The organism is Rhodococcus sp. P4_E4 (assembly GCF_056401575.1).
In genome coordinates this window covers 1-57,671 of record NZ_JBFUJB010000010.1, presented here as the reverse complement: position 1 = coordinate 57,671, position 57,671 = coordinate 1, and the positions used below count along the sequence as shown (strand labels likewise).

The following is a 57,671-nucleotide window of genomic DNA, read 5'->3' as shown; positions in this document are numbered from 1 at the left end:
GCCGCGACGGAGTTCTCGGCGCAAAGCTTGCCGTCGTCGCGGTATTCGCCGTCGGCTACGCACTGGCGGTCGAAGTAGTCAGCATCGGCGCGATGTTGCTCTTCGGCCGGGACTTCAGCTTCACCACCGATCTCTTCGCCATCTGCGCCGCAGGCATTCTGGCGTGTGCGCTGTGGGCACTACTCGGCGCCGGGGTGGCCCTGCTCACCGGTTCGTCGATGGCCGGTGCCCTCTCGGTCATCCTGTGGTTCGTCTTCGGTGAATGGATCGTCCGCGCCGTGCTGCTCGCGATGGATCTCGGTGGGATCGGGGCCGCGCTTCCGGTATCGGCCACGATCGGCACGATCGTCAATGCGGCCCCGTCGATCGACGTCGACGCGTTTGCGTCCTGGCCGAGCGGCCCGATGATTCTGGCCGCTTGGGTAGTTCTGTTCTGTGGGCTCGGTTGGCTACGGACCAGGACCCGCGACATCACCTGAAAAAGCTGTCTGGGGCCGGGTCTACCGTGGATCTCGATGAACACGATCAACACGGACAGTCCGGTAGCTGGAGAGGTGGATCGAGCTCCGGGCTGGATCCGCCGCTTGGCCCACGCATGCTGGTTGCACCGAAGAGTTGCGATCGGCGCGCTACTCGTTACGGTCATCGCCTCTGCGATCGACATCTCGTTTCCTCTCCTGACCCGCTATGCGCTCGACGCCGCAAGCCAGGAGAACCCGGGCAAGGTGATCGGGTTCGTCGCGTTGGCGATCGCGTTGCTCGCGATCGTCCGCTTCGCGTGCCAGTACGGCCGACGGATGCTTGCCGGCCGACTCTCGCTCGACGTTCAACACGACTTGCGGCTCGCCCTGCTCGGTTCGCTGCAACGCCTCGACGGACGCGGGCAGGATCAGATCCGCACAGGCCAGGTCGTCTCCCGGTCCATCACCGATCTGCAGCTCGTCCAGGGTTTGCTCGCGATGGTGCCGATGTCCGCAGGAGCGCTCCTGCAATTCGTGCTGGCGATCGGCATCATGGCGTGGCTCTCGCCGCTGTTGACTCTCGTCGCTGTCGCCGTCATCCCAGCAGTAGGGCTGGTGGTGTTCCTGATGCGACCGATGCTCTTCGCCGCAACATGGTCCGCGCAGCAGCGGGCCGCCGACCTCGCCCAACACGTCGAGGAAACTGTCACCGGCGTTCGCGTCGTCAAGGGATTCGGGCAGGAACAACGAGCCGTCGACCAGCTGGAGAAACATAGCCGCACGCTGTACTCCGAGCGCCTTCGCGCCGCGTGGTTGAACGCGAAATTCGCGCCAACCATGGCCGCCTTGCCCCAGCTCGGGCAGGTGGGAGTGATCGCTCTCGGCGGGTATCTCGCACTGCACGACAAGATCACCGTGGGAACGTTTCTCGCGTTCGCCACCTACATCGTGACGATGACCGGAGTCACCCGAACTCTGTCGTCGGTCATCGTCATGGCGCAGCTGGCGCGCGCCGCTGTAGAGCGTGTCTACGACGTCATCAACGCTCAGCCGGACATCGCCGATCCAGACCATCCGGTGGACCTGCCCGACGGTCCTCTCGGAGTCACCTTCGACGACGTGGCATTCGGATTCGACACCGAACGCGACGTCCTGACCGGGCTGAACCTCCGCATAGAACCGGGCGAGACCGTCGCCGTCGTGGGTCCGGCCGCGTCGGGCAAGACCGCGTTGTCCTTGCTTCTCCCGCGGTTCTACGCACCGACTTCGGGTGCGGTGACAGTCGATACCGCCGGCGAGACGTTCCCCATCGGCGAACTGCGCAGTGAGCAACTTCGTGCCGCCGTCAGCCTCGTCTTCGACGAGCCCTTCCTGTTCTCGGACACCATTGCCGCCAACATCGCACTTGGCCGCGAGGACGCCTCCGACGAGGACATCCGCGACGCAGCAGCACTGGCACAGGCAGATTCGTTCATCGAGGCACTCCCGGACGGATACGACACCGTTGTCGGTGAACGAGGTCTGACGCTGTCGGGCGGCCAGCGTCAGCGCATCGCACTTGCCAGGGCACTGCTCGTCGACCCACGGATCCTGGTCCTCGACGACGCGACCTCCGCAGTCGATGCGGCTACCGAAGCCGCGATCTTCGACGCGTTCCGGGCCAGACGGCGCCAGACCACGCTCATCCTCGCTCACCGGCGGTCCACCCTGACGCTCGCAGACCGGGTCGCGGTTCTCGACGGCGGACGGATCATCGACTCCGGAACCGTGGACGAACTGGAAGCGCGATGTCCGCTCTTTCGTGCCCTGTTCTCCTCGCCGCCGGAACTACCGGCCGAACTCGACGACGTCGACTCCGATGCTTTCGGACGTGACCGCAGCGAGCCGACAACCGAGCAGTTGTGGCCGCAGGCACCGGAATCCGAAGCCGACAGCACAGCCGCTACGACGCAGGGTGCGGGCGGACCGATGGCCGGAGCGCTCAGCGGAATCGCGGTGACGCCGTCCCTGCGGGCAGCAGTCGACGCTCTCCCACCCGCACGCGAAGACCCCGGAATCGCTCCTGAGAGCCTGCGCGAATCGAATCCACAGTTCTCACTCCGACAGATCTTGACGCCGGTCCGCTGGGTTCTACTGGCGGTTGTCGTGTGCCTTGCCCTGGACTCCGCAGCGGCGATCGCATTTCCCTCCCTCGTCAGATACGCGATCGACCACGGAGTCGTGACCGCGGACAGCAGCACGCTCTGGATAGCGACGGCATTCGGCGCCCTCCTGGTCGCAGCGGACTGGGTCGTCGTCGCGGTCATGACGGTGCTCACCGCCCGGGCCGGCGAACGCGTGTTGTTCGGGCTCCGCGTACGCAGCTATGCACACCTACAGCGTCTGGGCCTGGACTACTACGAACGTGAATTGTCCGGGCGCATCATGACGCGCATGACCACCGACGTCGACGCGCTGTCGTCGTTCATCCAAACCGGCATGTCGACGGCGATCGTGAGCGTCCTGACCGTCGGCGGCATTTCGATCGCACTCCTGGCGACCGACGTGACGCTCGGACTGGTGGCGCTGGCCGTCATCCCACCGCTCGTGGTTGCGACCGTGATCTTCCGCAAGATCTCCTCGGTTGCCTACAGCCAGTCCCGCGAACGGATCTCGCTCGTCAATGCCGACTTCCAGGAGAACATCGCCGGTCTGCGAGCGGCTCAGGCCTACCGCCGCGAAGAAGGTGCGGCGCGTCGGTTCGCAGAACGCTCCGAAAGCTACCGCCGATCGCGGATGCGGTCGCAGCGAGCCATCTCGATCTACTTCCCGTTCATCTCGTTCCTGTCCGACCTCGCGTTGGCCGCAGTGGTGTTCGTCGGCGCGCACCAGATCGCCAACGGGTCGACGTCGCCCGGCGTACTGATCGCTTTCGTGCTCTACCTCGGCCTGCTGTTCGGACCGATTCAGCAACTCTCACAAGTGTTCGATGGTTACCAACAGGCAAACGTCGGATTGCAACGAATCGGTGACCTTCTGCGTACTCGGAGTTCGATCGAAACAGCCGACAGCGAGGATCTGATCGCGATCTCCGGACGGCTCGACGGCGCCGTCCATCTCGACGGGGTCGGGTTCCGGTACTCGGGTGCGGACGTCGACGCCCTCTCCGATTTCGATCTGCAGATTCCGCCGGGCACGACGGTTGCCCTCGTCGGCAGAACCGGTGCCGGGAAGTCGACGGTGGTGAAGTTGCTCGCCCGCTTCTACGACCCGCCGTCCGGATCCGTCGACGTGGACGGAACCGACATCCGGAACTTCCACCTCTCGCAGTACCGACGTCGCCTCGGCGTGGTCCCGCAAGAGGCGCATCTGTTCACCGGCACGGTCGCCGACAACATCGCGTACGGGAGGCCGTCGGCGTCGCGCGCGGAGATCGAGGAAGCGGCGCGTTCCGTCGGCGCACTGAATTCGATAGCCGACATGCGTGGAGGCATGAATCATCCCGTCGGCGAGCGCGGCCAGGGGCTCTCGGCGGGCCAACGCCAACTGATCGCATTGGCCCGTGCCGAACTGGTCGACCCGGACCTTCTGCTCCTCGACGAGGCGACCGCGACGCTCGATCCCGCGACCGAACGAATGGTGCTCGAAGCAAGTCGGTCGGTCACCCGGAAACGGACTTCCGTCGTCGTAGCTCACCGCCTCGCGACAGCTGCCCGAGCGGACCTCGTTGTCGTAGTTGACCGGGGACGTATCGTTGAATACGGCCCGCACGATGTTCTGCGGTATGCCGGTGGTCACTACTCGGGACTCTGGGATGCATCGCAGGCGCGTGAGGGGAATAATCTGACGTCGAGAACTGTCATCGAAGGCAACCCCGTCGCGTGACAGTCGGCACGGATTTGTACCGCCGAGAGGTAGTGCGCGATCGCAAGATCACGGACTTCCGTGAGACAGCTCACAAATTGTGTGCCGCACAATTGCTCGTCACACGCTCGGGCTAATCTCATATATATAGGCGCTCTGATCGGGTACCGAAATAGAAACGAGGCGAACACCTGCCGTGAGCAGCAGTTCTACATCCCAATTCGGACAGAACCAGTGGCTGGTTGACGAGATGTACCAACGCTTCCAGGACGATCCGTCGTCCGTGGATCCCAGTTGGCACGAATTCTTGACCGATTACTCGCCGGACTCGGCGAACACGGGAGGTGGAAACGGGACTGCCTCGAACGGCAACGCGGCTGCACCCGCCGCTGTTGTAGCTCCGCCTGCTGCTCCCAAGGCCACGCCTCCCGCCCCCAAGACCGCACCTCCTGCGCCGCCTGCCAAGGCGGCCGCACCGGCCCCCGCGAAGACGGCAGCGCCCGCCGCGAAGGCCGCCCCAGCCAAGCCTGCAGCAGCCAAGCCTGCGGCCGCTCCCGCGAAGCCCGCTCCCGCCGGCGGAGCCGAGGAAACCAAGGTTCTCCGCGGCGCCGCAGCAGCGGTCGTCAAGAACATGTCGCTCTCGCTCGAGATTCCGACAGCAACCAGCGTGCGTGCCATCCCCGCGAAGCTGATGTTCGACAACCGCATCGTCATCAACAACCACCTCGCCCGTACCCGCGGCGGCAAGATCTCGTTCACCCACCTCCTGGGTTACGCGATCGTCCAGGCAGTCAACGCGTTCCCCAACATGAACCGGCACTTCGCCGAAATCGACGGCAAGCCGAACGCGGTCACCCCCGAGCACACCAATCTCGGACTCGCGATCGACCTTCCCGGCAAGGACGGCAACCGCTCACTGGTTGTTGCCGCCATCCGGAACACCGAGTCGATGAACTTCGTCCAGTTCCACGCGGCGTACGAGGACATCGTCCGACGCGCCCGTGAAGGCAAGCTCACCGGCGAAGACTTCACCGGCGTCACCATTTCGCTGACCAACCCGGGCGGCATCGGCACGGTTCACTCCGTTCCTCGCCTGATGAAGGGCCAGGGCGCCATCATCGGTGCCGGCGCGATGGAATACCCCGCCGAGTTCCAGGGCGCCAGCGACGAGAAGCTGGCCGAGATGGGCGTCGGCAAGTTGATGACTCTCACCTCGACCTACGATCACCGCATCATCCAGGGTGCCGAGTCGGGCGATTTCCTGCGCACGATCCACAACCTGCTGATCAGCGACGAGTTCTACGACGAGATCTTCCACGCGCTCGGCAACCCGTACGAGCCGGTGCGTTGGCGCAAGGACGTGCCGGAAGGCGCTGTCGACAAGAACACCCGTGTTCTCGAACTGATCGCTGCATACCGTGACCGCGGCCACCTCATGGCCGACACGGACCCGTTGCAGTTCGTCAAGGACAAGTTCCACAGCCACCCCGACCTCGATGTCATCAGCCACGGCCTGACGCTGTGGGATCTGGACCGCGAGTTCAAGGTCGGCGGCTTCCACGGCCAAGAGAAGATGAAGCTGCGCGACGTGTTGAGCGTGCTGCGCGACGCGTACTGCCGCCACGTCGGCGTCGAGTACACACACATCCTCGAGACGGATCAGCGTCAGTGGATCCAGGACCGCGTCGAGGGCCATCACGCCAAGCCTTCGGTCGCTCAGCAGAAGTACATCCTGAGCAAGCTCAACGCCGCCGAGGCCTTCGAGACGTTCCTGCAGACCAAGTACGTCGGCCAGAAGCGCTTCTCGCTCGAAGGCGCCGAAGCCGTCATCCCGATGATGGACGCCGTGATCGACCAGGCCGCCGAGCACCAGCTCGACGAGGTCGTCATCGGAATGCCGCACCGTGGCCGTCTCAACGTGCTTGCCAACATCGTCGGCAAGCCGTACTCCAAGATCTTCACGGAGTTCGAGGGCAACATGAACCCGGCAGCCGCTCACGGCTCCGGCGACGTGAAGTACCACCTGGGCGCCAGCGGAACGTACATACAGATGTTCGGTGACAACGACATCGCTGTCTCCTTGACCGCCAACCCGTCTCACCTCGAGGCCGTCGACCCGGTTCTCGAAGGCCTGGTCCGCGCAAAGCAGGACATCCTCGACAAGGGCGAAGAAGGCTTCACCGTCCTGCCGCTCATGCTGCACGGTGACGCTGCATTCGCCGGTCAGGGCGTTGTCGCCGAGACGCTGAACCTCTCGCTGCTTCGCGGCTACCGCACCGGCGGCACCGTACACATCGTCGTGAACAACCAGGTCGGCTTCACCACCGCTCCGGAACATTCACGCTCGTCCGAGTACTGCACGGACGTCGCGAAGATGATCGCCGCACCGGTCTTCCACGTCAACGGCGACGACCCCGAGGCGTGCGTCTGGGTTGCTCAGCTGGCCGTCGACTTCCGTGAGAAGTTCGGCAAGGACGTCGTCATCGACCTCATCTGCTACCGCCGCCGCGGTCACAACGAGGGCGACGATCCGTCGATGACCCAGCCGGCGATGTACGACGTCATCGACACCAAGCGCAGCGTTCGTAAGAGCTACACCGAGTCCCTCATCGGCCGCGGTGACATCTCGCTCAAGGAAGCCGAAGACGCACTTCGCGACTACCAGGGCCAGCTCGAACGGGTCTTCAACGAGGTCCGTGAACTCGAGAAGTTCCAGCCCGAACCGTCCGAGTCCGTCGAACTCGACCAGACTCCGCCGGCTCGCCTGACCACGGCTGTCGCTCCCGAGGTCCTCGAGCGCATCGGTGATGCGTTCGTCAACGTCCCCGACGGCTTCACCGTTCACCCGCGCGTCAAGCCGGTTGCCGAGAAGCGCCGCGAGATGGCCCGTGAGGGACATGTCGACTGGGCGTTCGCAGAATTGCTCGCGTTCGGCTCGTTGGCCGAGCAGGGTGCCTTGATCCGCCTCGCGGGTCAGGACTCCAAGCGTGGAACGTTCACGCAGCGTCACTCGGTCCTCATCGACCGCAAGACCGGCAACGAGTACAGCCCGATCGCCAAGATCGCTGCCGACGCCGAAAACGGCGGCAAGTTCATGGTCTACGACTCCGCACTCACCGAGTACGCAGGTCTGGGCTTCGAGTACGGCTACTCGGTGGGTAACCCCGACGCTCTGGTCCTGTGGGAAGCGCAGTTCGGTGACTTCGTCAACGGCGCGCAGACCATCATCGACGAGTTCATCTCTTCGGGTGAGGCCAAGTGGGGTCAGCTCTCCGACGTCGTGCTGCTCCTGCCGCACGGTCACGAGGGTCAGGGTCCGGACCACACCTCCGGTCGCATCGAGCGTTTCCTTCAGCTGTGTGCAGAAGGCTCGATGACCGTTGCGGTTCCGTCGACTCCGGCCAGCTACTTCCACCTGCTGCGTCGCCATCACCTCGACGGCATCCGCCGTCCGCTGGTGGTCTTCACGCCCAAGTCGATGCTGCGTAACAAGGCTGCAGTCAGCAACGTCGAGGACTTCACGACGGGCAAGTTCCGTTCCGTCTTCGAGGAGCCTGCATTCGAGAGCGGCGAAAGCGCCCGCGAATCGGTCAAGCGGGTTCTGCTGGTCAGCGGCAAGCTGTACTGGGAGCTTCTGGCGAAGAAGCACAAGGACGAGCGTGACGACATCGCAATCGTGCGCATGGAGCAGCTCTACCCCGTGCCGAAGCGTCGTCTCAAGGAGACCCTGGACCGTTACCCGAATGCGGATCAGTTCCGTTGGGTTCAGGAAGAGCCCGCAAACCAGGGTGCGTGGCCGTTCCTCGGACTGGCTCTGCCGGATCTTCTGCCGGAGACCTTGACCGGCATCAAGCGCATCTCGCGTCGTCCGATGTCCGCTCCCTCTTCGGGATCGAGCAAGGTGCACGCGGTGGAGCAGCAGGAGATCTTGGACGAGGCGTTCCTGCCGACCAACTGAGCAGTGGCGTTCCTGCCGACCAACTGATGTGACACAGAGTTACTCGAGGCCGGGCCCACATTCCGCAAGGAGTGTGGGCCCGGCTTTTCTGCGTTCGCGTCAATTCGATTGCAGCAGACCCAGATCCGGCCCGGCATCGAAGCCGACGGCGGCCAGCGCCAACGCGGGCAACGACTGAACCGTCAGGTCGATCAGTTCCTCGCGGGTGATGGCGGGCGCGCGGAGCCAACTGATGGTGGCTTCCTCGACAAACGCGATCCAACCTCGAACGGCCAACTCCACCTGAGGCGTTCGAGTCAGGCCGATCTTGGGGAGCTGATCGAGGGTTCTCTTGGCCATGATGTCGCGAGTCTGCTCGAACACCTCACGCATCTGCGGATCCCCGCTGGCGGTCCCCCGGAGCAGCGAGACGTAGGTATTGCGGTTCTCGGTCACGTAGTCGACGTACGACGCCAGCACCGATCGGAGGGTGAGCATCGGATCGTCCGACTCGCTCGGCTCCGTGCGCTGGAGCATCTGTTCACTGCTGTGTCGGACGATGGCGAGATGGAACTCGCTTTTCGACGCGAAGTAGTGGAACAGAAGCCCACGCGACACCCCCGCTTGATCGGCGATGTCCTCGACGGAAATCTGCTCGAGCGGCCGTTCGGCCAGCATGCGCGCCCCGAGATCGATGAGTTGCGCTCGGCGTTGCGCAGGGTCGAGCCGCGTTCGCTTTACTGCGTCCATGCCCAATAGACTACTGAATATCCGTCAATAAGCTATTGACCGTGACTCAATAAAGGCATATCGTTCCCTACATGAGTCTTCCAGTTACAGATACCTCAGCACCTGCCGCGGATACTCGCCACGTCGGCACACTGATCATCGGCAGCGGTTTCGCCGGTCTCGGTGCGGCGATCAAACTGGCACAGGCCGGCATCACCGACTATGTCGTTCTCGAGCGCGGCAACGACGTCGGTGGAACCTGGCGTGACAACAGCTACCCGGGCGCCGCGTGTGACGTGCCGTCGCATTTGTACTCGTACTCTTTTGCACTCAATCCGGAGTGGACGCGCTCCTTCTCCACCCAGCCCGAGATCTACAAGTACATCCAGTCGGTGGCCAACCGCCACAAGGTGCTCGACAAGCACATCTTCGACTGCGACGTTCTCTCAGCCCGATGGGACGAGTCGTCGGCTCAGTGGCACGTCAGCACCAACAAGGGTGAATTCGTCGCAAAGATCGTCGTCTCGGCCGTCGGTGCACTGTGTGAGCCTTCACTTCCGGACATCAAGGGCATCGACGGATTCAAGGGCGAGATTTTCCACTCCTCGCGCTGGAACCACGATGCCGATCTGACGGGCAAGCGCGTGGCCGTCATCGGAACCGGCGCCTCCGCCATCCAGATCGTGCCCGCTATCGGCAAGAAGGTCTCACACCTCGACGTGTACCAGCGCACTGCGCCGTGGATCCTGCCCCGCGCAGACCGCGAGTACACCAAGATCGAGCATCTCGCGTTCAAGTACCTCCCCGGCTTCCAGAAGTTGTGCCGCACCGGTATCTACTGGATGCGAGAGACGCAGGTCGTCGGCCTGGCCAAGGCGCCGGTCTTCATGAAGCCGCTGCAGTTCGCCGCCGAGCGTCACCTGAAGGCTCAGATCAAGGACAAGGATCTTCGTAAGAAGGTCATGCCCAACTTCCAGATCGGCTGCAAGCGCATGCTGATCTCGAACAACTACTTCCCCACCCTCGCCCAGGACAATGTCGACCTGGTGACCGAAGGCATCGAGGAGGTGACCGCCAACGGGATCGTCTCGAAGACCGGCACCACCCGTGAGATCGATGCCATCGTCGTTGCGACCGGATTCCACGTCACCGACTCCCCCACCTTCGCGGGAATCTTCGGCAAGGACGGACGCTCGCTCGCCGAGGTCTTCGAAGAGACCGGCATGCAGGGATACAAGGGCGCCGCAGTTGCCAACTTCCCCAACATGTTCTTCCTGGTCGGCCCCAACACCGGCCTCGGACATTCGTCGATGGTCTTCATGATCGAGTCGCAGATCAACTACCTGGTCGACGCGATCGCCACCATCGACAAGTACGACATCGGCACCATCGAGGTGCGCAAGGACAAGCAGGACAAGTACAACAAGGACCTGCAGGCAGCTATGTCCAAGAGCGTGTGGAACAACGGCGGTTGCGCCAGCTGGTACATGGACAAGCACGGAAACAACACCACCCTGTGGCCTGGCTTCACCTTCCAGTTCCGCAATGCCACCAAGCATTTCGACCTCGCGGCATACCGCAGCGTCGCCACCTCGGATCTCGGCGCCGTCGGCACCGCGACCACTTCACAGATCGACCTCGACGACGAGAAGGCAGTAGCACAATGAGTGATTTTGCAGGCAAGGTCGTAGTCATCACCGGAGCGGGATCGGGCATCGGTCGCGCACTCGCACTGAACCTGGCCGGCCAGGGCGCCAAGTTGGCGATCTCCGACGTGGACACCGTCGGGCTCGCCGAGACAGCACGTCTGGTGGAGGCCATCGGCGCCGAGGTGAAGTCGGACCATCTCGACGTCACCCAGCGCGAGGCGGTTCTCGAGTACGCCGACGCGGTTGTCGCCCATTTCGGCAAGGTCAACCAGATCTACAACAACGCCGGAATCGCGTACCACGGCACCTTCGAGAAGTCCGAGTTCAAGGACTTCGAACGTGTCATGGACGTCGACTTCTGGGGAGTTGTCAACGGCACCAAGGCATTCCTTCCCCACGTCATCGCCTCCGGTGACGGGCACATCGTGAACGTGTCGAGCCTCTTCGGTCTGCTGTCGATGCCGGGTCAGAGCGCCTACAACTCGGCCAAGTTCGCCGTTCGCGGTTTCACCGAGTCGCTTCGCCAGGAAATGCTGATCGCCAAGCACCCGGTGAAGGTGACCTGTGTGCACCCGGGCGGAATCAAGACTGCCATCGCACGCAACGCCACCGCAGGTCCGGGCGAAGATCTTGCGGTCTTCTCCGAGTTCTTCGACCGCAAGCTCGCGCGCACCACTCCGGAGGACGCCGCCAAGACGATCGTCAACGGTGTTCGCAAGAGCAAGCCGCGAGTTCTCATCGGGATGGACGCAATCGCACTCGACGCCTGGGTTCGCCTCGTAGGATCGGGCTACCAGCGCATCGTCGCGATCGTCGCCGGCCGAATGATGCCCAAGTCCAGCTGAGTTCGTTTCACAGCGTCGTTCGTTTCACAGCGTCGTTCGTTTCACAGCGCAGTTCGCATAAAGAGTCAGGAGCCCTGCCGGTGAGCACGTTCACCCTTCCGCTGCCCGTGGTCGCATTCTTGTTGAAGCCGTACTTCCGTCTGGCTTTCAACTCGCGGCTGCCGTATCGGATTCAACGTCTGTTGCTCGAGGCCGGGGCACCGCTACAGCAGGTTCCAGCGGGCGCCGTCGTGCGCCCGCTGGAGCTGGCTTGCCGACCGGCTGAGAAGATCACCGTCGGCGCAACCGAGCGCCCCACCGCAGTTCTCTACCTGCATGGCGGGGCGTACACGCTGGGTTCGCTGGCCACACACCGTTCTCTCGCAGCTCATCTCGCGCGTGAGTCGTCCAGTGCGGTCTTCACCTTGGACTACCGTCTCGCGCCGGAGAATCCGTATCCCGCCGCTCTCGACGACGCGGTCTCAGCCTTCATGCAGTTGGTCACCGAGTTCGACTATTCGGAAGACCGCGTTGCCATTGCCGGCGATTCGGCCGGTGGCGGTTTGGCCGCGGCGACCGCTCTGCGTCTGATCGAGCGTCACGGCGTGACCCCCGGCGCGCTCGCACTGATCTCACCGTGGGTCGATCCCGGCGATCGGGATGCCACCAAAAAGGCCGACCTTGTTGTCAACACAGCCTGGTCCTTCGATGCCGCCGACGCTTACCTTGCCGGCGGCGACCGTACTGATCCTGGCTACGCGCCGATGCACGGCAAGCTCGACGGGTTGCCGCCCACCAGGATTCACGTCGGTTCCGAGGAGGTCCTCTACCCGCAGATCATGACGTTCACCGACAAGCTCTCCGCTGCCGGCGTCGACGTGTCCCTGGTGGAGTACGCACGACTGTGGCATGTGGCTCACGCACAGGCGTCACTGGTGAAGGAAGCAGCAGACGCCGTTGCCGACCTCGGCCAGTTCATCGCATCGAAACTGATTCGTGCCAAGGATGATTCGAGTTCAGCAGTGGGATCGAACAGTCACTGACGGGTGGCCCACTCCGTCCATGTCACTGACGGGTGGCCCACTCCGTCCATGTCACTGACGGGTGTCCCACCAGGTTCGTGCCACTTCCGAGGCTGACGCCTTGCCGGTCCGCACCTGATCGATCATCGCGGCGAGATCGGTGGTGGACAGTTCACCCGCAACGACGCTGAGCGCCTTGACAGCCGAATCTCCCAGTGCGCCCGCTCGAAAGAGCGGAACGACATTCTGCGCAGCCAGAACGTGATTCGAATCAGCGAGCACTGTGACGGCATCGGATTGTGCCAGCGCTGACAGCGTCGTGCTTCCGAATACCTGTGCACCGGGTACGTCTGCCGGCGTTGCCTGATCGACACCGGCGAAGACACACTCGGCGCCCTCGGCCAACTGTTCCACTGCCCCGTCCTCTACGAATCTCGCGGAGACGAGCGGCGTCGCCGCGGCACACGAAGGAGCAAAGGCTTCTATCGTCTTCGCTCCCAACGACTGTGCGTATCCGGTGTCGAGTGCGAGGACCGCACGATCTTCGGCCATCGCATAGTCGGAGACCGAAAGACCCTCCGGCAGAGAGCGACTCAAGGCTTCGAAGACGTCGTCGGCCTTGCGGGCCGGGGATGACGGGTCGTAGTGATCGAGCAGCGCACCGGTGAACTCGGGCACCAAGGTGACTCGCGCTGCGTCCAGAGCCTCGAGTGATTGGGTTCTGCCTCCACCCACCGATTCGACGCGAGCCGACAGACCGGAGGATGAGAGCACCGTCGAATACACCTCGGCCAACACCGAACTCTCCACTGATGCGTCAGCAGCCACCACGATCTGGTCACGAGACTCCGCTCCGGCGCTCTCTACCACCGAATCACCGTTTGCGCATCCGCTGAGAATTGGCAGGACCATCAGTGCTGCAACAACAGTCGAATACTTCGTGCGTGTGCTCTTCACCGAAATCCTCACATCCAATCCCATGGATCGAAAACCGTGCCATGTCGGTACCTATCGTTACACTTGTCGGGCGATGCGCGGTAACCAGTCCTGACGCAGCCACTCGGTGGCGGCGCCGTCGAAGCCACTCGGGTGGCTTCGCCACAAGGGGATGGTTTCCGACGCCCGAAACACGGGACGCCCGAAAAACCGGAAGGACGCTCATGCGCACCTCACGATTTCGTTCCAACCGTTGGCTCGTAGCCGCGGCAACCGTTGTCTCTCTGACTGCACTGACAGCGTGCGGTAGCAGTGACGGTGACTCCAACAGCGATCCCAACGCGGTTGTCGTCGGCTCCGCCAACTTCACCGAATCCGAGACGATCGCCAACATCTACGCCGAAGCACTGCGTGTCAACGGGTTCGATGTGTCCACGTCGTTCAACGTCGGCAGCCGTGAGGCGTACATTCCGGCACTCAAGGACGGGTCGATCAGCGTCATTCCGGATTACACGGGAAATCTCCTGCAGTACTTGGATCCCGACAGCACGGCCACCAGCTCCGCTGATGTCCTCGCCGCTCTTCCCGCAGCTCTCGGGTCGGAATTGGCAATTGCGACGCCTGCATCCGCCGAGGACAAGGACGCCGTCGTCGTCACCAAGGAAACCGCTGACAAGTGGAACCTGAAGACGATCGCCGATCTGGCTCCGCATTCCGCCGAGGTCAAGTTCGGCGCTCCGGCCGAGTTCCAGGAACGTCCAGCCGGATTGCCCGGTTTGAAGTCCAATTACGGTCTCGACATCTCGGCAGCCAACTTCGTCCCGATCGCCGACGGCGGTGGACCGGCAACAGTGAAGGCTCTCTCGTCCGGCGACATCACGGCGGCAAACATCTTCACGACGTCTGCCTCCATCCCGGCAAACAACTTCGTGGTTCTCGAAGACCCGAAGAACAATTTCCCGGCTCAGAACGTGGTGCCGGTGCTGCGCGCGTCGAAGTCTTCCGACAAGTTGAAGACAGTCCTCGATGCGGTGTCCGCCAAGCTCACCACCGAAGAGTTGTTGGCACTCAACGTCCAGGTGTCCGGCGACACCAAGACGGAGCCGGCAGCGGCGGCCAAGGCGTGGGTGACGGCGCAGGGCCTCGACAAGCCGGTCTCGTAGTCACGTGATCACATTCGAGGGCGTCACCAAGCAGTATCCGGACGGCACCACCGCCGTCGACCGTCTCGATCTCACCATCGAGGCCGAGTCGTTCACGGTGTTCGTGGGGCCGTCCGGGTGCGGCAAGACGACGTCGATGCGCATGATCAACCGGATGATCACACCGACGTCGGGCAAGATCTTCGTCGACGGTCGTGACATCGAACAGACCGACGCGGTGAAGCTGCGTCTCGGCATCGGGTACGTCATCCAGAACGCCGGCCTGCTTCCGCATCGCACCGTGATCGACAACGTCGCAACAGTTCCGGTACTGCGCGGTGAGTCCCGCCGCGCAGCGCGCAAAGCCGCGTTGGGGGTACTCGAACGAGTCGGTCTGGACATCTCCCTTGCCACCCGCTATCCCGGGCAACTCTCGGGTGGGCAGCAACAACGTGTGGGAGTTGCGCGTGCATTGGCTGCCGATCCGCCGATCCTGTTGATGGACGAGCCGTTCAGCGCCGTCGACCCGGTGGTGCGTGAGGATCTGCAGACCGAAATGCTCCGTCTTCAAAGCGAACTGAAGAAGACGATCGTCTTTGTCACCCACGACATCGACGAGGCAGTCAAACTCGGTGATCACATTGCCGTCTTCGGTCCCGGCGGGCGGCTTCAGCAGGTTGCGGCACCTCGCGACGTGTTGGCCGCACCGGCAACGGATTTTGTCGCCGGATTTGTCGGACGCGATCGCGGATATCGGGGATTGTCGTTCCGCGCTGCCGACGAGGTTCCGTTGCACCCCGTACGCACGGCCGTCGAGAACGAATTGAAGGCTCTGCGTCTCGAATTGGGCGAGTGGGTTCTCGTGGTCACGGACAGCGGAAGTCCACAGGGATGGATCGACGTGACCGGCGTCGAAGGCCTGCGCTCGGGACGCACTCTCGCGCAGTCGACGTCGGCCGGTGGTTCGTTGTTCTCCCCCGGCGGTGATCTACGCCAAGCACTCGATGCGGCAATCTCGTCCCCTTCCGGTATCGGCGTTGCCGTCGACGGCGAGGGCGCGGTCATCGGCGGGATCCTTGGCTCCGAAGTCGTGGCGAAATTGGCAGATCAGCGTCGACGCGAGGACGAGGAACGCAACCGAGTCGCCTTCACCGAGGGATTCGGGGCGTAGCGGCATGCGCTGGCTCATCGACAATTTCTCGACGGTCGTGGACTACTCGAAGACCCATCTGTATCTGGCGCTGCTGCCCTTGCTGATCGGTCTCCTGATTGCCGTTCCGGTCGGAACAGCGATCCGCAACGTCAGATGGCTGCGCCGAATCACGTTGACCCTGGCGAGCATTGCGTTCACGATTCCGTCGCTCGCGCTGTTCGTCACCATCCCCCAGCTGTTCGGACTCAAGACCCTTGATCCGCTCAACGTCGTGATCGCACTGAGCGTCTATGCGACAGCACTGCTCATCCGGGCCGTGCCCGAAGCACTCGATTCGGTGCCGGACAACGTCATCGACGCTTCCACCGCCGTCGGGTTCACACCGCTACGACGCGCCCTGACGGTCGAGTTGCCGTTGGCACTGCCGGTGATGATCGCGAACATCAGAGTTATTGCCGTTACCAATATTTCGCTGGTTTCGGTCGGATCGCTGATCGGAATCGGCGGGCTGGGAGTTCTGTTCAAACAGGGCTACGACCGCGACTACCCGGACCAGATCGTTGCCGGCATCATCGCGATTGTCGTGCTGGCCCTGGCGCTCGACCTGATCCTGTATCTGATCGGCCGATTCCTGACCCCGTGGACCAGAACATCGACCTCGTCGAAGGTCCCCGCCGTCGTGGCTGCCGAGGGGGAACCCGTATGAGCATCTTCACCGGAGCCTGGGACTTCATCGTCGATCCCGGAAATTGGAGCGGCGACACCGGAATCGGCACCCGCATCCTCCAGCACCTCTGGTACAGCGTTCTGGCCGTGGCGCTTTCGGCTGTGATCGCGGTGCCCATCGGATTACTCATCGGCCATCTGCGTCGCGGTGAGATCGTGGTCGTCAGTCTGGTCAACGCACTGCGGTCACTGCCCACTCTCGGCCTGCTCACCTTCCTTGTTCTTCTCATGGGCCTGGGAGTGATGCCGCCGATTCTCGCCCTCGTCATCCTTGGTATTCCCCCACTACTCGCCGGCACGTACGCCGGAATTGCCAGCGTCGACCGCGGCGTCGTCGAGGCCGCGCGGGCGATGGGTATGACCGAACTCCAAGTGCTCTTCCGCGTCGAGATACCCAATGCGCTGCCATTGATTCTCGGCGGACTGCGTAACGCGACACTGCAGGTGATTGCCACGGCAACGGTCGCCGCCTACGTCAACCTCGGCGGCCTCGGCCGGTACATCTTCGACGGTCTCGCGCTCTACAAGTACGACCGAGTGGTCGTCGGCGCAATCCTGGTCGCGGTTGTGGCTCTGGTCGTGGACGGCTTACTGGCGCTGGTGGTCTGGGCATCGGTTCCCGGGACCGGCAGGCTGCGCCGAACACCCGACCTCACTCGTCTGTAGATCGGTACACACGAAAAGCCCCGATCGGAACCTTGTGTGCGGGTCCCGATCGGGGCTTTCGTAGTCCCTCTTAGCTGGTCACGCCCTCAGCATGCGCTGCGGCCGCGACGGCTTCCGCTACTGCGGGTGCCACGCGAGGGTCGAGTGGGCTGGGGACGATTTTGTCCGCCGCCAACTCGTCGCCGACCACCGACAGGATTGCCTCGGCGGCAGCGAGCTTCATACCTTCGGTGATGCGACGGGCGCCGGCGTCGAGCGCGCCCTTGAACACACCGGGGAAGGCGAGAACATTGTTGATCTGGTTCGGGAAATCACTGCGACCCGTAGCCACGATCGCCGCGTACTTCGACGCGGTTTCGGGGTGAATCTCCGGGTCCGGGTTGGAGAGCGCGAACACGATCGACTCGGGAGCCATCGAAGCGATGAGCTCCTCGGGGATCTTGCCCGCCGAGACACCGAGGAACACGTCGGCACCTTCGAGAGCCTCGATGGCACCACCGTGCAGGTCGCGGGGATTGGTGCGGGCCGCGAGTTCTGCCTTCACGTCGTTGAGGTCGCTGCGCTCGCCCGAGATGATGCCCTTCGAGTCCAGCACGATGACGTCGCTGATTCCGGCGGCGAGCAGGATGTTCGCGCACGCAACACCCGCAGCACCGGCGCCGGAGATGACGACCTTGAGTGTGGTGATGTCGCGGCTCTGAACCTTCACGGCGCCCTTGAGGGCAGCGAGGACCACGATGGCGGTTCCGTGCTGATCGTCGTGCATGACGGGGCAGTCGAGGGCTTCGATGACGCGCTTCTCGATCTCGAAGCAACGCGGCGCCGAAATGTCCTCGAGGTTGACCGCGCCGAAGCTCGGGCGCAGACGGATGAGCGTCTCGACGATCTCGTCGGGATCCTTGGTGTCGAGAACCAGCGGAATGGAGTTCAGTCCGGCGAAGTTCTTGAACAGTGCCGACTTGCCCTCCATGACGGGCAGCGACGCGCGGGGGCCGATGTCGCCGAGTCCGAGAACCGCGGTGCCGTCGCTGACCACGACGACAAGTCGGTTGGTCCACGTGTATCGATCGGCGAGGGTTTCGTCTGCAGCGATGGCGCGGCTCACCTGAGCAACACCCGGCGTGTAGGCGATCGAGAGGGCCCGCTGCGTATCGAGCGGTGCTGTGGTCTCGACCGAGAGCTTGCCACCGACGTGAGCGGCAAAGATTTCTTCGTCGGTCAACTCGACCTTGGGTACGTTGATGGCTTCAGTCACGAGGGACACGATGACACTCCTGATTAGTCCAGCCTCAAGCGGGGCTGGGTTACTGGGAAGTAATCCTTCGGACCGCTGCGAAACTACGTTCACAACGGTCAGAGATCATTTCTTCCGCGAACGACTACTGAGAAGAAGAGCATTCGGCGTGCGCGAGAAAGTGGGCCGCAATACATCCGAAGCGTCATGGTGTGGGGCGGGTGAGCCCTGGCGTATCCATGCAATCTAGGTTTCGGGAGAAATTCTGACGAAACCTGCACTTCGGGGCCGGGCTGTGGCGCCGCCTCGAAGTAACTCCAGTTTGCCACCAGAGTCGGATCACAATCAAATCCTCCAAGCGGTCGGATTCCTCACCACACTCGAACCCGAGCCGTCATTCCCACCGTGTCATCCCACCCAGTCATCCCCACCGTGTCATCCCCACCACTGCGTCACCAACAACAGCCCCGCCACCACGAGCACGACCACCGATCCGGCAACCGCCGCGATACCCCGCCTGCGGTCGCACCAGATCTGCGCGGCCAAAGCAACCACCGAGGCCGCAATGTGCGCGGTGATCGACGTTGTTCCCGGACCCGGGAATCCGCGGTTGCCGCCCAGATATGCCGAACCGATGATGACGAGTGTCAAGACCACGATTCCGGCCGCCACGGTGCCGCTCAGGGCGCGTAGAGCGCGAACCAGCAGCCATTGTCGTTTGTCGGCGGGATAGTCGTAATCGTCTTCGTACTGATAGTCCTGATAATCCTGGTACCGGTAGTCGTCCTCGTACCTGTCGTCGTATGTCATCTCTTACGCTCCCGCGACGAATCCGCGGACTGATTCCGCAATGAGTTGAACTGCGATGGCGGCGAGCAAAAGACCGGCGATGCGTGCCAGCAGGCTGATGCCACCCTCACCCAGTATCCGGATCAGTGCCGTCGAGAAGCGCAGGACCACGAACAGCACGAGGTGGATGGACAGAATCGCCAACGCGATCGCCAGATACGACGCCGCTTCACCATCGGCCTGGGCGACAAAGACGATGACAGCCGCAATTGCACCGGGACCGGCCATCATCGGCGTTCCCAGCGGAACGAGTGCGACGTTGACGTCGTCGGCTCCCTGCGGACGGTTGGAGGCCTTCCCGGTCAGCAGTTCGAGTGCGATGAGAAGCAGCAGTAATCCGCCTGCGCCCTGCAACGCCGGAATGCCGATGTGAAGGTAGTTGAGTATCGCCTGACCGCCGATGGCAAAGACCGAGATGACCGCAAGGGAGACGGCGGGGGCCTGCCATGCCGCTCGGTTGCGATCTTCACGGCTCTTGCGGCCGACCAGTGACAAGAACACCGGGATGACTCCGGGCGGGTCCATGATCACGAACAGCGTGATGAACACGGTGAGGTAGAGCGTGGTGTCGAGCATCAGCGCCCAAGTACCTCCACGCCGGTGGCAGCCGAGACGAGTTTGTCGAACTCGGCCTCGTCCGTCAGCTCGTCGCCGAGTCCGATCGTCTTGTTCTCGCCGTGGTAGTCCGAGGATCCGGTGACTGCCAAGCCCAGGTCGACGGCCAGGCTGCGCAGGACGTCACGATCGTCGCTGCGATGGTCCGGGTGATCGACTTCGAGACCCCCGAGACCCAGATCGGCCAGATCACGGATGTGGTCGAGCGCAAGCAATCCGCCGCGCGAACGGGCACGTCCATGCGCAAGGACAGTTACTCCCCCGGCCGCTGCCACCAGTTCGACGGCGTACTCGAGCGGAGTGTCGTACTTGGGAACGTCGTATCTCCCTCGACTGGACAACAGGTCGGAGAAAGCCTCACTGATGCTCGACACCACTCCCGCTCGCATCAGGGCCGCTGCGACGTGCGGGCGTCCGACGGACGGACCGGCGTCAGCCAAGATCTGATCGGGATCGACGGGCAGACCGTCGCGCGCCATCATGGTCGTCATCACCCGGATACGTTCGACGCGTTCGGCGCGCAGTCGCTCACGTTCCTTGGCGAATTCGGGGTGCGTCGGATCGAACAGGTACGCCAGCAGATGAACAGCGACCGGCCAACCACGCTCACCTCGACCTTCGCACGACATCTCCATCCCACGAACCAGGCTGACGCCGGCCGGCAAGGCGTGCGCCGCCTCGGCCCAGCCCGAAGTCGTGTCGTGATCGGTGATGGCGACGACGTCGAGTCCGGCGTCGGCTGCGGCGCGCATGAGGGCAGCCGGGGTATCGGTGCCGTCCGATGCGTTGGAGTGGGTGTGAAGGTCTATTCGCACTGTTCCAGTGTGTCAGCAATCGGCAACTTCATCGCGCTCCGGTGGCCGAGCCGGAAGCTGACGTACGATTACGCCGCAGCGGCAGCGCAATTCGATCACGTGTCGCCGCAGTGCCGTTCCCCTGCACTACAGACCGAGAAGGAGCGAGCGTGCCAACCATGCCGTCACTGCCGAATTGGTCGAACGGCAAATCGACGCAAGCCGATGCGCCCAAGATCCCCGTTCCGGCAGCCCGCGCGATCGTCGACTGCGCGGTCTACGTTGACGGCGTGCGGTTGCCGGGCAAGTACACGCACCGCGCCGCGTTGGCCGAGGTCCGTAGTCGAGACAACGCGTTCGTCTGGGTGGGCATGCATGCACCCGACGAAGGCCAGATGCAAGATGTCGCAGCAACTTTCGGACTCCACGAGTTGATGGTCGAGGATGCCGTCCATGCACACGAGCGCCCGAAACTCGAACGCTACGACGACGTCATGTTCCTGGTGCTGCGCACGGTCGTCTACGTACCGCACGAGTCCGTCGCGACGGCGAGCGAGATCGTCGAAACCGGCGAGATCATGGTGTTCGTCGGTCCCGACTTCGTGGTGACCGTCCGTCACGGGGATCACTCCGAACTGGCAAGCGTGCGCAAGTCACTCGAGCAGAATCCCGAGCGCCTCGCCATGGGCCCGTTCGCGGTGTTGCACGCGATCACCGACCACGTCGTCGACAGCTATCTCTCCGTCATTCAACTCGTCGAGCAGGACGTCGACAGCATGGAAGAGTTGGTGTTCAACCCGCGGAACACCGTTGCCGTCGAGCATATCTACCTGCTCAAACGTGAAATCGTCGAACTACGACGCTCGGTCACTCCACTCGGATTGCCACTTCTCCAACTGACCCAGCCCGCGGGCGGCCTCGTCCCGAAGGAGATCCGGCGATACTTCCGTGACGTAAGGGATCACCACACGATCGTGGCCGAACGTATCTCGGAATACGACGAGGTGTTGAGCTCTCTGGTCGATGCCGCACTCGCGAAGATCGCGGTGCAACAGAACACCGACATGCGCAAGATCTCGGCTTGGGTCGCAATCGCCGCCGTGCCGACGGGCGTTGCCGGTATCTACGGAATGAACTTCGAGAACATGCCGGAACTCGGTTACAAGTACGGCTATCAGTCCATCCTGTTCCTCATCGCGTCGGTGTGTGTCGGCTTGTTCTTTCTCTTCCGTCGCAACAACTGGCTGTGAACCTCGCACGCTGACTCCCTGTACTTGCCACCGTCGCAGGCGGACAATGGATATGGGTACGCATTTTCATTCCGTTCCCGAAATTCATTTTGCGACAAGCAAATTCAGATCCAGGAGAGATGGAGGAACAACCATGCCTACAGTCGAGCAGTCTGTAGAGATCGCGTTGCCACCCAAGGACGTCTGGGAGTACATCGCCGTCGCCGAGAACTGGCCCAACTGGGAGAATTCGATGGTCGAGTGCAAACAGATCACCGACGGCCCGATGGGCGTGGGAAGCCGTTGGCACGGTGTCTCGAGAATCCTGGGCAAGCGCCTCGAGTGGACATCCGAATTCACCGAGTACGACCCACCGAGATCGTCGAAATCGACGTCCGTCGAAAGTCCGGTCAGCTTCTCGCAGACCACGACCTGCGAAGAAGTCGGTGACGGCACTCGGGTCACCTACCGACTCGACAGCGAAAGCGGACTCGGCGGCGTATTCGGCAAGATGGCCGACCCGATCGTGACGAAAGCATTTTCACGGACCGTTCGGGTAAGTCTCGAGAACTTGGCGGACATCCTCGTGCACGCCGAATGATCTGACGGACAAAGCGCCGGCGCAGCTAGAGCGAGGCAGCGGAACGGTGCGGATCGCGAATGTCGATCCCCGCCTCGGTCCACGCTTCCCGCAGTGCCTCCGCGCCGCGCAGACGCACCCAGGCGGCTTCGGTACCGGTCAGGGGGACCACACCAAGGAAGCGCACCGGATCGAACGGTTCCGGCAGCGTCAGGTCGGCGATCCCGCTGTCACCGAGAAGCACCGCCGTGAACGCGGTGTCCTTCCACAGCGGCTCGCCGAGGTCCAACAGTGCGTCCTCGAGCAGCACGACCCCTTCGACGGACGGCGCCGCAGCCAGCACCGCGAGCGTCCTGGCCACACCCGACGCGACACCCGTGCCACCGCGCAGGGTGAGCACCAACTCGGCGCGAGGACCGCGTGTGGGGTCTGCGACCAGTTCGTTGGGGTCGCCCATCGGATGACGCGAGCACCCCAGTGTGACGTAGCGGACCAGGCCGTCGGGTGATTCGAAACGCAGCACGTCCAGCGGTTCGACACCGAGGAACGTCACTGAGGCCGCGGTGGGGTCCGGCCCCTCGATGCTGCTGACGAGATGGGCCCGGACGGAAGATACGACGCTGTCTGACACTCGTCCATCTAAACACCGTGCCCGCGAGGTTCGCAGCGCAGATACCTCGCGGTGGCGGTAGCGTCGTCGAAATGGTCTCCGTTCTCGCTGTCAGCGACGAGACCGTCGAATTCCTGTGGAGCAGTCAAGTTCGTTCACTCGGAGTCGACGTGATCCTCGGCGCGGGCGACCTGCCGTTTGCGTATCTGGAGTACCTGTCTGACCAACTGAATGCGCCGTGCGTGTTCGTTCCCGGAAACCACGACGTCGATCTGTCCGGATATTCGAACAAGAGATCCGGTTGGATGCGGGCAGGTATGCCGGCGCAGTGGCCCGGCCCGACCGGCGCAGTCAACGCCGACGGACGCATCGTGACCGTCGCCGGTCTGCGGATCGCGGGCCTCGGTGGTTCCATCCGATACAACACGGGTCCCAATCAGTGGTCCGAGCGCCAGCAGAGCCGACGCGCCCGCTCGCTCACCTGGCGAAACGCCTGGCAATCGCGGCTTCCCGGCGGCCGGGCGGGCGTGGATGTGCTGCTCACCCACAGCCCCGCCCGCGGTGTCGGCGACGCCGAGGATCGGCCACATCGTGGGTTCGAATGCTTCACCCCCTTGATCTACACCCTCGATCCGACGGTCATGATTCACGGACACATCCACCCGCACGGGCGAACACCTCTCGATCTGGAGGTAGGCCGGACTATCGTGCTCAATACCGTCGGCTTCACGCTGATGGAGATTTCCCCAGGTACTCCGCCGACGATCGTGAGGCGCCGACATGGCTCGTGACACCGGATTTCCCACAGCCGACGCGGAAAACGACTTCGCTCGTCAGCGTCGACGCGCCGACGTTGCCCGTCTGGTCAGTTGGCTACGACGCGAACCGGACGACGTCAACGCGATCCTGCCGTTCGACGAGGTTGTCGCAGCGCTCGGCAAGGTTGGTGAGAAGTCTCTGGGTCTACAGGTCGTCACCATCGAATCGATAGTCGGAAGTGTCGACCGCACAGGTGATTTCGACAGGTACTTCCGTCCGACGTCCACTCATTCGCGCGCTCGTTGGGAGCGACTTGCGGTGGCGCAACGACGCGGCGAATCGGTGCCACCCGTTCAGTTGTACCGTGTCGGCTCCATGCATTTCGTGATCGACGGACACCACCGAGTGTCCATTGCGTGTGCGATGCACCAGAAGACAATCGACGCGTACGTCACCGAGATCATCACGCGCATCTCGCCGGAAGGCATCACTCAGCGCGCCGATCTGCTCATCAAGGACCATCGCCGACTCTTCCTCACTCGCGTTCCGCTGCAGGGTTCACAACGCGAAGCTGTCCAGGTCACCGACCCGTGGGAGTACGCCGAACTCAGTGAGTGCGTGGAGGCGTGGGGTTTTCGGCTCATGCAGGAAAAGGGTGAGTTCCTCGGCCGAGACACGGTCGCCCGGCGCTGGTTCGGCGAGGAGTTTCTCCCCGTCGTGCGAATGCTGAGGGGCGCCGACATGTTGCCCGAGCACACCGACGCCGAAGCGTACTTGTGGATCGCCCGGGAGCGGTACCGACTGGTGCGGCGGCACATGTGGAATGACGAGATCGTGGCCGAACTACGCGATCGAGCACCGCGAAAGCACAAGCCCGCTACGTAGCGACAGCGAACCGCACCTCTCGGGTCGGGATCTTCGGGTGCATGAACTTCAGCAACGAACGCGCTTCTTTCTCGATGGACGCGAGCGCGGTCTTCGGTTGCTGCGCAAACAGAGTCGCGCTCAACTCGACTGTCCCCTTGGCCGGCGTCACCGTCGCGAATCCCACCACCTTTCCGCGCACCAGGATGGCGGGCTTGATTATGCCGTTGACGGTGAAGACGCGAGTTCGGTACTGCTCGTCCATGATTCGTGAGCGGTCGGCGTGCGAGAGCAGGATGTTGTCGAACGGAGCAAGGATTCTGACCGGCGGTGTTCCGGAGGTCGGTCGTGGCGCGTCCGGCAGGTCGAACACCTCGGCCCCTTTCGCGTTGAAAAAGGTGATCAAGCCGGGACGTAGCCTCTCGAAGACTTCGGCGAGTCTCGTGAGCCCCGACCACGCTTGCGCATCCTTCACGCTCGCGGGCCCGAAGGCAGCCAGATAGCGCAGCACCATTGCGTCGGGATCTGGAGTTGAACTCACCTCTGCGCCAAGCCAATTCTCCAAGGTCGTCAGTGCCGGCGCTCCGGATCGTCCCCACAGACCTCGCGGTGGGACCTGCACCATCGGCAGTAGCCCTCGAACTCCGTGCGCCAGTCCCTCGGCCGCGTGGCCGGGAAAGCGCTCTGCCAGTATCGGTCTCATCTGCATCTGAGTGAGCGGCCCGTCCGCTACCAGGTCACGGCCCGCCTGCGCAAGCGCGTCGAGATCCAACCCGGTGAGCGCCGCACGCTGAGTGCTGTTGGTGTGGAGGTCGCGTTCCATGATCGTCTGAACCGTGGCACGGAAGGGACCCGCATCGGCGGCCGAGAGGGCAAAGACCGTGCCCCGCATGGCAACCAGCCGCACCACCTGGCGCTTCTCGACAAGGGTGGAGAGGTCTTCTGCCGCAAAGTTCTTCAGCCGCGCCCACAGTGCCAGGTAGGGCGGATTCGGCGCCTGGGCCTGCAGACCTGCCAGATGCTCGATCGCATCCAACGCGCTGACCTCGGCCCGCCGCAGCAGGAACTGCCGCGCCAGAGTCGCCAGGTTGAGCTCGCGATCGGTGATCAGTGCAGACATCGACAACTCCTCAACGATCGTGGTCAGGGGCGGTGACGATCTCGAACGGTATCTCGACTCGCGCGAGCGTTCCGGACCCTTCACCCGGTCCGACCGAGAACGAGCCACCAGCGGCAACCACACGCAGTTCGTGCGAGAGCAGTCCGATGTGCCCGGCGGCCCGTCGTTGGGCAATCCGATCGGCGCTGATCCCCCGACCGTCGTCCGAGACCACGAGCACCGCACGGTGGTCCAGCCGCGCAAGCTCGATCCGGACGTTCTGCGCGCCGGCATGTTTGACGACGTTGCCCAGAAGCTCTCGGGTGGCGCCGAACAAGACCTCGTCCGCGGACGTGCGTAAATCGTCGTTCCAGCCCGAAGTGTCGACGTCGACCACCACTCCGCCGCGTCCCTGCGCCGAGCGCGCGAGGTCCCCGATCGCGCGGGCAAGACCCACGTGGACGAGAACTGTGGGATGCAGTTCCGAGACGGACGATCTCAGCAGCGTTGTCGCTTCACCGAGCGCTTTCCCGGCTCGCGCCAACGCGACGGGTTCCGCACTGCCTGCCAATTCGTCGAGATCCATCCGCGCCGCGAGAACGTACTGGAGCGCCCCGTCGTGCAATTGCTCGGACAGTTCTGTGCGCTCACGCTGCTCGAGCCCCATGAGTTCGGCCAGAAGGCTCGTGCGATGCCCGACGAGGTGCCCGATGGTCAACACTCGCGACCTTTGAATCCGAGTCAATCCGATTGCGCCCGCACCCACCCCGGCCAAGGCCATGGTACTCAGCAGGATCGACGGCCACGGCTCGGAATTCGAAGTCATCGTTGCCCAACTGGAAGCAAAAAACACGCCGATCGTGCAGGCAACGACGCCGACACACACGTCCGTCCGCAGTTGCGTACACGCAAGAACCGGAATGACGAAGAGCCCGTTGCTCAAGATGTCGGCGGTCCAACTCTGCTCGGCTGCGAGACCGGTCAGCAACGTCAGAGTTGCGAGCACGGCGAGGTCGACGAACAAGCCGAGCCAGATCATTGTCACCGGGCCGGTGCCGCCTTTGCGGATCCACAGCGCCACGGCTGCCGACCAGAGGGCATAGGCGCCCAGAATCGCGAAACACCATCCCGCGTCGTTCATCGGCGGGACGAAGATCAGTGTCAGGGCGATGAACAGCACCAGAGCGCCGCGCACCGTCAGTTGGAGGTACGCACCGCGGTAGGCGTGTTCGCGCATGATCCGTTCGAGGTCCGGGCCGCCGGGCAGGTGCTCGGTTCGTACCGAGGATTCGTTCATCTGTCCTCCTGTGCCGCCCATCCCAGTTCCCTGTGAATGAGCTTCGCACACGAGATTTCACAATCAACCCGCAATACCGTGAATGGCACAGCATTCACCGAACCTCGAAACCACGCAGGAGTGCTCATGATCTCGACCCGAGCAAGCAAGCGCCGCATCGCCACTCGATTTGCCGTCGCCGGCGCCCTGGCAGCGGCGCCGATCGCCGTGGTGGCCGGGACAGCGCAAGCCGCCCCGGCCTCCACCCATCACGAACAATTCGGCCGCCTGATCCCCCTACCCGAGCCGGCCGACGCTGCGCCCGGCCCCGAACAGGTACCGCTCCCCTGGGGCGCGACGTATTCGGTCACCTTGCCCGGGTAACGGTCACAGCAGCAGATTGGCTCCCGTACCGCCGTCGAACACTGCGATCTTGGCGGGATCGAACCACAGATCGATAGACCTGCCCTGGGCCACGGTGGACTCGGACGAGAGCCTGGCAACCAGTTGACCGCCACCAGCGACGGCCGTTCCCGAATCGGCGGCGAGTTCCTCGAGTTCACGAGAATTGACGGCGGGGCCACCAGCGAGGAAATACGCGTACTTGTCGGAACCCATCGATTCCAGCACGTCGACGTCGACGGTGAACGTCCCACCGTGTGGCTTCTGCGATGCATCGACCAGCGCCACGTCCTCGAAATGTTCCGGCCTGATACCGACCACGACGTCCTTGCCCGAGCCGCTGCCCGAGATCTTCGACTGCGCCGCCGCGGGCAGGCGAACATCGCCGATCGGCGTGCTGACGCCGTCCGCCGTCAACTGTCCGGGGAAGAAGTTCATGGACGGGGACCCGATGAACCCCGCCACGAACAGATTGTTCGGACGATCGTAGAGTTCCTGCGGCGCACCGATCTGTTGCACGATTCCGCCGCGCAGCACGACTACCCGATCGCCGAGCGTCATCGCCTCGGTCTGGTCGTGGGTCACGTAAATCGTTGTCGTACCGAGTCGCTGCTGCAGACGGGCGATCTCCGTCCTCATCTGCACGCGCAGTTTGGCGTCCAGGTTGGAAAGCGGCTCGTCCATGAGAAACGCCTTCGGGCTGCGCACGATTGCGCGTCCCATCGCGACACGCTGACGCTGACCGCCCGACAGGTTCGCCGGTTTGCGATCGAGATGCTGGGTGAGGTCGAGCACCCGCGCTGCGTCGTCGACCTTGGCGTTGATCTCGTCCTTGGACATCTTCGCCAATGTCAGTGGGAACGCGATGTTCTGGCGCACCGTCATGTGCGGATACAGAGCATACGACTGGAACACCATCGCGATGTCGCGGTCCTTGGGGGCGCGTTCGTTGACGCGTTCACCCGCAATCCTCAGCTCGCCGGTCGAAATGTCTTCCAGCCCGGCAATCATGTTGAGGGTCGTGGATTTTCCACAACCGGACGGGCCCACGAGAATGATGAATTCTCCGTCGGCGATGGTGATGTCGACATCACTGACCGCCTTGGCTCCGTCCGGGTACAGCTTGGTCACCTTGTCCAGCACGATCTCGGCCACAGGCTTATCCCTTCACTGCGCCGGAAGTAAGCCCGGCCACGATACGACGTTGGAAGAACAGAACAAAGATGATGATCGGAATGGTGATGACCATGGCGGCCGCGGCGATCGACCCGGTGGGCTCCTCGAATTGTGAAGCGCCGGTGAAGTTCGCGATGGCCGCAGGGGCGGTGATGGAGCGTTCGGTCGACGTCAACGAGATCGCGAACAACAGATCGTTCCAGCAGAAGATGAAAACCAAGATGCCCGCAGTGACGATACCGGGCGCGGCCAGTGGAGCCACCACCTTCCGGAACGCCTGACCCGGCGTCGCGCCGTCCATCTGAGCCGCCTTCTCGAGTTCCCACGGAATCTCTTTGAAGAACGCCGAGAGCGTATAGATCGCCAACGGCAACGCAAAGGTGATGTACGGCAAAATGAGTCCGGCCCAGGTGTCGAAGAGTCCGAGCCGTCGTTCGATGTCGAACAACGGGCTCACCAATGAAATCTGCGGGAACATCGCGATCAGCAGTGCAACACCCACCAGCAGCTTCTTGCCCGGAAAATCCAGGCGCGCAATGGCGTACGCCGCCATGGTCCCGATCACCACGGCGATGACCGTCGAGATGAGTCCGATACCGATGGAGTTGATCAGAGCACTGGTGAAGGCGCTGGTGTCGAAGATTCCTCGGTAGTTGTCCAGGGTCCACTTCTCCGGAATGAACTTGCCGTCCTTGATCGTTCCGGCCGGTTTGAAGGACAGGCTGGCGATCCACAGGACGGGAACCAGCGCGTACAGCAAGACCAGAAGGTTGACGACGGACCAGCTGATCTTGAGTCTGGGAGTCACGGTCATGTCAGCGTCCTTCCGTATCGGATCCGGGAGCCGAAGCACCGAAAAGTTTGATGAAGATGAACGCGATCACGGCCACACACACGAAGATCAGCACGCTGATCGCGGATCCGATGCCCAGGTTGAACGCTTTGAACAGATTGTCGTAACCCAGAATCGACACCGACCCGGTGTCGTTCGCTCCCTTCGTCAGCACGTAGATGTTGTCGAAGATGCGGAACGCGTCGAGTGTGCGGAACAGCAGAGCGACGAGGATGGCGGGCTTCATCAGCGGAAGGATGATGCGTACCAACCGGGTCCACGCGCCAGCGCCGTCCACCTGAGCCGCCTTGAGAAGGTCATCGGGCACGAGCGCCAAGCCGGCCAGCAGGAGCAGCGCCATGAACGGCGTCGTCTTCCAGACCTCGGCAAGGACGATGATCGCGAGCGACGGGATCTGGTCGGTGAGCGGCGCACTGCCGTCGGGCAGGAGATTGGCGAGGTAGCCGGTCCCCGGCGTCCACGCGTAGTACCAGCTGTATGCCGCCGCGACGGTGACGATGCCGTACGGGATGAGCACAACGGTGCGGACGAGCCCCTTGCCCACGATCGTTCGGTGCATCACCAGTGCGATGGTCAGTCCGAGAACGAACTCGATGACGACCGAGACGACAGTGATCGACGTCGTCACCGCGAACGCTTGCCACCAGTAACCGTCGGTCAGCACCGACACGTAGTTGTCGAACCACACGAACTTTCGTTGATCCGGGAAGCGCAGGTCGTAGCGCTGCAAACTCAGCCAAACGGCGTAGACCACCGGATATGCGGTCACCGCGATCATGAGAATCGCGGCCGGGGCCACCAGCCAGAGACCGAGGCGACGCTCGGCCGCCTTTCCGTCCGACATCTTCGACTTCGCGGAGTGCTTCGGCTCCGGCGAGGGCGTCGCGACTGTTGGTGCAGCTCCCGAATTTTCGCTGTCGATCGTCACGGAATCAGCCCCTCGGAATTGACTGCCTTGCGTACCTGCTCGGCAAGATCGTTCACGGTCGATTCCGGATCGATGTTTCCTACAGGGTTCAGCGTGGCAGTGATGAGCGTCGAAATACTCTGATAGGCAGGAGAAACCGGACGAACCGAAGCGGTGTCCAGGCTGTCGCGAACCTCACGCCACGCCGGGTACGCCTCCTGGAACGCCGGGTCGTCGTACAGGCTCTCGAGAGTCGGCGGAACGCCACCGGCTACCGCGTTGTTGCGCTGATTCTCCTCGTTACGCAGACAGGTGAGCGCCTCGAACGCGAGGTCCGGATGCTGGCTGGTCTTGGCCACCGCTACGTTGAAGCCGCCGATCGTGACCTCGGCCGGCTTACCCTCGATCACCGAGGGATACGGAGCGGCAAGGAAATTCCGTTCTCCGTTCACCGTGAGCACCGTGTTTCCGGTGTTCTCACTGGTGACGTTGCCCTTGTCGTCGATGTACGGCAGATCGCCCTTCTCGGCGTTCTCCATGATGCCGGGCAGCACGAACGGCCAGTTGACCTGGAAGGCAGATTTGCCGCTCTCCATACCCAGTCGCGACGACGCTTCATCCCCCTGCGAGATCGAGGGATCCGCACCCTTCGCGGTGGCGACGCGCTTCATGACGGTCAGCGCCTGCTGGGCAGCATCACCGTCGGCCACCGTCACGGTTGTTCCGTCGGGCCCCACCACCGATCCGCCGGCACTGGCGAGAAGGGTGTTGAACCAGACCATCAATCCTTCGTATTGCTTGCCCTGCACACCGATCCAGCTGGGGCGCCCCTCCGCGGCCAGGCCTTCGGAGATGTCGATCATCTGATCCCAGGTTTGGGGTGGTTGCCCGTCCGGCATCAAATCCTTTCGATACCAGAGCAATTGGGTGTTGGTGTTCAATGGCGCCGCATAGAGCTGGTCCTGCCACTTCGCCGACTCCAGCGGACCCTCGAGAGTCCCGTTGCTGACCTCGGACGCCACGTCGTCAGGAAGCGGCAATGCCCATCCGGCTTCGGCGAATTCGGCAGTCCACACCACGTCGAGCGTCATCAGATCGAGCGACTTGTCATTACCGGTCAGACGCCGGGCCAACTGAAGTCGCTGGTCGTCGGCACCCTTGGGCAGAGTTTTCTGCTCGACCCGGTACGCGCCGTTCGACGCCGCCGAGCAATTGGCGGCGGCCTCCGCATACTGCTCGGCGCCGTCGGCGGCGGTGTAGAAGGACAGCACCACGCCGTCGTCATTGTCTGATCCACACGCACTGAGCAAGGGCGCCAACAACAATGTCGCCGCGCCGAGCAGCCCCACCCTCAATTTCTTCTTCTGCCCCGCCTGCAATCTCTTGTTCTGCACAGCCGTCCTCCTCGGGCGGCGAGACGGCGCAGTCGATTCGGCTGGCCGACGCACCACACATCGGCACTTTTGCCGGAGAAGGGACCTATTTCCTTGTCCGGCAAACGGTCACGGGAAGGAGTACTGCCTCGCCCGCGTGTACATAAAGTAACCGAGATCACACAAGTTGGCAGCCCGAGCGAGAATGTCAGATGGCGAGCTTGGCGAGCAGGTCGCGCGCAGACTCCGCCGTCTTGGGCTCACACAGTACGTCGTAACGTCCGGCGACCAACTGCATCGTCGAGGCGAAGTCCCGCTGCCCACGCGTCGCGGCGTACGGGATGGTCGTGGAGATGACACCGAAGATGATGCCGCCCACGATGCCCGCGATCAGCGGAGCGAGGAACCCGCCGGTGACGATTCCGAGCACCAGGCCGAAGAAGACACCGAGCCAGGCACCGGAGACGATGCCACCACCGATCACCTTGGCCCACGTCAACCGGCCGAGAACGCGCTCGACCTGCATCAGGTTCACGCCGACGATCGTGACGTCCTGAACCGGGAATTCTTGATCGGAGAGATAATCGACTGCGCGCTGCGCCTCGGCGTAGGTGGGATACGACCCGATGGGCCATCCCGAAGGCGGTGTCGGCAACGCTCCACGGCGCGACCCATTCGACGATTGACCGAGCGGATTGGACATGGCTGGCAGCGCTCCTCTTTTCGGGCACGTCATCCACGCGGATGACGCAAGTACATCTACCCCTATTGTGCCCTTTACAGACCTGATTCGTTCGGCTATGCGAGCGTCAGGCGTGTTCGGGCGGCGTGAATTCCGACGTGCGCGTCATCCCCGCGGCGCGGCCCTTGGCCGAAATCACCAGTGCCATCTTGCGACTCGCCTCGTCGATCATCTCGTCGCCGAGCATGACGGCGCCCCGCCCTCCTCCGGCGGCCGAGGTGTGGAACGCGTACGCGTCCAAGATGAGTTCTGCACGGTCGTAATCGGATTGGCGCGGACTGAACACCTCGTTGGCCGCCTCGATCTGCGTGGGATGCAGAACCCACTTGCCGTCGAAGCCGAGCGCTGCCGTCCGCGCCGCCGACCGAGTGAAAGCCTCGACGTCGCGAATCTGGAGGTACGGACCGTCGATCGCCTGGACGCCGTGTGCACGTGCGGCCATCAAGATGGTCATCAAGATGTGGTGATACGCGTCACCGCGGTCGTAGCCGTCCGGTTGCTCACCGACGACCAGAGTTCGCATGTTCAAGCTCGCCATGAAGTCGGCCGGGCCGAACACGAGTGCCTCGACGCGGGGGCTCGCGGTGGCGATCGCGTCGATGTTGGTCAAGCCGATCGCGTTCTCGATCTGCGGCTCGATTCCGATCTTGCCGACCTCGAGACCGTTGGCCTTCTCGACCTGCGTCAACAACAAATCGAGTGCCTGGACGTGACTCGCGTCGGGAACCTTGGGCAGCAGAATGGCGTCCAGATGCGCTCCGGCGCGGCCGACCACCTCCACGACGTCGGCATACGTCCATTCGGTGGTCCAGTCGTTGACTCGGACGACCTTGACCTGTTTGCCCCACCCGTCCTCGGCCAGCGCGTCGCCGATCGACTCTCGTGCCGCCTGCTTCGCCAACGGCGCCACCGCGTCTTCGAGGTCGAGGAAGATCTCGTCGGCGGGCAATCCCTTCGCCTTGTCGATCATCTTCCGACTGCTGCCGGGAACTGCCAATACCGATCGACGGGAACGGTTGCGTGAAGTCATTGCGGACTGCCCTTCTCGATTTTCGGTGGCGCCGTTGCAGATTTTGACGCTGGACGAATTAGCCTTGCAATCATGGCAGCAGCAGGCAAGGTATTTGCAGCCAGGCTTGCCGGCCTGGTTGTACTCGGCCCGGACGGCGAATCGATCGGTCGTGTGCGCGACGTCGTCATCACGGTCCGTATCGGACGCCAGCAACCGCGGGTTCTCGGTCTGGTGATCGAAATGTTCACGCGCAAACGCATTTTCGTTCCGATGCTCCGCGTGACAGCCATCGAGCCGAGTGCGGTCACCCTGACCACGGGCAACGTCAGTTTGCGGCGCTTCAACCAGCGGCCGGGTGAAGTACTCGCGCTGGCGCAGGTACTCGATTCGCATGTGCGCGTGGACGACCCGGAACTCGAGGAGCTTCACGGCGTCGACACGATAGTCGTCGACCTCGGGATCGAATCGACGCGAACGCGAGACTGGGTGGTCTCGAAGGTCGCCGTTCGCGGCCATCGCGGACGCCTCGGTCGACGCGCGGCGATTCACATCGTCGACTGGCAGCACGTCGCCGGCCTCACCCAGAGCGATCTCTCGCTCCCCGGCCAGGGCGTAGCTCACCTCCTTCTGCAGTACGAAGGGATGCGACCCGCCGATGTGGCCAACGCCATGCGGGAACTGCCGGAGAAGCGCCGCCACGAACTGGCCGTGGCACTCGACGACGAACGCCTCGCCGACGTCGTGCAGGAACTGCCGGCGGACGACCAGACCGATCTGCTGATGCACCTGGAAGTCGAACGTGCCGCCGATCTACTCGAAGCGATGGATCCCGACGACGCCGCCGACCTGTTGGGCGAGCTGCCCGAGACCGAAGCCGAATCACTGTTGCAGTTGATGGACCCGCAGGATTCCGAACCTGTTCGACGCCTGCTCGAGCACTCCCCGGACACTGCCGGTGGTCTGATGACGCCCGAACCGGTGGTACTGACGGCCTCGACGACCGTCGCCGAGGCCCTTGCCCGCGCCCGCAACTACGACGTGACCCCGGCGCTGTCGAGCATGGTCTTCGTCGTACGTCCGCCGACGGCGACTCCGACCGGGCGGTATCTCGGCTGCGTCCACTTGCAGAAGCTTCTCCGCGAGCCTCCCGCCAGCCTTGTGGGCGGAATACTCGACACCGACATGCCCCGGTTGGCGCCGGACGACTCGCTGGCGTCGGTCACCCGATACTTCGCGACCTACAACTTGGTGTGCGGGCCGGTCGTGGACGACGAGAACCACCTGATCGGGGCCGTGACAGTCGACGACGTGCTCGATCACCTCCTGCCGGAAGACTGGCGTGAGGATTACTCCGACGACGAGGAACTACTCCGATGAGCGAACGGGCGTCGAGCACGACCGCACGGCAACGACTGGAAACGCCTCGCGGAAGCCGCCGGTTCAATCTCGATTTCGACGTCGAAGCTGTCGGACGCGTCAGTGAACGCATCGCCCGCTTCCTCGGTACCGGGCGTTATCTCGCGATCCAGACGATCATCGTGATCGTCTGGATCCTGATCAACGTGTTCGCGGTGGCGCTGCAGTGGGACCCGTATCCGTTCATCCTGCTCAACCTCGCCTTCTCCACCCAGGCCGCCTACGCGGCGCCGCTGATCCTCCTGGCCCAGAATCGTCAGGAGAATCGCGACCGGGTCTCGCTCGAGGAGGACCGCTCACGCGCCGAGCAAACCAAAGCGGACACTGAATTCCTCGCTCGCGAACTCGCAGCGCTGCGCATCGCCGTCGGCGAGGTCGCCACCCGCGACTACCTGCGGCGGGAGCTCGAGGAGATCAAGTCGATCCTTGCCGCCGACGGCGAACCGACCCCGAAGAAGAAGCACCGTGACTCGAATACTGCGAAACAAAGTCACAACTAGCTGAGCGTTCGCTGAGTTTTGCTGCACGCACCGTGACCGATATGTAACGTAAGTCACAGCAGGATGGATTATCACGGTGGGTACTCCGAGGCGGGAGCACCAGCAAAGGGGAATCGTGCGAGTACGCGGAATGATTGCAGCATCCACACTGGTGGGGGGACTGCTTGTCGTAACAGGTCCAGCAGCCCTCACGGCCGGAAGCGCACCATCCGGCGGGTCGCAGGTCCCCATCGCCCTCGCAGGCTCCGCCTCCGTTGCGCAGCCGGACTCTGTCGACTTCCTCCCGACGCCCCGCACCGTCCGAACGCAACGATCGGCCCCACCCAGCGATACGGTCGCCGGCGCTCCGGCAGCGCCCAACGCTGCGGCCGTCGTCCTCACCTCTCTGGGCATCCCCGAGATCGTTCTGAACGCGTACCGCTCCGCCGAACTGGTGATGATGACCGAGGCGCCGGGCTGCGGCATCCCCTGGCATCTCCTGGCCGGCATCGGACGCATCGAATCCGGTCACGCCAACGGCGGCAAGACGACGTCGGTGGGTACGACGGTCACCCCGATCCTCGGCCCTGTCCTCGACGGACGGCTGGCAGGCAACGAAGTCATTCGGGACACCGACAAGGGCGCGATCGACGGAGACCCGACCCACGACCGCGCTGTCGGGCCGATGCAGTTCATTCCGGCCACCTGGGCCGGTTATGCCAGCGACGGCAACGGGGACGGAATCAAGGACCCCAACAACGTCTTCGATGCGGCGCTCTCGGCAGCGAAGTACCTCTGCAGCGGCGGCCTCAACCTGCGCGATGTCGCCCAGGAGACCAAAGCTGTTCTGCGGTACAACAACTCGGCCGCCTACGCGGCAAACGTGATCATGTGGTCGACGGCATACAAGAACGGTGTCATTCCTTCCGGCCAGCTCCCGTACACCACCGGCATCAACACCGGCAGCTCGGCGATCAACGCCGCCGCCTCGGCAGACTCCGCCGCTTCGGCCGTTCTCGCCGCTGCTGCAGCTACCGACCCGGCGGCAGGCGACAAGGAATCTGCGTCGACGACTCCGACCACCACCCCCCCTCTCTTCCCAGGCCTGCCCGACATGCCCGCGCTCTCACCCGAGATCCAGGCACTGATCCCGCCGGGAGTAACGCCGACCAGCCCCACTCCGGGACCCAACGCCGCCCGGAACGCGGCTCCCGGTCCGATCATCCCGCTCCCCGTCCTCACCTCACGGGGTCTCGTCTGGCCGATTCTGACGACTGAGGGATGGCGCTGGCCCGACGACATGTGCGTGATCCTTCCGGATCCAGCAGCACTCGACGCCTTGCAGGACGGCATCCTTCTGCCGTGCACGGTCCCAGGAATGGCAGTAGCCGCCACCACCGACGCAGCGCCCGCGGAATCTTCGCCGCCGGCTGCCCCGTCGCCTGAGCCCGCTCCGTCACCCGCACCGGCCCCCGCACCGGAACCTGCCCCGGCCCCGGCTCCGGCATTCGCGCCGTTCTTCCCGGGCCTTCCCGGCATGCCCGCTCTGTAACCAAAAAATCACGAAAGAACAGTGCATATGCCCCAAACTGCCCTTCCAGATCACGGTTGAATAACGGAAGCGCAACAAATCAGGTAGCCTCGACTCCGTCAGTTGAACGGAAAACCTCCTCGCGGAGGTTCAGGAGGCATACACAGTGGGTCGGCACAGCAAGAAGACAGATTCGCACATCCGTCGAAATTCGGTCATCGCGCTCACCGGACTCATCCCTATCGGACTCGTCACCGCAGCCAACACGGCCGGCGCCGCTCCCAAGGTTCCGTTCTTCAACACCAGCTCCGCCGAAACGGTGGACACTGCCGCGCAAGCCACGCAGGAACCGCAAGCGCAGATTCTGCCCGCCGTCGAAGCAATCGCCGAGCCCGCTCCCGCCCCCGCGCCGGAACCCGCGCCGTTGGCTCCCGTGCAGGCGACTCCCCCGCTCCCAGCCTCCATGGCCGAGGGCGCACTCGGAATCCCGAGCGTGAGCGTCGCCGCATACCAGAACGCCGAGCGGATCCTCGCCGTCGAGAAGCCCAACTGCAACATGCACTGGACACTCCTCGCCGGTATCGGCCGCGTCGAATCCGGCCACGCCAACGACGGCAAGGACGCCGACGCGAACGGCAACCTCTACAAGCCCGTGATCGGCCTGCCACTCAACGGCAGCCTTCCCGGCCAGGCCGTCATCATGGACACCGACGGCGGCGCCCTCGACGGCGACACCGTCTACGACCGCGCGGTCGGCCCGATGCAGTTCATCCCGTCCACCTGGAACCAGTACGCCGGCGACGGCAACGGTGACGGAATCGCCGACCCCCAGAACCTTTTCGACTCCGCACTGACCACCGGCAAGTACCTGTGCGACGGCGGACTCAACATGCAGGACGTAACCCAGGTTGCCTCCGCGATCCACCGCTACAACAACTCGGCCGCCTACGTTGCCAACGTTCTGGCCTGGTCGCTCGGGTACTCCACCGGCATCGTGCCCGCCGCATCGGACCTGCCGCGCATCCACTGACCTACCTGGACTTACCATGGAGTCATGTCTGTACTGACCGAGTCCGACGTTCGCTCCGCGCTCGCGCGAGTTCTGGACCCAGAGATCCGCAAACCCATCACCGAGCTGGGGATGGTCAAGGGGATCTCCCTCTCCAGTGACAACAGCGTCGACATCGGCATCTATCTCACGACCGCCGGTTGCCCGATGCGCACCGAGATCACCGAACGCGTCACCAAGGCCGTCGCCGACGTCGCCGGGGTCGGTGCGATCCGCGTCGAACTCGACGTCATGGACGACGCCCAGCGGACCGAGCTCCGCAAGTCGCTTCGCGGCGATTCCGCCGAACCCGTCATCCCGTTCGCCCAGCCGGGTTCACTCACCCGCGTCTACGCCGTAGCCTCCGGCAAGGGTGGCGTCGGAAAGTCCAGTGTGACAGTCAATCTCGCGGCAGCAATGGCCGCGCGCGGGCTGTCTGTCGGCGTACTCGACGCGGATATCTACGGTCACTCGATCCCCCGCATGCTCGGCACCGACGCCAAGCCCACTCAGGTCGAGCGCATGATCATGCCGCCGGTTGCACACGACGTGAAGATGATCTCCATCGCGCAGTTCACCCAGGGCAACACTCCTGTCGTCTGGCGCGGACCGATGCTTCACCGCGCGCTCCAGCAGTTCCTCGCCGACGTGTTCTGGGGCGATCTGGACGTGCTGCTTCTCGATCTGCCGCCAGGCACCGGTGACATCGCCATCTCGGTGGCTCAGCTCATCCCGAGCGCCGAGATCCTGGTCGTCACCACACCGCAGCAGGCCGCTGCCGAGGTCGCCGAGCGAGCGGGCGCCATCGCCCTGCAGACCCGCCAGCGCGTCGCCGGCGTCGTCGAGAACATGTCGTGGCTCGAACTTCCCGACGGCACCCGCATGGACGTGTTCGGCGAAGGCGGCGGGCAGACCGTCTCCGATCGCCTCACGAAGGCCGTCGGCGCCAAGGTTCCGCTTCTCGGACAGATTCCGCTGGACCCGTCCGTCCGCGAGGCAGGCGACGCCGGGACGCCGATCGTCCTCAGCGCTCCCGATTCACCCGCGGCCATCGCACCTGTCACCGATCGGTGACAGGCGCCCTTTCGCATATCGAATCTAGGTTGCGTCGAAGTCCACAGGAGGACGTTCGCCCGCGGTGAGTGGCTTGTCCTTCGACAGCGTCTTCGGCTCCTGCACTCCGCTCTGCGGCTTCTTGTCGAAGTTGCCCGTGAAGATGGAATCGTCGCCGTCGAGAAGGTGCTGGGTGATCACAGCGCGCGGCGTCATTCCGCGCAGCTTGTTCAGATCTGCGAGTGGTTTACGCAGATCCTCGAAATCGGTGCCCAGTTCTTCCTTGAGCTGATTGGAAGCGCCCGAAGCATATTCGCGCACCTGCCTCAGGGACTTCGTGACCCAGGAGACCGCACCAGGAAGCCGCTCAGGTCCCAAGATGACCAGAGCCGCTACGAGGAGGATCATGAACTCGCCCCAACCGATGTTGCCAAACACAGGGTCAGCCTACTGTGTGCTCGCTCGGTGCGCGCATGTCCGGATCAACCTCACAGGAAGATCGCAGGGTCCGATCAGTCGGACACAGGCGTGACCGAAATGTCGACCTGCCGTCCGTCGCGGATCAACTGGACGTTGACCGGCTGATCGACGGTCGTCGCGTTGACCGCAACCACCAGTTCGTCGGCACTCGTCACCGGTCGGTCACCGACCTTGACGATGACGTCACCCTCGACGATCCCCGCACGTTGAGCTGGGCTGCCGTCGCGGACGTTGGCCACCGCAGCACCGCTGGTCGCGTCGTTGACCGCGGTGCGGGCATTCACGCCGATGTCGGGGTGATGAACCTTGCCGTCGCGAATGATGGTCTGCGCCACCTCGGTGACCGTATCGATCGGAATCGCGAAGCCGAGCCCGACCGAACCACCGGACTCGCTGAGCATGGCCGTGTTGATACCGATGACGCGGGCTTCGTCGTCGACGAGTGCACCACCCGAGTTGCCGTGGTTGATCGCCGCATCGGTCTGGACGGCGTCGATGACGGCGTTGGTGTCGGTGCCTTCACCCGACAAACGCAGAGGCCGGTTCAGCGCACTGACAATTCCGCGGGTGACAGTCTTGCTCAATCCGAGCGGTGAGCCGACGGCGACGACGTCGTCGCCGACCTGAACATCCTCGGATTTTCCGAGCTGAGCGACCGTCAGATTGTTGGCCGACACCTTGAGCACCGCGAGGTCTGTCTTGACGTCACGTCCGACGATCTGGGCATCGGTCTTGGTTCCGTCGGAGAAGATCACCTGGATCTTCGCGTCCTGAGCGGGCGGTACTGCCGAGGAGATCACGTGGTTGTTGGTGACGATGTACCCCTCACCCGAGATGACCACACCGGAGCCGGTACTTCCCTGGTCACCGACGGCGACCTGAATCGACACCACGGAAGGCAGCACTGCGTCGGCGACCTTCGCCACCTGCGACTCCGGCTGTTCACCGCCGCCGGATTGAACGAGCGTGACACGTGAGCTGGTGAGTGAACTGCGATCGGCGGTGATGACAGTGGCGAGCAAGCCACCGACAAGAGCGATGACAAGTGCCATGCCCGCAAGCGCGGCCAGTGCTGAGGGGGCGACCTTGCGACCGAACAACAGCTCACGCACGTCGAGCTTCTGGGCGGGAGGCAACCGCACCGGCGCCTCGGACTCTGCAGGCTTGCCCAGCGAGACCTCGGATTCAGGATCGCGCCACGGATCACGCGGGGGTTCTTCGTCGGGTGTGTTGTTCGCCGACGCCTCGGGATCGCGACCGATCGACTCGGTGGCGTCAGCGGGTCGACCGAACGCTTCGGCCAGAACTGGGTCCGGATTCCCGATCACGACATCGGAAGACGGGGTCGATCGCGTGGCAATCGGAGTGAACGAGCCCTCGACTCCACTCGGTCGACCGAACACCTGGCGCGAGGCCGGATCGATCTGAGGTCGGTACACCGGCCGAGGATCGAGCACCGGCGCATCTGCCGGTCGATCCGCCGAACCGCTTGCCGAAGAATCCGAGCTCACTCCGGAGTGCCCCCTCTTTCCGTCAGTCACGTTGTCCAGTATCACTGATCCGTGCCGGGAAGCTGGCGCGCGGCGTCATTTGCGCCAGCGCGCGCGGCGTCATTTGCGCCAGCGACGGGACAACCGCTTGCTGATGGTGGAAAAGCCTGCGGGCTGATTGCCGACGGAACCGTCGGCGTTTTCCGAATTGGGTCCGGTGGTCGGACTGTTGCACGAGGGAATCTGACTGAGAAGTCCAACCAGGGACAACGGCATCGTCATCTCGCCGCTTCGACGCAGCGCACCACGTGCCTGCTGCTGAGCATCGACGGCCGCCGCGCACTCGGCGCAGATCGAGATGTGATGCGAGGCCCGCAAGTAGGCCTGCATTCGGAGTTCTCCGTCGACGTAGGCAGCGATTGCCTCGCTGGCCAGATGTTCGGTCGAACCGAACTGGCGATGTGCCCGCGCCTCCGTCATTCGTCCCTCCAGGTGATTGACCACGTCCCGCTCTGTAGCTCGAACCCGACCGTCAGAAACCGACGAGTTCGGATTCGGCTGCGCGCTGCGCTGCCAGATGATCACGAATCGCCTGTCGCCCACGATGGATACGGCTACGAACCGTTCCGAGCTTCACTCCCAGTGTGGCACCGATTTCCTCGTACGACAGACCTTCGATGTCACAGAGCACAACAGCGGCGCGAAATTCAGGTGCGAGTGAGTCAAGTGCGGCCTGCAGACCTGCGTCGAGGCGCGCGTCGTGGTAGATCTGCTCGGGGTCCGGACCGGGCGAGGGAACGCGGTCGTAGTCCTCGGGCAGCGCTTCCATACGGATACGGTTGCGTCGGCGAACCATGTCGAGGAACAGGTTTGTGGTGATGCGGTGCAGCCAGCCCTCGAAAGTTCCGGGCTGATAATCGGAGAGCGAGCGGAACACCCGAATGAATGTGTCCTGCGTCAAGTCCTCGGCGTCCTGGGCATCGCCTGACAACCGGTAGGCCAGGCGGTACACCCGGTCACCGTGCTGACGCACGAGTTCGTCCCAAGACGGCATGGAGGACTTCTCACCAGTTGCATCGAACACAGCAGTGCCGATCAATTCGGAATCCACAGCCGATTCCGTCGTCAAAACTTCCGACTCTCGAGGGCGAGGCTCGTCGTTGACCTGGTAAATAAGTTGATCCTCCTGCTCGGGATCGCGTAGTTCGATCACCGCGTTGTCCGAATCACGTAGTGCGCGATATTCGGGAGAACCAGCCGTTGCTGTGATTTGTTCCCGATCACCGAGCTGCGAAGGACCAACTTGGTAAAAATCGATACCGCCGTGCGATCTTCGATCCGGCGATGTATACACCTTTTCTCATCGCGGTGTGCACGCCATATGAGGAGCCTGAGGGATTCCTGAGAATCCTGGTGACTGCGCGCCTTGCAGCGACAATCCGAACCGCCCGATAACCTCATGAGCGTGACCCACGCCGAACAGATACTCCGCCACGTCGAGGACGTAGTTTCCGAGGACGAGATTTTGACCGCGGCGCGAGATCGAGCGCTGGATCTCGGAGCCCATCCGGTGACGCCCGCCGTCGGTGCGACGCTCGCGATGTTCGCGAGGATGCTCGACGCGAAGACGGCCGTCGAGGTGGGTACCGGAGCCGGCGTGAGCAGCCTGTGGCTTCTGCACGGAATGCGCGACGACGGCGTCCTGACCACGATCGACAGTGAACCCGAACACCAGCGGGCTGCCAAGCTGACCTTCCGCGAAAGCGGAATCGCTCCGGCACGCACTCGCCTGATCAACGGACGGGCTCTCGACGTACTTCCCCGGCTCGCGGACGGCGGCTACGACCTGGTGTTCGTCGACTGCGCCGCGATCGACCACCCCCACTACGTCCGCGAAGGTGTCCGCCTGCTGCGCTCCGGCGGTGTCATCGTTCTGCACAACGCCCTGGCCGACGGCCGCGTTGCCGACAGCTCCGCTCGCGACGCGACAACGGTTGCGGTCCGAGAAGCAGCAAAGGCCGTAACCGAGGACGAGCGACTCATTCGAGTCCTCCTCCCCCTCGGCGACGGCCTCCTCTGCGCGAGCAAGCTCTAGATCCAGACGCCCTTACCGATGGCGACGACGCCACCCTGACTGACGGCAAATCGTTCGCGGTCACGTTCGAGATCGACGCCGATGATTTCGCCGTCACCGACCACGACGTTCTTGTCGAGGATCGCGCGCCGCACGACGGCGCCCTTGCCGATGCGCACACCCGGCATCAGCACGCTGCCCTCGACGGTCGCACCGTCCTCGATCATCACATTGGAACTGAGTACCGAATTGCGCACGGTCGCCGCGGACAGGATCGACCCCGCACCGACCACCGATTCCTGCGCGAGTCCGCCCTTCACGAACTTGGCGGGCGCAAGATTCTCGGTGGCGCCGCGGATGGGCCAGCGACGGTTGTAGAGATTGAAGATCGGGTGCACCGACACGAGGTCCATGTGAGCGTCGTAGAAGGCGTCGAGGGTACCGACGTCACGCCAGTAACCGCGGTCTCGATCGGTAGCGCCGGGAACGACGTTGTCCTTGAAGTCGTAGACCGACGCCTCACCCGCCGCGACCAAGGCGGGAATGATGTCTCCGCCCATGTCGTGGTCGGAATCGGAGTTCTCGGAATCAGCGCGGATGGCGTCCACGAGCACCTTGGTGGTGAACACATAGTTACCCATGGACGCGAACGTGGAATTTGGGTCGTCCGGTGTGCCGGGAGGATGGGCGGGCTTTTCCAGGAACTGCGTGATGCGTCCGGACTCGTCACTGTCGATGCAGCCGAAAGCGAAAGCCTCACTTCGCGGTACACGAATACCCGCGACCGTCACGCCTGCCCCGGATTCGATGTGGTGCTGCACCATCTGTTCCGGATCCATCCGGTACACGTGGTCGGCACCGAAAACCACGATGTACTCGGGGTCCTCGTCGTAAACGAGATTGAGCGACTGCAGGATTGCGTCGGCACTGCCGGTGTACCAGCGCGGCCCGAGCCGCTGCTGGGCCGGGACCGGAGTGATGTACTCACCCGCGAACCCGGACAATCGCCACGTCTGCGAAATGTGACGGTCGAGTGAATGTGACTTGTATTGCGTCAACACACAAATACGCAGATATCCCGCGTTGACAAGGTTGCTCAACACGAAGTCGATAAGTCGATATGCACCTCCGAAGGGCACTGCGGGCTTCGCTCTGTCCGCGGTCAGCGGATACAAGCGTTTGCCCTCGCCCCCGGCGAGCACGATTCCAAGCACATGCGGCTGGCTTCTCACACCGCTAACCTATCCGCACTGGTGAACTCCCGCTAGCGAAGCAGTCCGAGAGGTCCGATCGTGTCCCCCTCCGAACGGTCGGGGATAACGCGATCGGTAGCCGGATCGACCACGGGCGGTTAGGTTTAGCGCGTGCGAGTCGCAATGATGACCAAGGAATACCCGCCGGAGATCTACGGCGGTGCAGGAGTACACGTAACCGAGCTCGTCGCTCAGATGAAGCGGTTGTGCGAGGTCGACGTGCACTGCATGGGCGCCCCGCGCGAAGGCGCGATCGTCCACTCTCCCGACCCCGCTCTCGCCGGATCCAACCCCGCCTTGACGACGCTCTCCACCGAGCTGCGGATGGCGGACGCCGCGGCCGGTGTCGACATCGTCCACTCCCACACCTGGTACACCGGACTGGCCGGGCATCTCGCGTCGGCTCTCTACGACGTGCCGCACATCCTCACCGCGCACTCACTCGAGCCCAGACGCCCGTGGAAGGCCGAACAGCTAGGCGGCGGCTATCGGATCTCGTCGTGGTCCGAACGAAACGCCGTCGAGCACGCAGACGCGATCATCGCCGTCAGTTCCGGTATGCGACTCGACGTCCTCGACGCGTACCCCGCCGTCGATCCGAGTCGCGTTCACGTAGTGCGCAACGGAATCGACACCGAGGTATGGCATCCCGGGGGATCTGCGCCGGGAGCGCCGTCCGCACTCGCGTCGATCGGCGTCGACCCCGCAAAACCCATCGTGGCCTTTGTCGGACGGATCACGAGGCAGAAGGGCGTCGGGCACCTCGTCGCGGCAGCACACCACTTCGACCCGGAGATTCAGCTCGTGCTGTGCGCCGGCGCTCCCGATACGCCGGAGATCGCCGGCGAAACGGAGAAGGCAGTGGCCGAACTCGCCAGACATCGGGGCAATGTCTACTGGGTGCGCGAGATGCTCCCAACCGAGCAGATCAGGGAAATACTCTCGGCAGCAACGGTATTCGTCTGCCCTTCGGTGTACGAGCCCCTCGGAATCGTCAATCTCGAAGCCATGGCGTGTGAGACCGCCGTGGTCGCTTCCGATGTCGGCGGTATCCCCGAGGTGGTCGCCGACGGCGTCACCGGACGACTCGTGCACTACAACGCCTACGAGCCGAACGCATTCGAGGAATCACTCGCTGCCACCGTCAATGCCGTTGTCGCCGACCGAGAAGGCGCCGACGCGATGGGTCGTGCGGGCAGAATCCGCGCGATCGACGAGTTCTCCTGGGCCGAAATCGCCAAGCAGACGCTCGAGGTCTACGCGGACGCCGTCACGAGACGCTGATCCGCGTCAGATCTTGCGATAGGTCGAGACCGTCGCCGACGCGGTGACGGTGCTCGGCTGCGGCAGCTTCGCCACGGCGGCAGCCAGATCGGCCGGCGTCAGGTGCCTCGCCGACGGTCCCATCCCCACCAAGTCGAGGACGTCCTGGTGTGAGAGTGACATCGTGAACTCGACCTCGTCGCTGCTCACGCGCTCGAACAAGCCGGCCATCGACGATTCGAGACGTTCCACCTTTCGATCGTCGACCTTGACCATCTCGAGAATGTCGATCAGCTCGCGCAGATGCCTGTCGGTGGGCGTCAGGACCACCAGAACGCCGTCATCGGCGAGAACTCGATGGGACTGCGGACCGTTGCGTGGAGCGAACACACAGAGCACGTGGGAGAGCGCTCCGTCTCGAATCGGAAGTGGTTGCCAGACGTCCGCGACGATCGAGCCGATCCTTTCGTGGATCTTCGCCGCTCGCCGTGCCGCGAACTTGGACACGTCCAAGGCTATTGCCCGAGAATCAGGCAGCGAATCCACGACGTGTGCGAGGTATTGTCCTGTGCCTGCACCGATTTCGACGATCCGCGCAGGGTCCGCCCCTGCCGTCGTCGCGCAGGCCCGGGAAACGGCATCCATCAGCGGGCCGAAGTGGCCGGCGCCGAGAAGTCGTGCACGCGCGGCGATCATCTCGGCACTGTCGCCGGTGAACTTCGTGGCACCGCCACTGATCAGGCTCACGTAACCCTGGCGAGCCACGTCGAATCGATGTCCGCGATCACACTCGGCGGCGCCGTCCACCAATTCCAACTCAGCAGCGCACTGCGGGCAGGACAGAAGATCGACCACGGCGGCAAGCATTGATCCGTCCTTTCGGCTACCGGCGGTGCGCACACTTCAGGCCCCGTACCGAAACGGATACGGATACGGAGCCTGCGTGCAATCACGTGCTGTTGTTCGTACTGCTACAACCTGGACCCGACTAGCTGGTGACGTTCGTAAGTTCCACACCGAGCGCTGCAGCTTCATCCGGGGTCAGCTCGACGACGAGGCGTCCGCCACCCTCGAGTGGAACCCGCATGACGATTCCTCGTCCCTCTTTGGTTGCTTCGAGGGGACCGTCCCCGGTCCGGGGCTTCATGGCCGCCATCCTCTGCTCCCTCCAGATCTGCGCTGCATTGCTCTGCGCCTCGACTAACGGTGCGCCCCGCCAACAATCAGCGAGGCTCGTACCCTCCATTGTTCCCTATGGATGCAGGAACCGGGAATCTGAGTCACATTTAGGGGTGTTCAGTCGACCGTCACACCTGCGCCGGAACCCAGCAATCAGCCACGTGATCGTCGACCATTCCGGTAGCCTGCATGAGCGCATAAGCGGTGGTAGGACCCACAAACTTGAACCCGCGTCGCTTGAGTTCCTTAGCCATGGCAGTCGACTCGGGAGTGACCGCTGGAACCTCCGCAATTGATGTCAGTCGTCTGGTGCGTCGAGGCGGCGAGAACGACCAGAGTAACGAATCGAGGTCCAGATCGGGTGAATTCACGAGCACTCGGGCGTTGGAAATCGTCGCCTCGATCTTCGCGCGATTGCGGACGATCGCGGCATCGGAGAGCAATCTCTCCACATCCGCAACTCCGTACGCTGCGACCTTGTCCGGATCGAACCCGTCGAAGGCTTCGCGGAACGCCTCGCGTTTGCGCAGAATCGTGATCCAAGAAAGCCCCGATTGGAATGCTTCGAGGGCGAGCCGCTCGAACAGTTCGTCGCGCCCGTGCAGCGGACGCCCCCACTCCTCGTCGTGATAGTCGCGGTACAGCGAGTCACCGGGCGTCTCGACCACCCAGCCGCACCGAACCAGTCCGTCTGCCATCAGCCCTGGGAATCCTTCGCTTCGGATTCGGTCTCAGGCGCCTCCTGCGTTGCTTCGGCCTTGGCCGGAGCATCCGCCTTCACCAGAACCTCGGACTTCTCGTCACGGCCCAGTTGTGCACGCAGAGAATCGATTTCCAACCCGAGGCGATGCAGGGCCCAATCCACTTCACTCGCCTTGTATCCACGCAACACCTGCTGAAAACGCAGAGCGTCGACATCCGCCCCGGTGACGTCCTCTGCCGGGAGTACGGTCGCCGTCGTGCCAGGAGGCAGCGGCGGCAGCTCTTCCGAGCGCCCGAACACAGCGCTCGCGGCGAGGAAGATCATCGCGCCGACCAGTGCCATGACAATCAGGTACAGGAGGATCGTCATCATGAACCGATACTCCCATACCCGAGTGTGAGCGGTCAGACCCCCGCGGTGCGCACTACCGAATTCATCGGGGGTCGATCGAGTAGCGAAACCTCAGTGGTCTCGGGCACGAAAGAATCGCCGTCGACCAGGAATTGGGTCAACCCGGCACCCGAATCCTCGATCCCGCACCGCCGGAGCATCGTTCCGATGATCTGCCGGCTCATCACGCCGAGGTCGGCCAGCGGCCGGTTGCGATGCTTGCGCACACCGAGATTGACCTGACCGATCGCCGCCAGCCCCAACGTGTCGTACGTGTCGAGCAGAAGGCCGATCTCGACGCCGTAGCCGGGCGCAAATGGGACAGCGGACAGCAGCTCGCGGGTGCCCGCGTATTCACCGCCCAATGGTTGCAGTACCGACGTGAGTTCGGGCCGCAGCGCAGCCAACATTGGCCGCGCAACCAATTCCGTGACTCGTCCGCCGCCGTTGGCGTCCTCCGTGCCGCTCACGCGCAGCGGACGGCGGTAGTAGCCCTTCACCAGATGGATGCCGTCCACCGTGAGCAGCGGCCCCAGCAGTTTCGGCACGAACGCTGGATCGGGATTGATGAGATCGGAGTCGACGAATGCGATCAGATCGCCGGTCGTTGCGGCGACCGAACGCCACAGCACCTCACCCTTGCCCGCGGTCGGCGGGATGGACGGGACTGCGCTCTCACGACTGATCACCGTCGCCCCCGCCGCGCGAGCACGCTCGGCGGTACGGTCGGTCGAACCGGAATCGAGAACGATCAACTCGTCGACCAAACCACCGAGCAACGGATGAATGGTGTCGACCACCGCAGCAACGGTGTCCTCTTCGTTGAGCGCGGGCAACACCACCGAGACGGTTCGGCCACCCTTCGCCCGTTCGAGTTCGGCGACCGTCCAACTCGGATGGTCCCAACTGTTGGCTTCTGCCCATACGCGGGTCGGGCCCGCACCGGTGATGCTCATGCCAGACCTCGAACCGTACGTACCGGGGCACGGCGTCCTTGGATCGCGGCCACCATGTCGACTACTCGACGGGTGGACGCCACCTCGTGAACACGGAACACCCGGGCGCCGCCAGCCGCGGCCATTGCTGTCGCTGCCAATGTTCCCTCCAACCTCTCGGAAAGCTCCACACCAAGAGTCTCCCCGATGAAGTCCTTATTGCTCAGCGCCATCAGCACTGGCCACCCGGTGTTTACAAGAACGTCCACTTTTCGCAACAACTCGAGCCCGTGGAAGGTGTTCTTACCGAAATCGTGAGTGGGATCGATCAGAATCGCGTCACGCGGCACTCCGAGTGCCAGGGCGCGTTCTGCCGCCGACACGACCTCGGTGACCACATCTGTGACGACGTCGTCGTAGCGGACACGGTGCGGGCGGGTGCGCGGAACCGCACCACCCGTGTGCGAGCAGACGATCCCGGCACCAGTCTCGGCGGCAACCACAACGAGTTCCGGATCCGCACCCGCCCACGTGTCGTTGATCAGGTCGGCGCCTTCGCCGCGTGCCAACCGCGCGACGCCGCTCCGCCAGGTGTCGACGCTGATGATCAGCTCGGGGTACTTGGCTCTGATCGCGGCGACAAACGGAACCACCCGCCTGACCTCTTCGTCGGCGTCGACGAGGTCACCTGGCCCGGCTTTCACTCCCCCGATGTCCACCAGATCGGCGCCCTCGTCGACGGCCCTGTCGACGGCAGCCATCGCTGCCGAATCCGAGAACGTCGCGCCCTGGTCGTAGAAGGAATCGGGAGTGCGGTTGACGATCGCCATCACCAATGCACGGTCGACCGCGACCGGACGCCCACACAGGGTGGGCGCCGGACCTGGCTGCGCGGTAGAACCGGAGAGTGAAGACATGCCACTCATACTGGCATGACGGAACTCGGTCTAGCCCTTGGGTACCGAGCCCGCCGCGACCTTTCCGACGTATTCGTCGTACGAGTCCACATAACCACCCTCGCGGCCTTCGAGAACGTGCAGAGTGTCGGCGCCGACGTCGTAACCCTCGTTGCGCAATTCCACCTTGCGCGACTTGAAAGTGCTGGTGTGTTCGAGTGAGTCGACGATGCGGATGAACAGCGGGACCGCGTAGTTGGGAAGCTTGCCGTAGAGGTGAGCTGCAACTTCGCTTCCCTCGAAGCTCTGCCCGTCCCGCAGCTTGACCGCCGCCATTCCCGCGCGACCGTCGGTGCCCGGGATCTCGACGCCGTAGACAACTGCTTCCTCGACGGCCGGGTGCGAACTCAGCGCGCCCTCGACCTCCGTGGTGGCAACGTTCTCGCCCTTCCAACGGAAGGTGTCGCCGAGACGGTCGACGAAGGCGACGTGGCCCCATCCCTGCTTGCGCACCAGGTCTCCGGTATCGAACCAGGTGTCGTCGTCCTTGAATCCGCCGCGCACCAGCTTGCTGTTGCTCGCGGCTTCGTCGGTGTAACCGTCGAAAGGCGCTCGGTCGGTGACCTTCGACAGCAGGAGCCCGACCTGACCCGTGGACACCTTGCGAAGGCGACCGTCGGCTCCACGCAACGCTTTTCCGGTGTCCTCGTCGAACTCCACGACGGCGTGCGGCAACGGACAGATGCCGGCCGTCTTGTCAACGTTGAGTGCGTTGACGAACGCGATGTTGCATTCGCTGGCACCGTAGAACTCGGCGACGCGGGGAATGCCGAAGCGCTGGGTGAATTCGGCCCAGATCTCCGGGCGCAGACCGTTACCCACCATCAGCCGAACAGCATTGTCGCTGTCGGTCGGCTTGACCGGCTGGTTGAGCAGATAGCGGCACAGTTCGCCGATGTAGGTGAACGCGGTCGCCTTGTTGAGTGCGATGTCGTCCCAGAACCGCGAGGCGGAGAACTGACGTCCGATCGCGATTGTCGCGCCGGACGCGAGCACCGAGGACAGCGAGACCGTCAACGCGTTGTTGTGGTAGAGCGGCAGGCAGCAGTACAGAGTGTCCGAGCCGCGCAAGCGCACGCCCATCAACCCGAGGCCCGACATCGACTTCAGCCAACGGAAGTGAGTCATCAAGCTGGCCTTGGGCATTCCCGTGGTACCCGAGGTGAAGATGTAGAACGCCTTCTCCTTCGCGAGCACCTCGGCGGTGACCGCCGGGTTGGCGGCATCAGCCGTCTTCGCCAGATCCGCGAGTTCACTGACGAGAAGTTGCTTCGGTCCGGTAAACCCAGCCGGCAAGGATTCGAGGGCCTCTTCGCACTCGTCGGCGACCACCAGGACGCGCGCGTCGAGCAGCGTAAGGCTGTGTGCCAGAACGTCGTCGCGCTGGTTGTAGTTCAGCATTCCCGCTGCCGCGCCGAGTTTGACTGCGGCCAACGCGATCAGCAGGGCTTCGGGGGTGTTCTTTGCCAGCACTCCGACGACGTCTCCGCGATCGACTCCTCGTCCGCGGAGGACGTCGGCGTAGCGGTTCACCAGTTCGTTGGCCTCCGCGTAACTGGTCGCGTGGCCCTCGAACCGGATGAACGGGCGCGACGGGTGCGCGTGCGCGGCCTTCTGGAAGATCAACCCGATCGATTCCTTGGCCGAAGGCTTGCGGGTGAGCCCGGCGGCCCCCCGCGCCAGGATCGGCACCTCGGTGATCATCGACGGCAGTTTTGCCGCCAGATCCAGCAGGCCGACGGTCGAACGGGCTTCCGAACTCATGGCTCCCCTAACACGTATCCGGCGCCCATTCGGCCGCCCAGTCTGCGGCCACCTTACTGCACGGTAATAAAGCCCGCCATGCCCCAGGTCAGGGTTTCACGCAGCCGTCTGATCAGGATCTGACGCACGCGTCGAGCGCAGCCTCGACGTCCGTCCGCACCAACAGAGTGTCCAACGCCTGACGCCCGACGAAGCCGGTCCCGTCGAGCTTGTTCAACCACTCGAGCAGGCCGGTGAAGTGCCCGACGGGATCGAGCATCACCACTGGTTTCTCGTGCATTCCGAGGTAGCCGGCGGTCCACGTCTCGAACAGCTCTTCCAGCGTCCCGATGCCGCCCGGCAGCGTGATGAACGCGTCGGCGTGATCTTCCATCAGCTTCTTGCGCTCGCGCATGGTGTCCGTGACGATCAGTTCGTCGGCATCGACGTCGGCTACTTCCTTGTGCACCAGGGCCTTCGGAATGACGCCGACGGTCCAGGCGCCCGCCGCGCGAGCGGACTCGGCGACAGCACCCATCATCGAGACGTTGCCACCGCCCGAGACCAACTGCCATCCGCGTCGACCGATCGCGGTTCCCACTTCTGACGCCAACGCCAGGAACGATTCGTCCACCGGACCGGACGCGCAGTAGACGCAGATCGAGTACTTCTTGCCGGAATCGGTCACCATTCTTCTTCTTTCCCCAGATCTGCGGCCTCGTCGACGCCCTTGTCGGCGTTGAGGACGATTCGTACTGCTTCTTCCACGCTGTCGGTGACGTGCAGCAGATTCACGTCGCCCTCGGAAATCTTGCCGTCACGCTCGAGGGTGCCGCGAATCCAGTCGACGAGTCCGGACCAGTACTCGGTACCGAACAGGACGATCGGGAAGCGCGTGACCTTGTGGGTCTGCACCAGGGTCAGTGCCTCGAACAGCTCGTCGAGTGTTCCGAAGCCACCCGGCAGGCAGATGAATGCCTGGGAGTACTTCACGAACATCGTCTTGCGCGCGAAGAAGTACCGGAAGTTGATTCCGAGATCCACCCACTCGTTGAGACCCTGCTCGAACGGCAGCTCGATGCCGAGACCGATCGAGTATCCGCCGGCCTCGCTGCAACCGCGGTTGGCAGCTTCCATGACTCCCGGTCCACCGCCGGTGATGACGGCGTATCCGGCTTCGGCCAACGCCGTTCCCAGCTCACGGCCGGATTGATACTCGGGATGATCGACCGTGGTGCGGGCCGAACCGAACACCGTCACCGCACGCGGGACCTCGGCGAGTGCGCCGAAACCTTCGATGAATTCGCTCTGGATACGCAGCACACGCCACGGATCGGTGTGTACCCAGTCCGTGGGTCCGCGCTTGTCGAGCAAGCGCTGATCGGTCGTGGTCTTCTCGTCTTTGCGCTTGCGTCGAAGCTGAACGGGCCCGCGGTGCTTGATCGACGAGCTCTGCTTCTTCGAAGCCGAATTCTTCTCTGGTGCCATGCGGCAAGGCTAACGGTCAGGCCGACAGATACTTCCTCAGCACGGCCGCGACGTCGGTGATCTGCTGCACCGGAACGTGCTCGTCGCGTTTGTGTGCGAGGTTCGGATCACCCGGTCCGTAGTTCACGGCAGGAATGCCGAGCGCCGAGAACCTGGACACGTCGGTCCACCCGTACTTCGCACGGAACTGACCACCGGCCGCCTCGATCAGGGCGGCAGCGGACGGGTTCGCCAAGCCAGGCAGCGCGCCGGGCGAGGAGTCGGTGACCTCGAATCCGAGGCCCAGGCCGTCGAACACTTCGCGCACGTGCGACTCGGCTTGCGCCTCGCTGCGATCGGGCGCGAATCGGAAGTTGACGTCCATCTCGGCTTCGTCCGGGACGACGTTTCCGGCGACACCGCCAGAAATCCGCACCGCCGACAAACCTTCGCGGTAGCCGCAACCGTCGATGTCGACCGAGCGCGGCTGGTAACTCGACAACCGCTCCAACGCACCGCCGAACTTGTGAATGGCGTTGTCCCCCAGCCAGGACCTGGCCGAATGTGCGCGAGTTCCCGAAGCTGTCAACCGAACCCGCATCGTGCCCTGGCATCCGGCCTCGATGAAACCGGCCGTCGGCTCACCGAGAATTGCGACGTCGGCCGCGAGCCATTGCGGGATCTCGCGTTCGATCCGTCCCAGGCCGTTGAAGGTTGCGGCGATCTCTTCGCAGTCGTAGAAAACCAGGGTCAGATCGTGGGCCAGGTTCTCGATGGTTGCCGCCAGGTGCAGAAAGACCGCGTCGCCCGACTTCATGTCCACGGTCCCGCAGCCGTGCAGGATGTCGCCGTCACGCCGCGAAGGAACGTTGTCCGCGATGGGCACCGTATCCAGATGTCCGGCAAGCATGACGCGACTGGGCAAACCACGCGAGGTCCGCGCCAACACGGCGTTGCCGTTGCGGATGATCTCGAAGCCCGAAGTCTGCTCACGCAGCGCATCCTCGACGGCCTGCGCGATGACGGATTCGTCGTGCGAGACGCTGGGGATGTCGACCAGGGCGGCCGTCAAGTCGATGGGGTCCGAAGCAAGATCGAGGATGCTCACACGCACCAGCCTAGGCCGGTGCACCCACCACCCAGTAATCTCTAGTCCCGTGAGCGCACAGGGAGCAACAGCAGTAGGTATCGCCAACGTGACCGCGGACGGAACCGTCCTCGACACCTGGTTCCCGGCACCGGAGCTGGGAACATTCGACAAGACCGGTACCGAGAACGTCGAGGGAACAGACATTCCTTCCGATCTTGCACTGCTGGCAGGCACTGACGACGCTCGCGAGGTCTCGCAGGTCGTCGTCCGCACCACCATCGCCGATCTCTCCAAGGCGCCGGTCGACGCACACGACGTCTACCTGCGCCTCCACCTCCTCTCGCACCGTCTCGTCGCACCCCACGGCGTCAACCTCGACGGCCAGTTCGGCCTGCTCAGCAACGTCGTGTGGACCAACTTCGGCCCGTGCGCCGTCGAAGGCTTCGAGCAAGTTCGCTCACGTCTGCGCATCCGCGGCGTCGTGACCGTGTTCAGCGTCGACAAGTTCCCCCGCATGGTCGACTACGTCGTGCCGTCCGGAGTGCGTATCGGTGACGCGGACCGTGTCCGACTCGGTGCGCACCTCGCCAGCGGAACGACCGTCATGCACGAAGGCTTCGTCAACTTCAACGCCGGCACCCTCGGTAACTCGATGGTCGAAGGCCGCATCTCCGCGGGCGTCGTCGTCGACGACGGATCCGATGTTGGCGGCGGCGCCTCGATCATGGGCACCCTCTCCGGCGGCGGCAAGGAAACCATCTCCCTCGGCAAGCGCTGCCTCCTCGGCGCAAACGCCGGCCTCGGCATTTCACTCGGCGACGACTGCGTCCTCGAAGCGGGCCTCTATGTCACCGCGGGCACCAAGGTCACCGGCCCGGACGGCACCGTCGTCAAGGCCAAGGAACTCAGCGGCAAGTCGAACCTTCTCTTCCGTCGTAACTCGGTCTCGGGTGCCGTCGAGGTCGTGCCGTGGAAGGGCACCGGCGTCGAACTGAACGCTGCTTTGCACGCCAACGACTGATGACTGACACCGACGTCTCCGACGGAACAACCACTGCTCTCGGCCACGGTCTCAAGGTCCGCCATCTGACGATGATGGGCCTGGGCTCGGCCATCGGCGCCGGCCTGTTCCTCGGAACCGGCGTCGGTATCGCCAAGGCCGGCCCGGCCGTCCTGATCTCCTACATCCTTGCGGGCGCCGTCGTGGTGTTCGTGATGCGCATGCTCGGTGAGATGGGAGCTGCGATCCCGGCGAGCGGTTCCTTCTCTCACTACGCGCGCCTGGGGATCGGCGAGTGGGCCGGCTTCGTGATGGGCTGGCTCTACTGGTTCATGCTGATCATGGTGCTGGGCGCCGAGATCACCGGAGCCTCGGCGATCGTGAACGACTGGGTGCCGTCGATCCCGCAATGGGTTGTCGCCCTGGTCTTCGTGGTGTTCTTCGCCGTGGTGAACCTGGCGAAGGTCAGCAACTTCGGTGAGTTCGAGTTCTGGTTCGCCGCAATCAAAGTCACCGTCATCATCGCCTTCCTCGTCATCGGCGTCTTGCTGGTGTTCGGCATCCTCCCCGATACCGATCCGGTCGGTACGAGCAATCTGTTCGGGCAGGGCGGCTTCATGCCCAATGGGTTGTCCGGCATTGCCGCAGGACTGCTCGTCGTGGCGTTCGCCTTCGGTGGGATCGAGATCGTCACCATCGCCGCAGCCGAATCCGAGAATCCGGAACGCTCCATCGCCGTCGCTGTGCGAAGCGTCGTGTGGCGCATCAGTGTCTTCTACATCGGTGCCATCTCGATCATGGTTCTGGTGCTGCCCTGGAACGACCCCGAACTCGAGAGCGGCCCGTTTGTGGCCGTCTTGAACAAGGCGAACATTCCGGGTGTTGCCGGGTTCATGGAACTCGTCGTAGTGGTGGCGTTGCTTTCCGCGTTCAACGCCAACATCTACGGCACCTCTCGCATGGCGTTCTCACTTTCGCGCCGCGGCGACGGACCCGCTTTCATGGCGAAACTGTCGAGCACCGGAGTTCCGACCAATGCCGTTCTGCTGTCGGTGTTCTTCGGCTTCGTCAGCGTCCTGCTCAACTGGCTGCTCCCCGACGACCTGCTCGGCATCCTGCTCAACGCAGTCGGCGCCGCGCTGCTCGTCATCTGGATCTTCATCGTCGTCTCGCATCTGCGACTGCGTAAACAACTCGAAGCGTCGGGCAAGCTAACAGTTCGTATGTGGCTGTTCCCGTATCTGAGCTACGCGACTCTCGCGATGCTCGGCGTCTTCGTCGTCCTCATGCTCTTCGACGCCGATGCCCGTGCACAGTTGATCTCGACCACCGTGTTGTTCCTGGTGATCGCGGCATTGGGTTTCCTGAACGCCCGCTGGCGTAAGCAGAATCAGCCCGCCTGATCCGTGTGCCTATGCATCCCGCCTGTTCACGACGACGATGCTGAGGCCGAATACGACGAGCACGAAGAGGGCGAAGTAGACCAGGCTGCCCCAGGGTCCCCAGTGGAAGTCGACACTACCGCCGGAACCGAGAAAGTTGTTGGCGTTCATGAACGGCAGGAACGGCATGATCTTCTCGCCGATACTTCCGAACAGGTTGAAAAGATTCTCGATCAGCAAGGGCCACAACAGCAGTAATGCGATCGCACCTGCAGACTGCCGGAGCAACGCGCCCACTCCTACGGCTAGAACTACGCAGAAGAACGCGTAGATCGGTGTTCCGTAGACGACCCGCCAGTTATCGTCGCCAGACAGAGTCAGGAATCTTCCGGCGTCACCTGATGTGGCCTTCGTGAGAGCGAAAGCGCCGAATGACAATACGAGAGTCAGTACCGCTCCGAAACCACCTATGAGGCCCGCTTTGGCGATGAGCACCGAAGCGCGGTTCGGAACTGCCTGGAATGTTGTTCGGATTGTCCCGAAGCGATATTCGCTGGTGATCGCGAGAGCCGCCATGATCATCAGAACCAACACACCGAAGCCGGTCACTCCACTGAGCGCCCCCGACACTGTCGGCATCATTGCACCATTGGGGCTACTGAGCGACGACTTGGCGCTCAGTCCGAAAACCGTAGCGAGTCCCAACCCGAGCACGATGATGATGATCGTGCACCACAACGGTGATTTGGTCGTGGTGATCTTGATACGTTCAGCACTGAGAACAGCCATTACAGTGCACCTCCCATAGCCTGCTGTGTGTATGCGTTCTGAGTTTCGGGGGCTGCTTCGATACCGGATGCGTGGTACTGGACATCGTCCCCGGTCAACTTCATGAACGCATCCTCGAGCGAACCCTGCACAGACGCCAACTCGTACAACACGATTCCCTGCGAACCAGCCAAACCACCGATCACATCAGTCGTCGAATCCACGACCACCAACACCGGCTCCGATCCTGAATGCTCCTCGCGGACAGTCAGTCCGTGGGCAGTCAATGCGGCATGGAGAGCGTCCAATTGTGGGCTGCGCACCCGCACCGTCGACTCCGACGAGCGATCCACGAACTCCGCCACCGTCGAATCCGAAATCAACCGACCCCGACCGATCACCACCAACTGCTCCGCCGTCAACGCCATCTCCGAGAGAAGGTGACTCGACACCARCACCGTGCGGCCCTCGGCCGCCAACCGCTGCATGAACCCAACCGCTGCATGAAC

54 protein-coding genes and 2 pseudogenes (1 of these 56 running past the window's edge) are annotated in these 57,671 nt (G+C 63.4%); 24 read left to right on the top strand and 32 right to left on the bottom strand.

The window, feature by feature from the left end; translation table 11 throughout:
- The 3 genes from AC1DVN_RS13090 to AC1DVN_RS13080 form a co-directional block, all read left to right on the top strand.
- Positions 1-479, top strand: partial view of an ABC transporter permease gene (locus tag AC1DVN_RS13090; RefSeq protein ID WP_477993883.1) — the 3' portion only. 295 nt of this gene lie to the left of the window's left edge; 479 of the gene's 774 nt are visible here — the last part of the coding sequence; the start codon falls outside the window, past its left edge; it ends in the stop codon at positions 477-479.
- A 36-nt stretch (positions 480-515) separates the two neighbouring features.
- Positions 516-4,325, top strand: coding sequence for an ABC transporter ATP-binding protein (locus tag AC1DVN_RS13085; protein WP_477993882.1), 3,810 nt, complete (start codon positions 516-518; stop codon positions 4,323-4,325).
- Positions 4,326-4,500: 175 nt separating this feature from the next.
- Positions 4,501-8,262 (top strand): multifunctional oxoglutarate decarboxylase/oxoglutarate dehydrogenase thiamine pyrophosphate-binding subunit/dihydrolipoyllysine-residue succinyltransferase subunit, encoded by a 3,762-nt coding sequence (locus AC1DVN_RS13080; RefSeq protein WP_019749330.1) that lies wholly within the window; start codon positions 4,501-4,503, stop codon positions 8,260-8,262.
- Between the two features lie 99 nt (positions 8,263-8,361).
- Here AC1DVN_RS13080 and AC1DVN_RS13075 read toward each other — a convergent pair whose 3' ends face one another.
- Entirely contained in the window at positions 8,362-8,991 is a 630-nt protein-coding gene (locus AC1DVN_RS13075) for a TetR/AcrR family transcriptional regulator (protein ID WP_007736130.1), read from the bottom strand.
- Positions 8,992-9,062: 71 nt separating this feature from the next.
- Here AC1DVN_RS13075 and AC1DVN_RS13070 point away from each other — a divergent pair, with 71 nt between their 5' ends.
- The 3 genes from AC1DVN_RS13070 (at position 9,063) to AC1DVN_RS13060 (ending at position 12,486) form a co-directional block, all read left to right on the top strand.
- Complete coding sequence (locus AC1DVN_RS13070) at positions 9,063-10,637, top strand: flavin-containing monooxygenase (protein WP_019749332.1); 1,575 nt, start codon at positions 9,063-9,065, stop codon at positions 10,635-10,637.
- On the top strand, positions 10,634-11,464 hold the full coding sequence (locus tag AC1DVN_RS13065; protein ID WP_019749333.1) for an SDR family NAD(P)-dependent oxidoreductase: 831 nt from the start codon (positions 10,634-10,636) through the stop codon (positions 11,462-11,464). Before AC1DVN_RS13070 ends, AC1DVN_RS13065 begins: the two co-directional genes overlap by 4 nt.
- An 80-nt stretch (positions 11,465-11,544) precedes the next feature.
- The gene (locus AC1DVN_RS13060) at positions 11,545-12,486 is read left to right on the top strand and encodes an alpha/beta hydrolase fold domain-containing protein (protein WP_477993881.1); all 942 of its coding nucleotides are present in this window, start codon (positions 11,545-11,547) and stop codon (positions 12,484-12,486) included.
- Between the two features lie 51 nt (positions 12,487-12,537).
- On the opposite strand, the gene AC1DVN_RS13055 is transcribed toward AC1DVN_RS13060, so the two are convergent.
- A complete protein-coding gene (locus AC1DVN_RS13055; protein WP_195790696.1) occupies positions 12,538-13,422 on the bottom strand; it encodes an ABC transporter substrate-binding protein in 885 nt (294 codons plus the stop codon).
- Positions 13,423-13,625: 203 nt separating this feature from the next.
- On the opposite strand from AC1DVN_RS13055, the gene AC1DVN_RS13050 reads away from it, so the two are divergent.
- The 4 genes from AC1DVN_RS13050 to AC1DVN_RS13035 are packed head-to-tail and all read left to right on the top strand — an operon-like array spanning position 13,626 to position 17,088.
- The gene (locus AC1DVN_RS13050; RefSeq protein WP_019749336.1) at positions 13,626-14,564 is read left to right on the top strand and encodes an ABC transporter substrate-binding protein; all 939 of its coding nucleotides are present in this window, start codon (positions 13,626-13,628) and stop codon (positions 14,562-14,564) included.
- A gap of 4 nt (positions 14,565-14,568) precedes the next feature.
- Positions 14,569-15,714 carry an ABC transporter ATP-binding protein gene (locus AC1DVN_RS13045; protein WP_029255803.1) on the top strand — a complete coding sequence of 382 codons (1,146 nt, stop codon included), beginning with the start codon at positions 14,569-14,571 and terminating at the stop codon, positions 15,712-15,714.
- A 4-nt stretch (positions 15,715-15,718) separates the two neighbouring features.
- Positions 15,719-16,402, top strand: coding sequence for an ABC transporter permease (locus AC1DVN_RS13040; protein ID WP_019749338.1), 684 nt, complete (start codon positions 15,719-15,721; stop codon positions 16,400-16,402).
- Positions 16,399-17,088: an ABC transporter permease gene (locus AC1DVN_RS13035; protein WP_003945081.1), complete on the top strand. Its 690-nt coding sequence runs from the start codon at positions 16,399-16,401 to the stop codon at positions 17,086-17,088. The genes AC1DVN_RS13040 and AC1DVN_RS13035 overlap by 4 nt, the downstream gene beginning before the upstream one ends.
- A 70-nt stretch (positions 17,089-17,158) precedes the next feature.
- Here the strand turns inward: AC1DVN_RS13035 and AC1DVN_RS13030 are convergent, their stop codons facing one another.
- The 4 genes from AC1DVN_RS13030 to AC1DVN_RS13015 form a co-directional block, all read right to left on the bottom strand.
- Complete coding sequence (locus AC1DVN_RS13030) at positions 17,159-18,352, bottom strand: NAD(P)-dependent malic enzyme (protein WP_003945072.1); 1,194 nt, start codon at positions 18,350-18,352, stop codon at positions 17,159-17,161.
- Positions 18,353-18,757: 405 nt separating this feature from the next.
- Positions 18,758-19,132 carry a hypothetical protein gene (locus AC1DVN_RS13025; protein WP_020908450.1) on the bottom strand — a complete coding sequence of 125 codons (375 nt, stop codon included), beginning with the start codon at positions 19,130-19,132 and terminating at the stop codon, positions 18,758-18,760.
- A 3-nt stretch (positions 19,133-19,135) separates the two neighbouring features.
- Positions 19,136-19,750, bottom strand: coding sequence for a MarC family protein (locus AC1DVN_RS13020; RefSeq protein WP_164490628.1), 615 nt, complete (start codon positions 19,748-19,750; stop codon positions 19,136-19,138).
- The gene (locus tag AC1DVN_RS13015) at positions 19,747-20,601 is read right to left on the bottom strand and encodes a PHP domain-containing protein (RefSeq protein ID WP_019749340.1); all 855 of its coding nucleotides are present in this window, start codon (positions 20,599-20,601) and stop codon (positions 19,747-19,749) included. Before AC1DVN_RS13015 ends, AC1DVN_RS13020 begins: the two co-directional genes overlap by 4 nt.
- A gap of 158 nt (positions 20,602-20,759) precedes the next feature.
- On the opposite strand from AC1DVN_RS13015, the gene AC1DVN_RS13010 reads away from it, so the two are divergent.
- The gene (locus AC1DVN_RS13010) at positions 20,760-21,830 is read left to right on the top strand and encodes a magnesium and cobalt transport protein CorA (RefSeq protein WP_019749341.1); all 1,071 of its coding nucleotides are present in this window, start codon (positions 20,760-20,762) and stop codon (positions 21,828-21,830) included.
- Positions 21,831-21,963: 133 nt separating this feature from the next.
- A complete protein-coding gene (locus tag AC1DVN_RS13005; RefSeq protein ID WP_007736117.1) occupies positions 21,964-22,410 on the top strand; it encodes an SRPBCC family protein in 447 nt (148 codons plus the stop codon).
- 25 nt (positions 22,411-22,435) lie between these two features.
- Here the strand turns inward: AC1DVN_RS13005 and AC1DVN_RS13000 are convergent, their stop codons facing one another.
- The gene (locus AC1DVN_RS13000; protein WP_019749342.1) at positions 22,436-23,020 is read right to left on the bottom strand and encodes a suppressor of fused domain protein; all 585 of its coding nucleotides are present in this window, start codon (positions 23,018-23,020) and stop codon (positions 22,436-22,438) included.
- A 71-nt stretch (positions 23,021-23,091) separates the two neighbouring features.
- Here AC1DVN_RS13000 and AC1DVN_RS12995 point away from each other — a divergent pair, with 71 nt between their 5' ends.
- Both AC1DVN_RS12995 and AC1DVN_RS12990 read left to right on the top strand, forming a co-directional pair.
- On the top strand, positions 23,092-23,790 hold the full coding sequence (locus tag AC1DVN_RS12995; RefSeq protein WP_477993902.1) for a metallophosphoesterase family protein: 699 nt from the start codon (positions 23,092-23,094) through the stop codon (positions 23,788-23,790).
- Positions 23,780-24,643: a hypothetical protein gene (locus AC1DVN_RS12990; RefSeq protein WP_003945080.1), complete on the top strand. Its 864-nt coding sequence runs from the start codon at positions 23,780-23,782 to the stop codon at positions 24,641-24,643. The genes AC1DVN_RS12995 and AC1DVN_RS12990 overlap by 11 nt, the downstream gene beginning before the upstream one ends.
- Here AC1DVN_RS12990 and AC1DVN_RS12985 read toward each other — a convergent pair.
- Together AC1DVN_RS12985 and AC1DVN_RS12980 are read right to left on the bottom strand one after the other, a co-directional pair.
- Entirely contained in the window at positions 24,636-25,742 is a 1,107-nt protein-coding gene (locus tag AC1DVN_RS12985; RefSeq protein ID WP_477993880.1) for a winged helix DNA-binding domain-containing protein, read from the bottom strand. The genes AC1DVN_RS12990 and AC1DVN_RS12985 overlap by 8 nt on opposite strands.
- Positions 25,743-25,752: 10 nt before the next feature.
- Entirely contained in the window at positions 25,753-27,018 is a 1,266-nt protein-coding gene (locus tag AC1DVN_RS12980) for a sensor histidine kinase (RefSeq protein ID WP_046379974.1), read from the bottom strand.
- A 126-nt stretch (positions 27,019-27,144) separates the two neighbouring features.
- Here AC1DVN_RS12980 and AC1DVN_RS12975 point away from each other — a divergent pair, with 126 nt between their 5' ends.
- Positions 27,145-27,381, top strand: coding sequence for a hypothetical protein (locus tag AC1DVN_RS12975; RefSeq protein ID WP_202022982.1), 237 nt, complete (start codon positions 27,145-27,147; stop codon positions 27,379-27,381).
- 3 nt (positions 27,382-27,384) lie between these two features.
- Here AC1DVN_RS12975 and AC1DVN_RS12970 read toward each other — a convergent pair whose 3' ends face one another.
- The 6 genes from AC1DVN_RS12970 to AC1DVN_RS12945 all read right to left on the bottom strand — a co-directional run bounded on the left by AC1DVN_RS12970 (position 27,385) and on the right by AC1DVN_RS12945 (position 33,480).
- Positions 27,385-28,554 (bottom strand): ABC transporter ATP-binding protein, encoded by a 1,170-nt coding sequence (locus AC1DVN_RS12970; RefSeq protein ID WP_020908458.1) that lies wholly within the window; start codon positions 28,552-28,554, stop codon positions 27,385-27,387.
- 4 nt (positions 28,555-28,558) lie between these two features.
- The gene (locus tag AC1DVN_RS12965) at positions 28,559-29,389 is read right to left on the bottom strand and encodes a carbohydrate ABC transporter permease (RefSeq protein WP_019749348.1); all 831 of its coding nucleotides are present in this window, start codon (positions 29,387-29,389) and stop codon (positions 28,559-28,561) included.
- A 1-nt stretch (position 29,390) separates the two neighbouring features.
- Positions 29,391-30,272 (bottom strand): carbohydrate ABC transporter permease, encoded by an 882-nt coding sequence (locus AC1DVN_RS12960; protein ID WP_044480569.1) that lies wholly within the window; start codon positions 30,270-30,272, stop codon positions 29,391-29,393.
- A gap of 80 nt (positions 30,273-30,352) precedes the next feature.
- A complete protein-coding gene (locus AC1DVN_RS12955; protein ID WP_024487780.1) occupies positions 30,353-31,690 on the bottom strand; it encodes an ABC transporter substrate-binding protein in 1,338 nt (445 codons plus the stop codon).
- Between the two features lie 226 nt (positions 31,691-31,916).
- Entirely contained in the window at positions 31,917-32,411 is a 495-nt protein-coding gene (locus AC1DVN_RS12950) for a general stress protein (protein ID WP_003945065.1), read from the bottom strand.
- 106 nt (positions 32,412-32,517) lie between these two features.
- Complete coding sequence (locus AC1DVN_RS12945; RefSeq protein ID WP_020908461.1) at positions 32,518-33,480, bottom strand: HpcH/HpaI aldolase/citrate lyase family protein; 963 nt, start codon at positions 33,478-33,480, stop codon at positions 32,518-32,520.
- A 72-nt stretch (positions 33,481-33,552) separates the two neighbouring features.
- On the opposite strand from AC1DVN_RS12945, the gene AC1DVN_RS12940 reads away from it, so the two are divergent.
- The 5 genes and pseudogenes from AC1DVN_RS12940 to AC1DVN_RS12920 all read left to right on the top strand — a co-directional run.
- Positions 33,553-34,839 (top strand): magnesium transporter MgtE N-terminal domain-containing protein, encoded by a 1,287-nt coding sequence (locus tag AC1DVN_RS12940; protein ID WP_019749352.1) that lies wholly within the window; start codon positions 33,553-33,555, stop codon positions 34,837-34,839.
- Positions 34,836-35,378 (top strand): DUF1003 domain-containing protein, encoded by a 543-nt coding sequence (locus AC1DVN_RS12935; RefSeq protein WP_003945067.1) that lies wholly within the window; start codon positions 34,836-34,838, stop codon positions 35,376-35,378. Before AC1DVN_RS12940 ends, AC1DVN_RS12935 begins: the two co-directional genes overlap by 4 nt.
- 115 nt (positions 35,379-35,493) lie before the next feature.
- Positions 35,494-36,909: a lytic transglycosylase domain-containing protein gene (locus AC1DVN_RS12930; RefSeq protein ID WP_477993879.1), complete on the top strand. Its 1,416-nt coding sequence runs from the start codon at positions 35,494-35,496 to the stop codon at positions 36,907-36,909.
- Between the two features lie 145 nt (positions 36,910-37,054).
- Complete coding sequence (locus tag AC1DVN_RS12925) at positions 37,055-37,918, top strand: lytic transglycosylase domain-containing protein (RefSeq protein ID WP_003945171.1); 864 nt, start codon at positions 37,055-37,057, stop codon at positions 37,916-37,918.
- A gap of 24 nt (positions 37,919-37,942) precedes the next feature.
- Positions 37,943-38,992 (top strand): annotated as a pseudogene (locus AC1DVN_RS12920) (Mrp/NBP35 family ATP-binding protein); the annotation flags it as partial.
- 42 nt (positions 38,993-39,034) lie between these two features.
- Here AC1DVN_RS12920 and tatB read toward each other — a convergent pair.
- From tatB to sigE, 4 genes are all read right to left on the bottom strand, one after another.
- Positions 39,035-39,427 (bottom strand): Sec-independent protein translocase protein TatB, encoded by a 393-nt coding sequence (gene tatB / locus AC1DVN_RS12915; protein ID WP_003945177.1) that lies wholly within the window; start codon positions 39,425-39,427, stop codon positions 39,035-39,037.
- A gap of 74 nt (positions 39,428-39,501) precedes the next feature.
- Positions 39,502-40,980, bottom strand: coding sequence for a S1C family serine protease (locus AC1DVN_RS12910; protein ID WP_046378902.1), 1,479 nt, complete (start codon positions 40,978-40,980; stop codon positions 39,502-39,504).
- Positions 40,981-41,079: 99 nt separating this feature from the next.
- Entirely contained in the window at positions 41,080-41,439 is a 360-nt protein-coding gene (locus tag AC1DVN_RS12905; protein ID WP_020970204.1) for a hypothetical protein, read from the bottom strand.
- A gap of 52 nt (positions 41,440-41,491) precedes the next feature.
- Positions 41,492-42,088: an RNA polymerase sigma factor SigE gene (gene sigE / locus AC1DVN_RS12900; RefSeq protein ID WP_029255812.1), complete on the bottom strand. Its 597-nt coding sequence runs from the start codon at positions 42,086-42,088 to the stop codon at positions 41,492-41,494.
- 330 nt (positions 42,089-42,418) lie between these two features.
- Here sigE and AC1DVN_RS12895 point away from each other — a divergent pair, with 330 nt between their 5' ends.
- Positions 42,419-43,054 (top strand): O-methyltransferase, encoded by a 636-nt coding sequence (locus tag AC1DVN_RS12895; RefSeq protein WP_007736091.1) that lies wholly within the window; start codon positions 42,419-42,421, stop codon positions 43,052-43,054.
- Here the strand turns inward: AC1DVN_RS12895 and glgC are convergent.
- Positions 43,051-44,265 (bottom strand): glucose-1-phosphate adenylyltransferase, encoded by a 1,215-nt coding sequence (gene glgC / locus AC1DVN_RS12890; RefSeq protein ID WP_003945185.1) that lies wholly within the window; start codon positions 44,263-44,265, stop codon positions 43,051-43,053. The two genes, AC1DVN_RS12895 and glgC, sit on opposite strands and share 4 nt — an antisense overlap.
- A 132-nt stretch (positions 44,266-44,397) precedes the next feature.
- On the opposite strand from glgC, the gene glgA reads away from it, so the two are divergent.
- Entirely contained in the window at positions 44,398-45,570 is a 1,173-nt protein-coding gene (gene glgA, locus AC1DVN_RS12885; protein WP_477993878.1) for a glycogen synthase, read from the top strand.
- A 6-nt stretch (positions 45,571-45,576) separates the two neighbouring features.
- Here glgA and AC1DVN_RS12880 read toward each other — a convergent pair whose 3' ends face one another.
- From AC1DVN_RS12880 to dapE, 10 genes are all read right to left on the bottom strand, one after another.
- Positions 45,577-46,416 carry a putative RNA methyltransferase gene (locus AC1DVN_RS12880; RefSeq protein ID WP_070386684.1) on the bottom strand — a complete coding sequence of 280 codons (840 nt, stop codon included), beginning with the start codon at positions 46,414-46,416 and terminating at the stop codon, positions 45,577-45,579.
- A gap of 121 nt (positions 46,417-46,537) precedes the next feature.
- The gene (locus AC1DVN_RS12875; RefSeq protein ID WP_003945169.1) at positions 46,538-46,705 is read right to left on the bottom strand and encodes a DUF3117 domain-containing protein; all 168 of its coding nucleotides are present in this window, start codon (positions 46,703-46,705) and stop codon (positions 46,538-46,540) included.
- A 151-nt stretch (positions 46,706-46,856) separates the two neighbouring features.
- Positions 46,857-47,426, bottom strand: a complete 570-nt coding sequence (locus AC1DVN_RS12870; RefSeq protein ID WP_019749361.1) for a DNA-3-methyladenine glycosylase I — start codon at positions 47,424-47,426, stop codon at positions 46,857-46,859.
- Positions 47,426-47,803 carry a DivIVA domain-containing protein gene (locus AC1DVN_RS12865; protein ID WP_019749362.1) on the bottom strand — a complete coding sequence of 126 codons (378 nt, stop codon included), beginning with the start codon at positions 47,801-47,803 and terminating at the stop codon, positions 47,426-47,428. The genes AC1DVN_RS12870 and AC1DVN_RS12865 overlap by 1 nt, the downstream gene beginning before the upstream one ends.
- A gap of 32 nt (positions 47,804-47,835) precedes the next feature.
- Positions 47,836-48,777 (bottom strand): glucosyl-3-phosphoglycerate synthase, encoded by a 942-nt coding sequence (locus AC1DVN_RS12860; protein WP_477993877.1) that lies wholly within the window; start codon positions 48,775-48,777, stop codon positions 47,836-47,838.
- A complete protein-coding gene (gene folP / locus AC1DVN_RS12855) occupies positions 48,774-49,673 on the bottom strand; it encodes a dihydropteroate synthase (protein ID WP_047889715.1) in 900 nt (299 codons plus the stop codon). The genes AC1DVN_RS12860 and folP overlap by 4 nt, the downstream gene beginning before the upstream one ends.
- 30 nt (positions 49,674-49,703) lie before the next feature.
- Positions 49,704-51,476, bottom strand: coding sequence for a long-chain-acyl-CoA synthetase (locus AC1DVN_RS12850; RefSeq protein WP_019749365.1), 1,773 nt, complete (start codon positions 51,474-51,476; stop codon positions 49,704-49,706).
- 112 nt (positions 51,477-51,588) lie between these two features.
- Complete coding sequence (locus tag AC1DVN_RS12845) at positions 51,589-52,146, bottom strand: LOG family protein (RefSeq protein ID WP_256065707.1); 558 nt, start codon at positions 52,144-52,146, stop codon at positions 51,589-51,591.
- A complete protein-coding gene (locus tag AC1DVN_RS12840; protein ID WP_003945176.1) occupies positions 52,140-52,943 on the bottom strand; it encodes an LOG family protein in 804 nt (267 codons plus the stop codon). The genes AC1DVN_RS12845 and AC1DVN_RS12840 overlap by 7 nt, the downstream gene beginning before the upstream one ends.
- Before the next feature lie 16 nt (positions 52,944-52,959).
- A complete protein-coding gene (dapE, locus tag AC1DVN_RS12835) occupies positions 52,960-54,030 on the bottom strand; it encodes a succinyl-diaminopimelate desuccinylase (protein ID WP_477993876.1) in 1,071 nt (356 codons plus the stop codon).
- Between the two features lie 49 nt (positions 54,031-54,079).
- On the opposite strand from dapE, the gene dapD reads away from it, so the two are divergent.
- Both dapD and AC1DVN_RS12825 read left to right on the top strand, forming a co-directional pair.
- Entirely contained in the window at positions 54,080-55,033 is a 954-nt protein-coding gene (gene dapD, locus AC1DVN_RS12830) for a 2,3,4,5-tetrahydropyridine-2,6-dicarboxylate N-succinyltransferase (protein ID WP_019749368.1), read from the top strand.
- Positions 55,033-56,415 carry an amino acid permease gene (locus AC1DVN_RS12825; RefSeq protein ID WP_020908472.1) on the top strand — a complete coding sequence of 461 codons (1,383 nt, stop codon included), beginning with the start codon at positions 55,033-55,035 and terminating at the stop codon, positions 56,413-56,415. Before dapD ends, AC1DVN_RS12825 begins: the two co-directional genes overlap by 1 nt.
- 9 nt (positions 56,416-56,424) lie before the next feature.
- Here the strand turns inward: AC1DVN_RS12825 and AC1DVN_RS12820 are convergent, their stop codons facing one another.
- Entirely contained in the window at positions 56,425-57,183 is a 759-nt protein-coding gene (locus AC1DVN_RS12820; RefSeq protein WP_020908473.1) for an ABC transporter permease, read from the bottom strand.
- Positions 57,183-57,671: pseudogene (locus AC1DVN_RS12815) on the bottom strand (ABC transporter ATP-binding protein); the annotation flags it as partial. The gene AC1DVN_RS12820 and the pseudogene AC1DVN_RS12815, both read right to left, overlap by 1 nt.

Excerpts from the sequence above, each read along its gene's own strand:
- AC1DVN_RS13085 (WP_477993882.1), top strand. The coding sequence starts at position 516 with ATGAACACGATCAACACGGACAGTCCGGTAGCTGGAGAGGTGGATCGA.
- AC1DVN_RS13075 (WP_007736130.1), bottom strand. The coding sequence starts at position 8,991 with ATGGACGCAGTAAAGCGAACGCGGCTCGACCCTGCGCAACGCCGAGCG.
- AC1DVN_RS13070 (WP_019749332.1), top strand. The coding sequence starts at position 9,063 with ATGAGTCTTCCAGTTACAGATACCTCAGCACCTGCCGCGGATACTCGC.
- AC1DVN_RS13065 (WP_019749333.1), top strand. The coding sequence starts at position 10,634 with ATGAGTGATTTTGCAGGCAAGGTCGTAGTCATCACCGGAGCGGGATCG.
- AC1DVN_RS13050 (WP_019749336.1), top strand. The coding sequence starts at position 13,626 with ATGCGCACCTCACGATTTCGTTCCAACCGTTGGCTCGTAGCCGCGGCA.
- AC1DVN_RS13040 (WP_019749338.1), top strand. The coding sequence starts at position 15,719 with ATGCGCTGGCTCATCGACAATTTCTCGACGGTCGTGGACTACTCGAAG.
- AC1DVN_RS13035 (WP_003945081.1), top strand. The coding sequence starts at position 16,399 with ATGAGCATCTTCACCGGAGCCTGGGACTTCATCGTCGATCCCGGAAAT.
- AC1DVN_RS13025 (WP_020908450.1), bottom strand. The coding sequence starts at position 19,132 with ATGACATACGACGACAGGTACGAGGACGACTACCGGTACCAGGATTAT.
- AC1DVN_RS13010 (WP_019749341.1), top strand. The coding sequence starts at position 20,760 with ATGCCGTCACTGCCGAATTGGTCGAACGGCAAATCGACGCAAGCCGAT.
- AC1DVN_RS13005 (WP_007736117.1), top strand. The coding sequence starts at position 21,964 with ATGCCTACAGTCGAGCAGTCTGTAGAGATCGCGTTGCCACCCAAGGAC.
- AC1DVN_RS12995 (WP_477993902.1), top strand. The coding sequence starts at position 23,092 with ATGGTCTCCGTTCTCGCTGTCAGCGACGAGACCGTCGAATTCCTGTGG.
- AC1DVN_RS12990 (WP_003945080.1), top strand. The coding sequence starts at position 23,780 with ATGGCTCGTGACACCGGATTTCCCACAGCCGACGCGGAAAACGACTTC.
- AC1DVN_RS12985 (WP_477993880.1), bottom strand. The coding sequence starts at position 25,742 with ATGTCTGCACTGATCACCGATCGCGAGCTCAACCTGGCGACTCTGGCG.
- AC1DVN_RS12980 (WP_046379974.1), bottom strand. The coding sequence starts at position 27,018 with ATGAACGAATCCTCGGTACGAACCGAGCACCTGCCCGGCGGCCCGGAC.
- AC1DVN_RS12975 (WP_202022982.1), top strand. The coding sequence starts at position 27,145 with ATGATCTCGACCCGAGCAAGCAAGCGCCGCATCGCCACTCGATTTGCC.
- AC1DVN_RS12965 (WP_019749348.1), bottom strand. The coding sequence starts at position 29,389 with ATGACCGTGACTCCCAGACTCAAGATCAGCTGGTCCGTCGTCAACCTT.
- AC1DVN_RS12960 (WP_044480569.1), bottom strand. The coding sequence starts at position 30,272 with ATGTCGGACGGAAAGGCGGCCGAGCGTCGCCTCGGTCTCTGGCTGGTG.
- AC1DVN_RS12950 (WP_003945065.1), bottom strand. The coding sequence starts at position 32,411 with ATGTCCAATCCGCTCGGTCAATCGTCGAATGGGTCGCGCCGTGGAGCG.
- AC1DVN_RS12945 (WP_020908461.1), bottom strand. The coding sequence starts at position 33,480 with ATGACTTCACGCAACCGTTCCCGTCGATCGGTATTGGCAGTTCCCGGC.
- AC1DVN_RS12940 (WP_019749352.1), top strand. The coding sequence starts at position 33,553 with ATGGCAGCAGCAGGCAAGGTATTTGCAGCCAGGCTTGCCGGCCTGGTT.
- AC1DVN_RS12935 (WP_003945067.1), top strand. The coding sequence starts at position 34,836 with ATGAGCGAACGGGCGTCGAGCACGACCGCACGGCAACGACTGGAAACG.
- AC1DVN_RS12905 (WP_020970204.1), bottom strand. The coding sequence starts at position 41,439 with ATGACGGAGGCGCGGGCACATCGCCAGTTCGGTTCGACCGAACATCTG.
- AC1DVN_RS12895 (WP_007736091.1), top strand. The coding sequence starts at position 42,419 with ATGAGCGTGACCCACGCCGAACAGATACTCCGCCACGTCGAGGACGTA.
- AC1DVN_RS12880 (WP_070386684.1), bottom strand. The coding sequence starts at position 46,416 with ATGCTTGCCGCCGTGGTCGATCTTCTGTCCTGCCCGCAGTGCGCTGCT.
- AC1DVN_RS12875 (WP_003945169.1), bottom strand. The coding sequence starts at position 46,705 with ATGGCGGCCATGAAGCCCCGGACCGGGGACGGTCCCCTCGAAGCAACC.
- AC1DVN_RS12870 (WP_019749361.1), bottom strand. The coding sequence starts at position 47,426 with ATGGCAGACGGACTGGTTCGGTGCGGCTGGGTGGTCGAGACGCCCGGT.
- AC1DVN_RS12865 (WP_019749362.1), bottom strand. The coding sequence starts at position 47,803 with ATGATGACGATCCTCCTGTACCTGATTGTCATGGCACTGGTCGGCGCG.
- AC1DVN_RS12860 (WP_477993877.1), bottom strand. The coding sequence starts at position 48,777 with ATGAGCATCACCGGTGCGGGCCCGACCCGCGTATGGGCAGAAGCCAAC.
- folP (WP_047889715.1), bottom strand. The coding sequence starts at position 49,673 with ATGTCTTCACTCTCCGGTTCTACCGCGCAGCCAGGTCCGGCGCCCACC.
- AC1DVN_RS12850 (WP_019749365.1), bottom strand. The coding sequence starts at position 51,476 with ATGAGTTCGGAAGCCCGTTCGACCGTCGGCCTGCTGGATCTGGCGGCA.
- AC1DVN_RS12845 (WP_256065707.1), bottom strand. The coding sequence starts at position 52,146 with ATGGTGACCGATTCCGGCAAGAAGTACTCGATCTGCGTCTACTGCGCG.
- AC1DVN_RS12840 (WP_003945176.1), bottom strand. The coding sequence starts at position 52,943 with ATGGCACCAGAGAAGAATTCGGCTTCGAAGAAGCAGAGCTCGTCGATC.
- AC1DVN_RS12825 (WP_020908472.1), top strand. The coding sequence starts at position 55,033 with ATGACTGACACCGACGTCTCCGACGGAACAACCACTGCTCTCGGCCAC.
- AC1DVN_RS12820 (WP_020908473.1), bottom strand. The coding sequence starts at position 57,183 with ATGGCTGTTCTCAGTGCTGAACGTATCAAGATCACCACGACCAAATCA.